Source organism: Haloechinothrix alba (assembly GCF_900188115.1).
Lineage (GTDB): Bacteria > Actinomycetota > Actinomycetes > Mycobacteriales > Pseudonocardiaceae > Haloechinothrix > Haloechinothrix alba.
This window is the reverse complement of the sequence record NZ_FZNW01000011.1, coordinates 1-56,384: the sequence shown is the minus strand read 5'-3', so window position 1 is coordinate 56,384 and position 56,384 is coordinate 1. Positions and strand designations below refer to the sequence as shown.

Below are 56,384 nucleotides of genomic sequence, written 5' to 3'. Positions count from 1 at the left end.
CGCGGTGGGTCGGCTGCTCGGCAGCGAGATCGGTGTGCCGGGTCCGTCCTGAGTGCCGGTCCCGCCCGCTGTCTGCCTGCCTGGCCGGCCCGGGTCCGGCGACACAGGGGTGCCCCGACCGTTCCCGGTGTCCAGCGCCGGCTACTAGGCTCACGACGTGCCGGTCGCCGTTGTTACTGACTCCACAGCCCAGCTGCCAGCGGAGCTCGCGGAGCACCATGCCATCACCGTCGTGCCGCTCTACGTGCTCATCGACGACACGTCCTGGCTGGACGGGCACGATGTCGGCTCGGCCGAGCTGGCCGCGGCGTTGCGGCGGAAGAGCACCGTCACGACATCGATGCCCACGTCGGAGGAACTGGCCCACGTGTACCGGCAGGCCCTGGATGGTGGCGCGGACGCGGTCGTGTCGGTGCACATCTCCGCTGAGCTGTCCGGCACGTGGGGTGCGGCGGTCCGCGCGGCGGGCCAGGTCGATCCGGATCGGGTCCGTGTCGTCGACGCGCGCACCACGACGATGGGGCTGGGGTTCGCGGCGATCGCGGCGGCGCAAGCCTCCGCGGCCGGTGGGGGCGCCGGGGACGTCGAGGCCGCCGCGGTGTCGACGGCGGCTCGGTCTCGCACCGTCTTCGCCGTCGAGACGCTCGAGTACCTGCGCCGGGGTGGCCGCATCGGCTCCGCCGCAGCGTTCTTCGGGACCGCGCTCGCCGTCAAACCGCTGCTGCACATCGAGCAGGGCAGGATCGTGCCGCTGGAAAAGGTGCGCACCATGGGCAGGGCGGTCTCACGGCTGGTGGATCTCGCGGCCGAGGCGGCGGGCCCGGGGCGGGTCGAGCTCGCCGTGCACCACTTCGCCCGCCCGGAACGCGCCGAGCAGGTGGCCCGGCAGCTGCGTGAGCGCCTGCCGAATGCGGAGCGCTGTGTGGTCACCGAACTCGGTGCGGTGATCGGTGCGCACACCGGCCCGGGCGCGCTCGGCATCGTCGTGCAGCGCCACGAGGACGGCTGAATGACGCTTTCGGTCCACGAGATGGACTGAAAGCGTCATTCAGCGAACAAGGCACGTCGGATGTGTCCGCGTGCTAAGGTCTCGCCGAGCTGTTCCGGAATGGGGGCTTCGCCTGGGCCGGGCGCTGCGCGGGTATCACTACGCGGGTATCACTGCGCGCGCGTCGCCGGTCCGAGCACGGCTGCCGTGAGCATGCGTGGAGGGAAGCACGTGGTGGACATCAGCGTCAGCATCGACGGTCTTGACCGGCTGGGTACGGACCTGGATCGGGTCGTTGCCGACATCGAGGACGCGGCGAGCAGGTTGTCGCAGCACGGTGGAGGCTTCATGGGCACAGGGGACCGAGCGCTCGGTCCCGAGGAGCTCAACGCCGCCGCCACCGAGTTCTGGAGTGACTGGGACGACGGGCTGTACAAGATCAATAAAGCCCTCGACGGTGTGCGGGAGGGCCTCGAGGACGCCAAGGACACTTACGCGGAGTTCGAGCGCGAGATCGCCTCCGCGCTCGATGAGGCCGCCGAGGGACTCGGATAGTCGGTCCTACCTGGCGCAGCGTCACGGTTCGCGCAGTTCCCGGCGCAGGCGAACGCGTCGTCGACGAACGGGGAACCGGGCGCGGTGCCACGACGAGAAAGGTAGTACGGCATGGTTTCTCCACCAGGACTGCAACCCGATGCGGCTCCCGGTGATTACCCCGGGATCGGTTTCGATCCGGCGCACGGGAACGCGTCATTGGTCGGGGAGTTCGCCAGGCAGTTCCTCGACACGGCGGAATGCGCCGGTCGCGCGCACGAGGCGTTGAATTCGGTGCTGCGTGGACGCCAGGACGTCTGGTTCGGCGAGGCGGCCGAGGCTTTCGCCGAGCAGCTGGACGATCTGCCCCGCTACATCGACAACGCGCGCGAGTCCCTCGAGCAGGCGGGCAAGGCGCTGGATGCCTGGTCCGACCAGCTGGGTGCCCACCAGCGCCGGGCTGTCGAGATCGAAGGCGACATTCAGAACCTGCTGCGCCGGTTCGAGCACGCGAACGAATACGTCGAGCGTACCCGGCAGCACTGGAACGCCAATCCGGCCGATCAGGCAGCAGCCGGCGCACACGACAGCGCGTTGAAGAGCGCGAACGACATCGCGGCGCGAATCGAGGAGCTGCGCAGGATCGCACGCGACGATCTGATGGAGGCGTGGCGTGACGACGGGCGGCGTTGCGCGGAGGCGCTCAACGACGCCGGGGCGATCGCGCCGGACGTCGGCCGCTTCGAACGTCTCGGGGACGCGTTCCGGGACGCGATCGGCACGATCGGCGACATCGCGGGCATCGTGTCCGCTGTCGCGGGGTTGCTCGCGTGCATCCCCGTGCTGGCCCCGGTGATGGGTCCGATCGCGCTGGTGGCGGGCGGTGTGGCACTGGCGGCGAACGCGACCGACATGGCGCTCAACGGCAACCTGGACGACCCGATGGCCTGGGTCGGTCTCGGCGGTGACGCCCTGGGGATGGTTCCCGGCGTCGGCGCCGCGTTTCGGGGCGCGCGCGGTGTCTACCGGACCGCGGATGTGGCGACCGACGGTGCTCAGGCGATGACGCGGGGCCTGGAAGCGGCGGGACGGTTGCCCACGAACGGGGTGGCCACCACGAGTAGTGGGATGCGCGGCGCCGTGGACGCCGTCGCGGACAGCGCCCTGCCGGGTGGGAGGTTCGACGTGGCGACGTCTGCGCTGGCGGTGCCGGCATCCGTCGCGGGGGCGAGTGACCATGAGGGCGTGTCGAACGCCGGAACCGTGTCCGGCACGATCCTGAGCGGTATCGGTGCGGCGCGATAGCCATGACGATGACGGAAGGCGATGCCACGGGCGACCCCCTGTACTTCTCGGTCCCGCCGGTCTTTCAGGAGATCGACCTGGACGGTGACCCCGAGGAACGGGTGCGGCGCAGCTTCGAGCGGTTCGGCGCGGCGCTGGAGGGTGCCACGCCCGAGCAGTGCGGCTCGCTGACGCTGCAGCAAGAAGTCATGATCGGTGAGCTGCTGGAACAGGGGGCGATCTATGCCGCGACGTGCCTGGTTCGCACGGAGGACGAGCCGCCGCGCTTGAGTACCGCGCAGTTCACGGTATGCGTGCGGGAGGCGAATCTGGACGGTGAGCGGCCGCTGATGGCCCTTGCCGACGGGCTGCGGGTGCCCGGCTCGCCGCGTGAGGTGGCCTTCGCCGAGTTCCCGGCGGGTCGGGCTGTACTGGTCGGCGACGAGGCCGACGTGCACCTGCCGTACACGGTGGACGGGAGGAATCAGCCGCAAAGCCACCGGGTACGGCAGGCCCAGGTCGTCCTACCGTTACCGGGCAACCGGAGGATCGCCGTGTTCGGGATATCGAGCCAGTGCCTTCCGGAATGGAGCTACTACGCTGCGATGCTGGACGATATCGCCTACAGCGTGTCGTTCACGGCGCCCTCGGAGGACGGCGGTTCGCCGATCACCGCCGTGCTCGGTTGAGCCGCGTGGCGGTACCGAGCAGCGCGATGTGCGGCACGGGCAGGAAGGTGAGGTTGTGGAAACGGTCCTGACGGTCCTGGGTTTCGCGGTCCTACCGGCGATCGCGCTGTACGGCTATATCGACAGGTACCTGCTGCGTAGGCGGTCACTGCGGGCGGGTCTCGCCGCGTTCGAGGCGCAGTACCGACCGTCGGGGTGCACGGTGGATGTGGCGTCCTGCTACCCGCTCTCCGAACACATGGTCAAGGAACTGGCGGCGAGCCGCGGGTTGCGCTACACCGGGCGTGCTCCGGGGCGGAGGCGGCTCGGCCCGATGGGTTTCGTGCCGGCGGACCGGACCGGGTGACGGGATGCTGTACACGGTGCTGCTCTGCGTGGCAGTCACGCTGAACGCGGTGTCTCTGGGTGCTCTGTTCCATCTCGGTGCCACCGAACGTGACGGTGGCGTGCGGGCACGCAGGCGTGCCCGCACGCGGCAGCTGGAGTCGCTGGGGTCGGTGCACGGTCAGGCACAGGGTTCCGTCCTCGAGCTCGACCGGGTCGCCTACCGGGAGGTGCCGAGGTACGAGTTGATCGAGCTGCTCGGCAGGCAGGGTTGGCGCTACGTCGACGAGCACCTCGACGCGAACGTGTGGCGGTTGCGTTTCCGCAGGGCCGGCCCGGCTGAGGCGGCAGTCGCGGTCGATGCGCGGACACGGTTGCGCGATGAGCTCGCCGCCGCGCGCCCGGGCGTGAACGGCACGTACTGGCTCGATGTCAACGACTACATCAACGTCCCGACCGAGGAGATCGGCGCGTACGTGCACGCCGCAGGCTGGCAGGTGTGTGGGACGGCATTCGACTCGCCGCGCAACGGCATGATCATCAAACCGGCCGGGGTTGCCGCGGTCCGGCCGAGCGACGGCGCGTTCGTCGACGCGCACGGCCCCGGATCGGGATCCACACTGGCCGGATCCGGTGACGCGGGCGGGTTCGAGGAGCTGCGTTCGTACCGGCGCGTGGCCGACCGCGCCGCCGAGCTGCACCGCCGGCTGGGTTTCGACCCGCTGGACGAGACGAACCTCCTGCGCGTGCGCGCGCGGTACCTCGCCTGGCAGAAGCGGATCAAGATCCTGGCGAACGTGGCTGCGGTGTTCTTCCTCGTCGTGGTGACTCCTCCGCTGGCCTGGCTGCTGTACGGGCACTTCGACGAGAGCCTGCACATCGCGTTCGCGGTGAGCGGGGTCGCCGCGGTTCCCTGCCTGACGTCGCTGATCTGGTGCCTGATCCTGGTCAAGCGGCGCAACGACGAGCTCGGCCCCGCTATGCGCGCCTACCGGGAGCTGCGGAACATGGCATCCGACCATGCCCAGCTCGCCTCCTGGTTTCGTGTTGAATGACGCTTTCAGTCCGCGAGACGGGCTGAAAGCGTCATTCAGCGTTCCGAATGGACTGAAAGCGTCATTCAACACATGTCCACGGGGTGGGGGTTGTCCACAGGCGCGGCGGAAACCAGTGGGTAGCGGGCCCGGCGCGCCCTACTGTCGTGGCCGTGCCCGAGGTAACAGCAGGACCGTCGCCACGTACGCCCGCGCAGTCCGAGCTCGCCGCAGAGCGACTGGCTGCACTGGCCGGCAGGCCCCGGCGCCGGGACGCGGCAGCTACGGATGCCGACGCGGTAGCAGCACTCGTCACCCCACGCATGCCCGGCCGGCTCACGCTCTTGGCATCGCGATGGGTCGCGCGGCTGCGGCAACGCTGGATACCGGGCGGTACCGGGGCACGGGATCGGACCGGGGACGGTGCCGGGGAGGAGCCGGGAGGAAGCGGTTCCGTGGCTGCCGACCGGCCGCGCTCCGGCCTGCGGCGCCTGCCGGTCCTGGTCGTGCTGCTCCCGGCCGTCGCGGTGGTGGGGGTGCTGAGCGTGACAGCGTGGGCACTGTCCGGCGGACAGGAGAGCCAGGAGCACGTCCCCGCGCACGTCGAGTCGCCCACCGGCGAGGTCGTGCGTGATGGTCCCGCGGAGCCCGCGCCCACCTCGCCGCCACGGACTCCGCGGGAGCGCGACACGCGTGCGGACGGGGGCGAGCCCCGGGACGGCGCGGCCGACCTGGTGATCAGTGTGGTGGGGGAGGTCGCCGAGCCGGGACTGGTCACCGTGCCCGCCGGGTCGCGTGTCGCGGACGCCGTCGAGGCTGCCGGAGGCGAGGACCCCGGTGCCGACCTCATGGAGATCAACCTGGCGCGGCCGTTGACCGACGGCGAGCAGATCTACGTCGGGGTGCCCGCCCCGCCCGGCATGGGACCGGAACCGAGCGACCCGGGAGGACGGACGCCCGGGGAGGAGTCCGGTCCGGTCCACCTGAACGGGGCGAGTACCGCCGAGCTGGAGACCTTGCCGGGAGTCGGAGAGGTCACCGCGGGCCGGATTGTGGAGTGGCGGGAGCGGCACGGTGAGTTCACCGCTGTCGAGCAGCTGCGCGAGGTCCAGGGGATCGGGGAGAGCAGGTTGGACAGCCTGCGGGACAAGGTCACCGTGGAATGATCGGCGGTCCTGCCGCCGCGGACGCCCCGGATCACACCAGGCAGGACTTCCGGCTGGTTCCGGCCGCGGGCACGATCTGGTTGGCCGCGCTGCTGGGGCTGCGGATCGCGTGGTGGTGGGCCCCGGTGTGCGGCGGTCTCGCCGCGATCGTTGCCGCCGTCATGCTGGCTCGACGGCCCCGGCGCGGGAGGGCGGTCGCGGGCGCCGTGGCGCTGCTGCTCGCAGGCGCGCTCAGCGCCGTGTTGCTCGGCATCCGGCTGCACGCAGCGACACACGACTCCCTGCACGCCGAGGCCGAGCGCTCCTCGACCGTCCACGCGCGGGTCACCGTCCGAGAGCGGCCCCGGCCCCTGCGGTCCGGTAGCGCGGCACACCAGCGGCAGGGAACCGGGTCCGTGCTGCTCACGGCCCGGGTCGAGAGCGCGGTCGTGCACGGCAAGCGGCTGGACAGCACGGGGCGCGTGGTGCTGCTCGCGCCTGCCGGGCAGTGGTCACGGCTACTGCCCGGGCAGACGGTCGCGCTCTCCGGTTCCCTCGCGCCACCGCGGGACGGCGAGCTCGCGGTCGCGACGGTTCGCGTGCCCGGCGACGTGCCCCCGACCACGGTCAGCGACGCACCCTTCTGGCAGCGGGGTGGCGCCGCGCTACGCCGTGACCTGCGAGCGGCGAGCTCGGTGCTGCCCGAGGACGCGGCAGGCCTGCTCCCGGGCCTGGTGGTCGGGGACACCTCCGGCCTGCCGCGTCGCGTGCTCGACGAGTTCCGCGCTGCCGGGATGTCGCACCTCGTTGCCGTCTCCGGCATGCACGTGAACGTCGTGTGCGGTGCCGTGTTCCTGCTGCTGCGGGGAGTGCGAAGCGGCCCGCGACTGTCGGCCTCGCTCGCCGGGCTGGTGCTCGCCGGGTACGTGGTCACCGTCGGCTACACCCCGAGCGTGCTGCGGGCAGGGTTGATGGCGGCCGTGGGGTTGCTCGCATTGTTCCTCGGCCGGCAGCGCGCGGCGATGCCCGCGCTGGCGTTCGCGGTGTGCGTGCTCGTGCTGTACGACCCGCAGATGGCCGTGCGGTTCGGGTTCGCCATGTCCGTGGCGGCGACGGCGGCACTGGTCGTGCTCGCGCCGCGATGGGTCGAGTCGCTCCGGTCTGCGGGCGTGCCGGTCGGGATCGCCTCGGCCGGAGTCGTCCCGCTGGTGGCGTTCCTCGCGACAGCCCCGCTCATCGCGGGGATGGCCGGTGAGGTCAGCCTGGTCGCGGTCGGGGCGAACCTGCTGGCCACCCCCGCCGTGGCGGTGACGACCGTGCTCGGCGCGCTCGCCACAGCGACCGCAGGCGCCGCGCCCTGGCTCGGTGAGCTGCTCGCACGGGCGGCGTGGCCGGGGTTGAGCTGGTTACTGCTCGTGGCTCGCGGTGCCGCGGACGTCCCTGCGGGCGTGCTCGGCTGGCCGGATGGGTGGATCGGCGGTGGGCTCGCGGCACTGGTTTCGTTGTCCTGCGCGCTCGCCTTCCGGTACCGGATGCCCCGTCGCGTGCTGGCGGCCTGTCTGGTTCTGGCGCTGGTGGTATGGGCCGTCGTGCGCCTGTCCGCGCCGGGGTGGCCTCCCGCGGGCTGGGCGTTTCTCGCCTGCGACGTCGGCCAGGGTGACGGGTTGCTGCTCGCGACCGGCGAGGCAGGCAGTGCCGTGGTGCTCGACACCGGCAGTGCACGAAGCGGGATGGCGGCATGCCTCGACAGGGCGGGCGTGGATCGTGTCCCGCTGCTCGTCGTCACGCACCTGCACGAGGATCACTACGGCGACCTACCGGCGGTGCTGGACGCTACGCAGGTCGACGCGGTGGCCGTGGGGCCGGGACGTACCCCGGAGCGCGCGTGGACAGCCGTCGTGAACGCCGCGAGGGCCGAGAACGTGCCGCTGGTCGAGCTGGCACCGGGGGATGCGATGAGCTGGTCCCGGCTGGACCTCCGGGTGATCGGTCCGCGCCACGTGCCTGCCGAGCAGGCGGCCGAGCCGGGCGGCACGCCCGTGAACGACCTCTCCCTCGCCGTCACCGCCGACACTCCTGCCGGCAGGATCCTGCTCCCCGGGGACGGGGAGGTGGCCGCCCAGGGCGACCTGCTCGCTGCCGGCCACGACCTGCGCGCCGACGTGTTGAAGGTGCCGCATCACGGCAGCGGGCACACGCGGGAGGACTTCCTGCGGGCTGTCGCACCCGCTGTCGCGGTCATCAGCGTGGGGGAGGGAAACCGGCACGATCACCCGGACACGGCAGTCGTCGACCAGCTCACCGGCGTGGGAGCGCGGATCGCGCGCACCGACCGCGCGGGCGACATCGCTGTCGTGCCCGCGCGGGACGGCATCGTCATCGCGCGTCGCTACTGACCGAGGGCCTCGCGCACGGCGTCCACCGTCGGCGTGACCGTCGCCTTCGGGCCGACCGAGTCCTGCACGGCGTCCAGCGTCTTCAGCCCGTCGCCGGTGATCATCAGCACGGTCTCCGCGTCGGGGTCGATCTTGCCGGCCTCGATGAGCTTCTTCGCGCACGCCACGGTGACCCCGCCTGCAGTCTCGGCGAAGATGCCCTCGGTGCGGGCCAGCAGCTTGATCCCCTCGACGACCTCCTCGTCGGTGACGTCCTCGATCGCGCCGCCGGTGCGGTTGACGGTGTCGAGCACGTACGGCCCGTCTGCGGGGTTGCCGATGGCCAGCGAGCGGGCGATCGTGTCCGGCTTGGTCGGTTGCACGACATCGAGGCCGGACTTGAACGCGGAGGACACCGGGGAGCAGCCGGTGGCCTGGGCGCCGAACACGGTGTACGGGGACGGCTCCACGAGCCCGACCTCGCTCAACTCGGTGAAGCCCTTGTCGACCTTGGTCAGCTGCGAGCCGGAGGCGATGGGCACCACGATCTGCTCGGGGATGCGCCAGCCGAGCTGCTCGGCGACCTCGAACGCCAGTGTCTTGGACCCCTCGGAGTAGTAGGGCCGGACGTTGACGTTGACGAACGCCCAGTTCTCGTTCTCGGAGGCCAGCTCGGTCGCCAGCCGGTTGACGTCGTCGTAGTTACCGTCCACGGCGATCAGGGAGCCGTCGTAGACCGCGGTGGTCAGCACCTTGGCCTGCTCGAGCGAGGACGGGATCAGCACGACGGAGTCCCATCCCGCGCGGGCAGCGGCGGAGGCAACGGCGTTGGCGAGGTTGCCGGTCGACGGGCAGGCGAGCACGTCGAACCCGAACTCGCGCGCGGCGGCGAGTGCCACCGCCACCACCCGGTCCTTGAACGAGTGCGTGGGGTTGCCCGTGTCGTCCTTGACCCAGATCCGGCGTACGCCCAGCTCCTTGGCCAGCCGGTCGGCGCGGATCAGCTTCGTACAGCCCGGCTCGGTGTTGGGGATCTGGTCGACGTTGCTCGGAACGGGCAGGAGCTTCTTGTAGCGCCAGATGTTGCGTGGGCCCGACTCGATGTCGGACCGGCGCACCGTGCCGAAGTCGTAGGCCACCTCGAGCGGAGAGAAGTCCTCCGCGGAAACGAAGTCCGGAGCGAGCGGCTGCTCGTGGCCCTCTTCCTTCGACTTCAGGTACGCGGCCGGTCCCAGGTCGATACTTCCGGAAGCGGAAGAGCTGGTCGAGGTCGCGCCGAACGTTGCTGTCATCGAGAGGTCCTTTCCTCATCTGCCCCACGGTGAGTCATGGGCCGGAATTGGCACCGAGTGCGCTGGCTACCTCGCTGATCGAGATGACTGGCCAACGCCGGTTGCCGGGGCTTCATCGGGCCGGTCCCTCTGCCCCTCTGGATGAGCGTTATCGAGTTGTCGCACAGAATCGTCGGGTCCACTTGTGGTCGCGCTACGCTCCACGTTTACCGTATCCCAGCTCGTTTCCATGGTTACCTGGCGGCGTATCCCGGGGTCGTTTCCGGGGACGTATCCGGGGACGTATCCGGGGACGTATCCGGGGACAAGGCCACCCGTACTACACCGTACGGCACGGGCAAGGGGGCTGCTACGCGCTGGCGTGCCGACTAGACCTGCGTCACACTCCTCGCTCTTTCCCGCCCTGGCCACGGCCGGGCGCCGTCCGTGGCAGGCGGCGTACTCCCGTGGCCGCCGGAGCGGGCTCGAGGTGTGTCCGGGTGCCACGGCGATCCCTGGCCGCCTCACGTGCGAGGATGGCCGCGTGAGTGAGCCAGCGAACGCGGCGCGGCCGGTGCAGCTCGTGCTCGGCGATGAGGCCCTGCTCGTCGAACGGGCCATCTCCGCCGCCCTGGACGCCGCTCGGCGAGCCGATCCGTCCACCGAGCTCACCCGGATCCCGGCGAGCGAACTGACGGTGGGCACGCTGACCGAACTGGTCAGCCCCACGCTGTTCAGCGAGGGCAGGGTGGTCGTGCTGGACTCGGCCCAGGACGTCTCGAACGAGGCCGCGGAAGCGATCGGCAACTACGTACCGGACCCCGTCCCCGGTGTCGTGCTCGTCGTGGTGCACAGCGGTGGAGGTCGGAGCAAGGCGGCCAAGGAGCTGCCTGCGACGCTTCGTCACGCGGGTGCCGCGGTCACGGAGTGCGCCAAGCTCACGAAACCGGCCGAGCGGGAGGCCTTCGTGCGGGCGGAGGTGCGTGGCGCCGGTGGTGCGATCGACGCGGGTGCCGTGACGGCGCTCGTCGAGTCCGTGGGAACCGACCTGCGGGAGCTGGCGGCCGCGGCGGGTCAGCTGGTCGCGGACTCCGGAGGGCACATCGATGAGCAGGCGGTTCGCAGGTACCACACCGGTCGCGCGGACGTGACCGGCTTCGTCGTCGCGGAGAAGGCGGTGGCCGGTGACGGCACCGCTGCGCTGTCCGCGCTGCGGTGGGCACTGCACATCGGTGTGGCGCACGTGCTCGTCGCCGACGCGCTCGCCGATGCCGTGCGCACGGTGGCGCGCGTCGCCTCGGCGGGCAGGGGCAACCCGAACACCATGGCGAGCCAGCTCGGGATGCCGCCGTGGAAGGTGCGCAAGGCGCAAGGGCAGGCCCGCGGCTGGACGCGGGAGGGGCTGACCACGGCGCTGGAGATCGTCGCGGAGCTCAACGCCGAGGTCAAGGGAGCAGCCGCCGACGGGGAGTACGCGTTGGAGCGCGCTACGCGGCGCATCGCCGCGCTGCGCGAGTCCTGACGGGACCGCTCGGCCCTGGCCGTACAGCACGAATCCCCCGGGCGCGGGACCAGGGGGATTCGTGCCTGCGGGGGCCTTGCAGCGGCCGGGGCAGCCGCCTCAGAGCGAGTCGACGTGCCTGGCCATTGCCGACTTCTTGTTGGCCGCCTGGTTCTTGTGGATGACGCCCTTGCTCGCGGCTTTGTCCAGCTTCTGGGCCGCCGCGCGCTGGAGCTCGATCGCCCTGTCCTTGTCGCCGGCCTTGGCGGCCTCGCGGAACTTGCGGATCGCGGTCTTCACCGACGACTTGACGGCCTGGTTGCGCTGGCGCGCCTCCTCGTTGGTGCGGATACGCTTCATCTGGGACTTGATGTTGGCCACGCTGGCGCTCCTTCGTCTGCTCGATCATCGGTGGGATGCGTGCCGCGTTCTCTCCGGCCCTGACGCGCGCGAGGCGGCGACAGGCTTCCTCCTTGGCGGAATGCCACACGGCAACAACGGTCCAGGGTACACGGCACGGTTTCCGGCTCCCCTGCGAGGTGGGTCCGCGGTGCAAAGGTCTGTACCGGCGCGGCGGGCTGTTCGCCCGGCGCGTGCCGGGTGAGACGGACCCGGCGAGACGGATGCACGGCTCCGCTGTGGTGCTGCTCGGCATCGGCGCCATAGCGGTGGTCCGACCAGCAGGGATTGTGTCCGTGGCCGCAGAGCGGGTAGGCACGGGTCATGGACGTGCTCAGCAGCCGAGTCTTGCTGAAACCCCGGGACCCGGAGCTCACGCGGGCGTTCTACGCCGAGACGCTCGGGCTGGCGGTGTACCGGGAGTTCCCCGGCGGGACGGTGTTCTTCCTCGGGGGCGGCTTCCTCGAGATCGTGGGTACCGGTAGTACGGGGCCCGGACCGGATGTCGCCTTGTGGCTGCAGGTGCGCGACGTGCACGAGGTGGTGACCGGCCTCACCGAACGGGGCGTGCCGATCGACAGGCAGCCCCGGGAGGAGCCGTGGGGGCTGGTCGAGGCCTGGATCTCCGACCCGGACGGCACCCGCATCGTGCTGGTCGAGGTCCCGGCCGGGCATCCACTGCGGGAGGACACGCGCTGAGTACGCGTGCCCGCGGTGAGGGCGACGGCTCCCGGCGGGCGGTCCCGGAGCATCGTCACGGCTGCCCGTACCGACGTGGGAGTATGGAGGTCGCACACCCGACCATCCCGAGGACGCCGAGTGACCACGTACGCAGATACGACCTTCACACCCCCGGAGCGAATCCGGAACTTCAGCATCATCGCTCACATCGACCACGGCAAGTCGACGCTTGCGGACCGGATGCTGCAGTTGACAGGGGTGCTCGACGACCGTGCCTACCGCGACCAGTACCTGGACCGGATGGACCTGGAGCGCGAGCGCGGCATCACGATCAAGGCGCAGAACGTGCGGCTGCCGTGGACTCTCGACGACACCGAGCACGTGCTGCACCTGATCGACACCCCCGGGCACGTCGACTTCACCTACGAGGTCTCCCGTGCGTTGAACGCCTGCGAAGGCGCGATCCTGCTGGTCGACGCGGCACAGGGAATCGAGGCACAGACCCTGGCGAACCTGTACCTCGCGCTCGAGCAGGACCTCGCGATCATCCCGGTGCTGAACAAGATCGACCTCCCGGCCGCGGAGCCGGACAAGTACGCCGATGAACTGGCCCACATCATCGGGTGCGACCCGACCGATGTGCTGCGTGTCTCCGCGAAGACGGGTGACGGCGTGCGCGAGGTGCTCGACGAGGTCGTCCGCCAGGTTCCCGCACCGGTCGGCGACGCCGACGCGCCGGCGCGCGCGATGATCTTCGACTCGATCTACGACATCTACCGGGGTGTGGTGACCTATATCCGGGTGATGGACGGCAAGATCACGCCACGGCAGCGGATCAAGATGATGTCCACAGGGGCCACGCACGAGCTGCTCGACGTGGGGATCATCTCGCCGGAGCCGAACTCGTGCACGGGCCTCGGTGTCGGCGAGGTCGGCTACCTGATCACCGGGGTGAAGGATGTCCGGCAGTCCAAGGTCGGTGACACGGTCACCTCCGAGAAGCATGGCGCCACGGATCCGTTGCCGGGGTACAGGGAACCGCAGCCGATGGTCTACTCAGGACTGTATCCGATAGACGGGTCGGAGTACTCGATGCTGCGTGAGGCGCTCGAGAAGCTGCAGCTCAACGACGCGTCGCTGACGTTCGAGCCGGAGAACTCCGTGGCTCTCGGGTTCGGGTTCCGGTGTGGGTTCCTCGGCCTGCTGCACCTGGAGATCACGCGCGCGCGGCTGGAACGCGAGTACGGTTTGGACCTCATCTCCACCGCCCCGAACGTGGTCTACGACGTCTACCTCACCGATGGCAGCGAGCTCCAGGTAACCAATCCGTCGGACTGGCCGACCGGCAAGATCGCCGAGGTACACGAGCCGATGAGCAAGGTGACCGTCATCGCCCCTGCCGAGTTCATCGGTGCCGTGATGGAGCTGTGCCAGGGCAAGCGCGGCCAGATGCTCGGGATGGACTACCTGTCCGAGGATCGTGTCGAGCTGCGCTACAAGATGCCGCTCGGCGAGATCATTTTCGACTTCTTCGACTCGCTCAAGTCGCGAACCCGCGGGTACGCCTCCCTGGACTACGAGGACGCCGGGCTACAGGAATCCGACCTCGTCAAGGTCGACATCCTCATGCAGGGCGAGACGGTGGACGCGTTCTCGGCGATCGTGCACAAGGACTTCGCCTACTCCTACGGCACCAAGATGACCGCGCGGCTGCGCGACCTGATCCCGCGGCAGCAGTTCGAGGTTCCGATCCAGGCCGCCGTCGGCTCGCGCATCATCGCGCGCGAGACGGTCCGGGCGCTACGCAAGGACGTGCTGGCCAAGTGCTACGGAGGCGACATCTCCCGGAAGCGCAAGTTGCTGGAGAAGCAGAAGGAAGGCAAGAAGCGGATGAAGACCGTGGGCAGGGTCGAGGTACCGCAGGAAGCCTTCGTTGCCGCGCTGTCCACGGAGGGCTCGGGCGACAAGGTCGACAAGGGCGAGAAGGGCGCCGACAAGAGCAAGGGCAAGAAGTAGGCGCGCGGCGTGTGGTCGGGGGTATGTGCGATTACGGCATCGCCCGTCCGGGTGGCCGCTTTCGCGGGTCCTATGCTCGGGCTATGTTCTCCGACCTACCGATACCCGTCATCGTGGCCCCGATGGCGGGTGGGCCCTCCACGCCTGAGCTGGTCGCCGCTGCGGCGAACGCCGGGGCGTTCGGGTTCCTCGCGGGCGGCATGCTCACTCCCGAGAAGCTGGTCGACCAGATCGGACGGACCAGGCGCCTGACCGACGGACCGTTCGGGGTGAACCTGTTCGTGCCGCGGGAGCGGGTTGCCAGGGACATGTCGGACTACCGGGACCGGATGCGTTCCGAGGGGCAGCGATACGGTGCCGAGCCCGGATGCGCCGTCTGGGACGACGACAACTACCCGGCGAAGCTGGATGCCGTTGTCGCCAGCCGCATTCCGGTCGTGTCGTTCACGTTCCAGATGCCGTCGGCGACCGATATCGCGCGCGTCAAGAAGGCGGGCAGCAGTGTGGTCATCACGGTGGCGACCCCGGAGGAGGGCTGCCAGGCCGCTGCGCTCGGTGCGGACGCGATCTGCGTGCAGGGGTGCGACGCGGGCGGCCATCGGGGAACCTTCACCGACACGGGCGCAGACGCGGCCGGCGGCGAGCTCTACGGGGTGCTTGCCGCCCTGCGCAGCCTTCACGCCGAGCTGGATATCCCGGTCATCGCCGCGGGAGGAGTGGTCAACGGGGCCGATGTAGCGGCGGTACTTGCCGCCGGAGCGGTCGCGGCCCAGATGGGCAGCGCTTTCCTCCGCGCGACCGAGTCCGGAACGTCGCCGGTGTACCGGGACGCGCTCGCGAGGGCGGGCCGCGGCACCAGGTTCACGCGCGCGTTCACCGGCCGTCCCGCGCGGGGACTGGTGAACAGGTTCATCAGCGAGCACTCCGCGCACGCCCCGGTGGCCTACCCCCAGCTGCACCACATGACCAAACCGATCCGCGCCGCCGCTACGGAGGCGGGTGACCCGGAGGCCATGTCGTTGTGGGCGGGACGTACGTACCAGCTGGCGGAGGAGAAGCCGGCGGCCGAGATCATCGAGTCCCTCGCCAAGCAGGCCAGGGACGCCCTCGATGTCGCGCGCGACCGGCTGTGACGTCGGCGGCGCTAGCCGGCCAGGGAGCTCGGGGTGGTCCGGGACGGCGCCGCACCGCTCGTGGCGCTCCGGCGGCAGCTGGCGGCGAAGAAGGCGATGAGCTGCGCCAGCTCCGCCGGTGCGTCCAGCTGCGGGCAGTGCCCCCATTCCTGCTTCACCAGCATCCTGCTGTGCGGCACGAGCGTGTGTAGCCGTTTGGCAGCGGCCGTGCTGACGAGCCTGTCCTTGCCGCACCCGACCGCGAGTAAGGGCGCCCGTATCTTGTCCAGCTGGTACGCGTTGTCGATCTCGGAAACGAGCTGCCGTGCCTGCTCCAACCGGAGTTTGGTGCGCGCGTAGTCGGACACCAGCTCGGCGAACCTGTCCGTCTCGGCGGAGTCGGCCTCGGAGGGGTCGGCGTAGAGCAGCCGCGGGATGACGGCGTTCGCCACGGTTCGCACGACGGCGCTCGGCACGGGGACCGGCAGCGACGCGTACAGCCGCAGCGGGAGCGGGTTGCGTGCCACCGTGCGGACCAGCAGGCTGTCCGCCAAGCCGGGTGCCGCGATGGAGACCACGCCCGCGATGGGGAGGGAGTGGTCGTGCGCGGCGCGCAGGCTCACCGTTCCGCCGAGCGAGTTGCCGATGAGCACGACGTCGCCCTGCACGGCCTGCTCGACGATGACCGACCGCAGGAACGCGTCGTGCTGCGGCAGGATCTGGCCGGGACGCAGGTCGTCGGCTTCCCCGAAGCCGGGGAGGTCGACCGCGATGGCGGAGTGTCCCGCCGCGGCGAGCCCGCGGAGAACGCCGCGCCAGGTGTCGGCGCTGTCGCAGTAGCCGTGCAGCAGCACGAACCGGGGTCGGTGCGGCCTGCCGGACCCCGCGCGTGCCTTGCGGAGCAGACCGTGTCGCGGTCGTTCCGGCGCGGCCGGGCCGGCCCCGACCTCGAGCGTCCGCGTGCGGATACCGGCGAACCGCTGGTACCCGGCACGGATGCCCGACTGGTCGGGCACCTCCTGCTCCGGTCCTGTGGTCATACTCACAGGCTACCCACAGCAGTGCCGGTATGCCGGGCAATTGCCCGGTCACGAAGCCGTATCAACCCGCTCGAACGGCTGTGACCTGCGAGTCCGGCCCGGCCGGGGGTCGGGCCGGACTCCGCTGATCGGAGTAGGGCGCGTCTGGCGATCCCCGTTCGCGCCGGACGGGGCCGGGAGCCACACCCTGACCTCGCCCGGTCGCCGTGCCGGTCCGTCAGGTGGTGAACACGACCTTTCCGGAGGTCTCCCCGTCCAGCATGGTCCGGAAGCCGCTCTCCGCGTCGGCGAGGGGCAGCTCCCTGCCGATCTGCGGCCGGATCCCGGTCAGCCGCACGAACTCGAGCAGTTCGGCCAGCTCGGACCGCGTTCCCATGGTGGAACCGGCGATGCGTAGCTGCAGGAAGAACACCCGCTGCAGCTCGGCGGCAGCGTCCGGTCCGCTGGTGGCGCCGGATACCACGATGATGCCACCTGGCTTGAGCGACTTCAGCGAGTGTGACCATGTCGACTTGCCGACGGTCTCGAACACGCCGTCGACACGTTCGGGAAGCCGCGCACCGGGCTCGAAGGTCTCGTGTGCGCCGAGCGACGCGGCGAGCTCGCGTTTGGACTCGGTGCGGCCGGTGGCCCATACCCGCAGGCCCGCCGCGCGGCCGAGCTGGATGAGTGCCGTGGCCACTCCGCCGGAAGCTCCCTGGACCAGCATCGTCTGACCGGGGCGCAGCCCGGACTTGACGAACAGCATCCGGTAGGCCGTCAGCCATGCCGTACCCATGGCCGCGCCCTCGACGAAGGACAGCTCCGGCGGCTTCGGTACGGCGTTGCGGGCGGGAACGATGACCTTCTCGGCGAAGGTGCCCTGGTGTTTCTCGGTCAGCAGCGTGCGCTTCGGGTCGAGCGTCTCGTCCCCGTCCCACGCCGGGTCCCCGATGACCGAATGGAGGACGACCTCGGTGCCGTCGTCGAGGACGCCCGCACCGTCGCACCCGAGGATCATCGGGAACTGGTCCGGTTTGATCCCGACGCCGCGTAGCGTCCAGATGTCGTGCATGTTCAGGCTGGCGGCTCGTACGGTGACCGAGACCCACCCGTGCGGAGGGTCCTCGGCGGGGCGGTCACCGACGACCAGGGAAGCCAGCGGGTCCTCGGCGTTGGGCTCGGAAGCGTATACGGCAAACATGGACCCAACGTACCGCGCGGTACGGCAGTACCGGTAAGCCCTGTGGCCGGTCGGATCGCAGCGGCGATGAGCGGGGCGGTCACGGCGACCCGTCAGGCGGTCCCTACCATTTCGGTGTGTTCTCCAGACGGCGGATCACGATCGCACTGGTCGGCTTACTCATCCTTGTCCTCGTAGGATGGCTCGCTTCCGAGCTGCTCGGCGAGGAGCAGGCGCGGGAGGCGACCAGCTCCGAGGCGGTCCCGGCCGCGGCCGACCGGTCCGCGGCCGGCTTTACGTGCGGCCCCGTGACGTGAGTGACTGGCAGTGACCGGAACAGATCCGTCCAGCAACAACGATCCAGATCGGCAGGTATCTCCAGTGAGTGATCCGGTGGTGAAGCAGGAGTCGGCACCCGATGGTGCGACTGCCGCCGCGGACGCACGTGCGCGGGGTGCTTACGCCCATCAGTTCGACGGTACGGGCCTGCGGGACAGCGCGTCGATTCTCGACGCGATCGCGACCACGCTGTCGTTTCCCGACGGTGTCGAGCGCAGCTTGGATGCCTTGCGGGACTGCCTGACCGACCTGTCCTGGCTTCCGGCCGGTGAGCACGTGCTGATCTGGAGCGCGGCGAGCGACCTCGCCGACGCGGACCCCAAGGCCTACCTGGCCATCCGCAGCGTGCTCTCGGACGCCCAGCGCGCGCTGGCCTCCGCGGGCAGGCCCGGCGACGGCCGCAGGTTCACCGTGGTGCTCACCGAACGCTGAGGCGGCGGCCCGCCCCCACCGCAGGGAAGTGGGGAGGGCGGGCCGCTCGGCACCGGCGCACGGGGCCTACTCAGGGACCCAGCTCGGTGCGCGCTTCTGCGTGAACGCCGTGATGCCTTCCTGGGCTTCCGAACCGGCGAAAAACTCCGCGGACAGCGACAGCATCTCGTCGAAACGCTGCTGCAGCTCGTCGTGCGAGTCGAGCAGACTCTTGGTGGCGGCAAGGGCGTCCGGCCCGCCATGCGCCAGCGCGGTGACGTACCGGTCGACCTCGCCGTCCAGCGCATCGGGCTCCACCGCCGAGTTGACCAGACCGACCTGTGCCGCCCGGTCGGCGTCGAACCGTTCCCCGGTCAGGAAGAGCTCGCGGGCCTGGCGAGGCAGCAACCTGGGCAGGATGGGCACGGAGATGACGGCGGGTACCAGACCGAGACGTACCTCGGTGAAGGCGAACGTGGCCGCGCGGCTCGCCACGGCGATGTCCGCGGCGGCGACGATGCCGATGCCACCTGCCCTTGCCGGTCCGGCGAGCTTGGCGACGACCGGTTTCGCGCCGGTCAGGATCTGCGTGAGGATGTGGGGGAACTCGTTGACGCCTTGCTCGGAGGCGTCCGTGTCCCGCGCCTCCTTGAGGTCCATCCCGGCGCAGAACACCTCGGAGGTGTGGTCGAGCACGATGACCCGCACATCGGGGTCCTCGTGTGCCGTGGTCAGTCCCGCGCTGAGTTCGCGCCGCAGCTGCGCCGACAACGCGTTGCGGTTGTGTGGTGAGTCCAGGGTGATGGTCGCGACGCCGCCGGACACCGCGTAGTGCACAAGTTCGTCTGCCATGCGCCCCAGGCTATCGGCACGTTCAGCCGGCAAGGGAGGCCGCGGTCGGCAGTGTCAGTGTCGGCTGGGCCGTCGCCGCGTGACCCGGTGTGACATGGTGCCCGTCACGGTGTGCCGTGCTGCCCGACACGGCGTGGTAGCGGTGCAGGACCAGCTCGGCGACGAGGGGATGGTCCCCGAGGGGCTCGGCGATGCGGCAGTCGGGAGCCTCGCGGGCGATCCGGTCGAGGAGCAGGCCGGGAGCCAGGAACCACGGCGCGATCGCCTGCTCGCGTGCCCCGCGCGCACGTAGCCGGGCCAGCGCGGCGCCCGTGCCCGGCCGTGCGGTGGCGAAGGCGTGCGTGACCGCGGCGAACCCCGTGCTGCGGTGCCAGCGGCGTGCGATGGTCGCCACGGCCTCGTTGGCGGCCGCGCGGGAGGAACCGACGCCGGTCAGCACCACCCCGAGCTCGGGGTCGCCGGGTTCGGCTCTCGCCTGCCGCAGCCGGTCGAGTGCCGCCGACTCGAGCGCGGGGTCCGGTCCGAGAACCCCGGACACGGTGACACGCAGCAGCGGCATGCTCGTGCCGATGTCCGCGATGAGCCCCGGAAGATCCACGCGGGCGTGGAAGGCGCTGCCCAGCAGCAGCGGCACGACGACCACATCCCTGTGCCCCGCGGAGTGCAGCTCGCCGAGCACCTCGGCGAGCGTGGGCTCGGACAGGTCGAGGAATGCGGTGCGCACCTCGAGATCCGGTGCCTGACCCTGCACCGCGCGGGCCAGCGCGCGCACCGTCGTCGCCGAACGCGCATCCCTGCTCCCGTGCGCGACGGCGACCAGTGGCGGTGTGCTCACCCCGTGGCTCCCTGCCCGTCGGCGCTTGCGGCAGGCGCGTCACCCAGCGCCGGGAACCCGACACCCACCAGGCCGGCTGCCAGCGTGTCGCCGTCCTTCGGGTCGATGATCAGGAACGAGCCGGTGCGTGGCGACGTGCGGTAGTCATCGGCGGGCAGCGGCTCGGACGTGCGCAGTCGCACCTGCCCGATGTGATTGAGTTCCAGGCTCTCCGGGGCGTGTACGGCCCGGAGCTGCTGCTCGTCGAAACGTGCGACGATCTCCTCGACGAAGGCCTGGACGGTCTTCGCGCCGTGCTTGAGCAGGACCCGCGAACCGGCACGCAGCGCGGAGCCTGCCAGCCAGCACACGGTCGCGCTGAGCTCGTCCGCAGGCTCGGGAGCCGAGCCTGCGGAGGCGATCAGGTCGCCCCGCGCGATGTCGAGGTCGTCGTCGAGAAGCACGGTGACGGAGTTGCCCGATCCGGCCTCGCCGAGCGGGCCGTCCGCGGTGTCGATGCCGGCGACGGTGGAGCGCAGACCCTGCGGAAGTACGACGACCTCGTCGCCGGTCCGCACCGTGCCGGACGCGATCTGCCCGGCGTACCCGCGGTAGTCCGGGTACTCGGCTGTCCGGGGGCGGATCACGTACTGCACGGGCAACCGGAAGGGCGCGTCGTGCGGGTCCGGAGCCACCGGCACCGTCTCCAGGTGTTCCAGCAGTGCCGGGCCGGTGTACCAGGGCGTGTTCTCGGAGCGGGTCACGACGTTGTCGCCCTGCAGGGCGGAGATCGGGATGGAGAGCACCTCGCCCATGGGGTAGCCGAGGGAGACGGCGTGATCGGTGAACTCCTTGGCGATCACCTCGAAGGTGCTCTCGTCGTAGTCGACCAGGTCGATCTTGTTCACCGCCAGCACCAGCCGCGGCACTCCGAGCATCGCGAGCACAGCGGCGTGCCTGCGGGTCTGCTCGAGGACCCCGTTGCGCGCGTCGACGAGCAGCACCGCGAGCTGGGCGGTGGAGGCGCCGGTGACGGTGTTGCGGGTGTACTGCACGTGCCCCGGGGTGTCTGCGAGCACGAAGGAGCGCTGCGGGGTCGCGAAGTACCGGTACGCCACGTCGATGGTGATGCCCTGCTCGCGTTCCGAGCGCAGGCCGTCGACCAGCAGCGACAGGTCAGGGGTGTCCAACCCCCTGTCGACGCTGGCACGTGTCACGGCGTCGAGCTGATCGGCGAGCACCGACTTGGTGTCGTAGAGCAGGCGGCCGACCAGCGTGGACTTGCCGTCGTCCACACTGCCCGCCGTGGCCAGCCTCAACAGTGAACTCATGATCAGAAGTACCCCTCACGCTTGCGGTCCTCCATGGCGGCCTCGGACATGCGGTCGTCCGCTCGGGTGGCGCCACGCTCGGTCAACCTGCTGGCCTGTACCTCGGCGATGACCTCCTCGATCGTCGCGGCCGTGGACTCGACCGCGCCGGTGCAGGAACCATCGCCCACGGTGCGGTACCGCACCGTCTTGGTGTGCACGTCCTCGCCGTCGCGCGGGCCGCCCCACGGCCCCTCGGTGAGCCACATGCCGTCCCGCAGGTACACCTCGCGCTGGTGCGCGAAGTAGATGGAGGGCAGGTCGACCTTCTCCCGCGCGATGTAGTTCCACACGTCGAACTCGGTCCAGTTGGACAGCGGGAACACCCGGACGTGCTCACCGGGACGGTGCCGTCCGTTGTAGAGGTTCCACAGCTCGGCACGTTGCCTGCGCGGCTCCCATTGGCCGAACGCGTTGCGCAGGCTGAAGATGCGCTCCTTGGCACGTGCGCGTTCCTCGTCCCTGCGGCCGCCGCCGAACACCGCGTCGAAGCCGTGCTCGCCGATGGTCTCCAGCAGCGGCGTGGTCTGCAGCGGGTTGCGCGTGCCGTCCGGGCGCTCGGTGAGGCGGCCGTCGTCGATCCAGTCCTGCACCTTGGCCACGACCAGCCGTAGCCCGTACTTCTCCACGACCCGGTCCCGGAACTCGATCACCTCGTCGAAGTTGTGCCCGGTGTCGACGTGCAGCAGCGGGAACGGCACCGGCGCGGGCCAGAACGCCTTGATCGCCAGGTGCAGGAGCACGGTGGAGTCCTTACCACCGGAGAACAGGATCACCGGGCGGTCGAACTCTCCGGCCACCTCGCGGAAGATGTGGATGGCCTCGGACTCCAGCGCGGCGAGGTTGTCGATCGCCGCGTCCTGGCCCGAGCCGGGCGCGACCGGCTCGACGGTGTGTTCAGCGGTCATGGTTTCCTTCCCTCAGGCGTGCAAGCCGCATTCGGTCTTGGCAGAACCCGCCCAGCGCCCGCTGCGGGGGTCGTCCCCTGCGGCGACCCTGGCGGTGCACGGCTGGCAGCCGATGGACGGGTACCCGGCCGTGACCAGGGGGTTCTCCACGATGCCGTGCTCGGCGATGTAGGCGTTGAACTGCTCGTCGGTCCACGGCGCGATCGGGTTGATCTTCACAAGCCCGTTGCGGCTGTCCCACTGCACGATCGGGGTGTTCGCCCGCGTCGGGGCGTCGGTCCGGCGCACCCCGGTGACCCACGCGTCGTAGCCTGCGAGGGTGCGCTGCAGCGGCACGACCTTGCGCAGGTGGCAGCACTTGTCGGGCTGCGTCTGGTACAGCAGCCCGAACTCGGCCTCCTGGTCGGCGACCGACTGCTCGGCCTCGGCGTTGACGATGCGGATCCGCGGGTACGTCGAGGCGATCGCATCGCGCGTGCCGATCGTCTCGGCGAAGTGGTAGCCGGTCTCCAGGAACAGCACGTCCACGTCGGGCTTGACCTTGGCCGCGAGGTCGATCAGTACCGCGTCCTGCATGTTGGAGGCCACGATCAGGCGCTCGCCGAACTCCTCGACGGCCCACCGCAGAGCCTCCTCGGCGGTGGCCTCGGCCAGCTCGGACGCGCCCTGCTCGGCGAGTGCCTTGAGGCGCTCCCGGGTATCTGTTGCTGTCATCTCGCACCTTCCGGAAAGGACAATCCGATGAGTTTCACCGTGAACACTCGCCGGCACGCGGCGCACAGCCACGCACCGGGCGCGTCGGCCTCCTCTGTGGGCCGGAGGTCCTCGTCACCGCAGTAGGGGCAGTGGAACGGCGTCGCACGCTCACTCATTTCAGATCGTCGTCACTGGCGCGCTGCACCCACTGGGGGAAACGCTCGCCCTCTTCGCGCTGCTCGACGAACGTGCGGACGACCCGCTCGACGTAGTCACCCAGCTCCGCGCTGGTGACCTTGTGGCCACGCAGCTTGCGGCCGAACCCTGCGTCCAGCCCGAGACCGCCACCGAGATGGACCTGGAAGCCCTCGACCTGGTTGCCGTCGTCGTCGGTGACGATCTGGCCCTTCAGGCCGATGTCCGCTGTCTGGATGCGCGCGCAGGAGTTGGGGCAGCCGTTGAGGTGCACGCTGATCGGCGTGGTGATCCCGTCGGTGATGTCGGCCAGCCGCTGCTCCAGGTCGGCGACCAGTTGCTTGGCGCGGTCCTTGGTCTCCACGATCGCCAGCTTGCAGAACTCGATACCGGTGCAGGCCATCACGCCACGGCGCCAGGGCGACGCCGTCGCATCCAGTCCGAGGGTGTTCAGCTCGGACTGCAGGCCCGCTACCTCGGACTCGGGGACGTCGAGCACGACGAGCTTCTGCTGGGGCGTCAACCGGACGCGCCCGGATCCGGCTCGCTCGGCCGCCTTGGCGACGCCGAGCAACGTGCCACCGGACACCCGCCCCGCGATGGGGGCGGCACCGACGTAGTAGTTGCCGTCCTTCTGCCGGTGCGCGCCGACATGGTCACGCGGCTGTTCGGGGACCTCCGGTGCCGGGCCGTCGACCAGCTGCCTGCCCAGGTACTCGGACTCGAGGACCTCACGGAACTTCTCCGCGCCCCAGTCCCTGACGAGGAACTTGATGCGCGCGCGGTGCCGCAGGCGGCGGTAGCCGTAGTCGCGGAACAGCTTCGTCACCCCGGCCCACACCTCGGGGACCTCGTCGCGGGGCACCCAGGTGCCCAGCCGCTGCCCGATCATCGGGTTCGTGGACAACCCGCCACCGACCCAGAGGTCGAAGCCGGGGCCGTGCTCGGGGTGCTCGACCCCCACGAAGGCGATGTCGTGCACCTCGTGCGCGACGTCCTGCAGCCCGGAGATCGCCGTCTTGTACTTGCGCGGCAGGTTGGCAAGCGACGGGTCGCCGAGGTAGCGGTTCTGGATCTCCTCGACGGCCGGTGTGGGGTCGATCACCTCGTCGGAGGCGATGCCGCCCACCGGGGAGCTCAGGATCACGCGGGGCGCGTCACCGCACGCGGTCATCGTGGACAGCCCGGCCTCCTCGAGGCGTGCCCAGATGGTGGGCATGTCCTCGATGCGGATCCAGTGGTACTGGATGTTCTGCCGGTCGGTGATGTCGGCGGAGTCGCGCGCGTAGGTCTGGGAGAGCTCGCCGAGCAGGGACAGCTGCGAGGTCGTCAACGCACCGCCGTCGATGCGCACGCGCAGCATGAAGTAGGAGTCGTCGAGCTCCTCGGGCTCGAGCGTGGCGGTGCGACCGCCGTCGATTCCGGGCTTGCGCTGCGTGTAGAGGCCGTACCAGCGGAAACGCCCGCGGAGGTCACCCGGGTCGATCGACTCGAACCCCTGGTGGGCGTAGATGTTCTCGATACGGGCGCGCACGTTGAGCGGGTGGTCGTCCTTCTTGGAGCGCTCGTTCGGGTTCAGCGGCTCGCGGTATCCGAGAGCCCACTGCCCTTCACCCCGGCGTTGCTTCGTTCGCTTCGGGGCGGATGCAGATGTCACGTCGTCCTCCGGTCTCACAACGATGTCGTGCACGCGATGCAGGTGGGTCAGGGTCGGCCGTCGCCGGTGCGCACGCTCCGGGCAGTGGAGCAGCGCTGCTCGCACAGTGAGAGATCGGACGCGTCCGCGGGCGGGGATACCCCAGCGACTTCAGGCCGCCGGCCGGCAGAGGGCGCTGGACACGCGCCGGTAGTCGACGTGGCGGCGGACCACGAGGACGATACCGGGAGAAGTCATGATTCCCAGGGTGCCAGTAGCCCAGTATGCGGTCTAGCTGTGCCCATATGGTGGGAGGAGCGTCACCACTCGACCGGATCGCCGGGTACCTGCCGCCGCGGTTCCCGCCTCGGTTCGGGACACTGGAGGCGTGGCACAGGAGAGCGTCGACCCCGCGCACCGGGGCGCGGCCGCAGGGGAGCCCGCCCGCTTCGGCCTGACGGCCGATGAGCTCGGCGGGCGCGCACGCGCGTCGTTCGGCGTGTACGTGCACGTGCCGTTCTGCGCCACCCGTTGCGGGTACTGCGACTTCAACACCTACACGCCGGACGAGCTCGATGCGGGATCGTCGGCGCGGAGCTGGCTGGAGGGCTGGCTGGAGGGGCTGCGTACCGAGCTCGGCCAGGCTGCCGCCGTGCTCGGCGACGCTCCCCGCGCCGAGACGGTGTTCGTCGGCGGCGGCACACCGTCGTTGCTGGGAGCGGACGGCCTCGCCGCCGTGCTGCAGGCCGTGCGGGACGCGTTCGGGCTCGCCGAGGGCGCCGAGGTGAGCACCGAGTCGAACCCCGAGTCGACGTCCGCGGAGTTCTTCGCCGGTATCCGTGACGCGGGTTACACCAGGGTGTCGCTCGGCATGCAGTCGGCGGCCGCGCACGTGCTGCGCGTGCTGGACCGGCAGCACACCCCCGGCCGCGCCGTGACGGCCGCGCGGGAGGCGCGGGCCGCGGGGTTCGAGCACGTCAACCTCGACCTGATCTACGGGACTCCTGGCGAGCGTCCGGAGGATCTCCGCGCCTCGCTCGAAGCGGTGCTGGCGGCGGAGGTGGACCACGTGTCCGCGTACGCGCTGACCGTCGAGGACGGCACCGCCCTTGCCAGGCGGGTACGGCGTGGTGAGCTGGCCCCACCGGACGAGGACACGCTTGCCGAGGACTACGAGCTGATCGACGACGTCCTCGAAGGGGCGGGGCTGGGCTGGTACGAGGTCTCCAACTGGGCGGCGGGCGCGGATGCCCGGTGCAGGCACAACCTGGGGTACTGGCACGACGGTGACTGGTGGGGGGCCGGTCCCGGCGCGCACAGCCATGTCGGCGGTGTCCGCTGGTGGAACGTCAAGCACCCGGCCCGGTACGGTGCGTTGCTCGGGGCCGGGCAGCTACCTGTCCAGGACGGTGAGCGCCTGACCGAGGAGGATCGCGGCACCGAGCGCGTGATGTTGCGCCTGCGCACCTCGGAGGGCCTGCCCACAGACGAACTCGGCGATGCCGGGCGGCGCGCCGCGTCGGAGGCCGCTGCGGGCGGACTGCTCGACCCCGCTGCGTTCGACGGCGGACGTGCCGTCCTGACCAGGCGTGGCAGGCTGCTCGCCGACGGGGTGGTGTGCAGACTGCTCGCGTGACGGTGGTGGGGACCGAGGACGGGGTGCCCGTGCCGCACGGTCCGTAAACTGGGGGTGGTAGCCCATGTCCGCGAACGCACGGAGGTAAGCAGGTGGCAGGCTCGGACGACCGCCGGTTCGAGGTACTGCGCGCCATCGTCGCCGACTACGTATCGCACCAGGAACCGGTCGGTTCCAAGGCGATCGTGGAACGACACAGCCTGGGTGTGTCCAGTGCCACGGTGCGCAACGACATGGCCTCGCTGGAGGAGGACGGCTACATCACGCAGCCGCACACCAGCGCCGGGCGTATCCCCACGGACAAGGGCTACCGGGTGTTCGTCGACCGGCTCTCCGAGATCAAGCCGTTGAGCCCGGCCGAGCGCCGGGCGATCGAGACGGTGCTGGAAGGTGCCGTGGATCTCGAGGACGTGCTGCGGCGTTCGGTGCGCCTGCTGGCGCAGCTCACGCGCCAGGTAGCCATCGTGCAGTACCCGATGATCACCAACTCGACCGTGCGGCACCTCGAGGTCGTCCCGTTGACCGAGGCGCGGCTGATGCTCGTGCTGATCACGGGTGCCGGTCAGGTGGACCAGCGCGCCGTGGACCTGGGCGATGTGATCAGCGAGGACGAGGTGGCGAGGCTGCGGCAGACGCTGAACGCCGCGATCAGCGGGCAGCGGATGTCCGACGCGGCCACGGCCGTCGCGGAGCTTCCCGAACAGTGTCCTCCCGATCTGCGGGACGCGATGACGCGGGTGTGCACATCGCTGGTCGAGTCCCTGGTGGAGCACCCGGAGGACCGGCTCGTGCTCGGCGGTACGGCGAATCTCACCCGTAACGCCGCGGACTTTCCCGACTCGCTTCGACAGGTGCTCGAAGCGCTCGAGGAACAGGTGGTCGTGCTCAAGCTGCTCGCGGCGACCCGCGGACCCGGTGCGGTTACCGTGCGGATCGGTGAGGAGAATGAGGACGAGCAGATGCGGAGTACCTCGGTCGTATCGATCGGGTATGGCTCCGACGACACGTTGCTCGGCGGTATGGGCGTGGTCGGCCCGACCAGGATGGATTACCCGACCACCATCGCCGCGGTGCGCGCCGTGGCCAACTACGTCGGGCAGATCCTGGCCGCGAGGTAACCGGAACACTGGCATGTGACACAGTGCCCCGCGTTCGTGACCGGGGTACGCCATCGAGACTTCGTCGAGGAGGACAGCAAGACGGTGCCCAAGGACTACTACGCGACGCTCGGCGTCTCCAAGGACGCCAGTGATCAGGAGATCAAGCGCGCATACCGTAAACTTGCTCGTGAGCTGCACCCGGACGTCAACAAGTCCGACGACGCACAGCAGCGATTCAGCGAAGTCACGACAGCCTACGAGGTCCTGTCCGACCCGCAGAAGCGCAAGGTCGTCGATCTCGGCGGCGACCCGATGGACAACGGCGCTACCGCGGCGGGCGCAGGCGGGATGCGTGACCCGTTCGCCGGGTTCGGCGGTCTCGGCGACATCATGGACGCCTTCTTCGGCGGGGCGTCCGGGGCCGGTGGCGGCGGTCGTGGGCCCCGCAGCAGGGTGCAGCCCGGCGCGGACGCGCTGATCAGGGTTGGTCTGACCCTCGAGGAGTGCGCGACCGGTGTGACCAAGGAACTCACCGTCGACACCGCCGTGCTGTGCGACCACTGCCGGGGTGCCGGCTCGGCCTCCGGGAAGGCGACCACCACCTGTGACACCTGCGCGGGCCGGGGTGAGGTCCAGTCCGTGCAGCGTTCGTTCCTCGGCCAGGTCATCACGGCACGCCCGTGCCCGGCCTGTCACGGTGTCGGCGAGGTCATCAAGGACCCGTGCCGGCAGTGCCAGGGCGATGGCCGCGTGCGTTCCCGGCGCACCGTGTCGGCGAAGATCCCCGCCGGTGTCGGCGACGGTATGCGCATCAGGCTCTCCGGCCAGGGCGAGGTCGGCCCCGGTGGCGGGCCCGCGGGTGACCTCTATGTGGAGGTCGACGAGCAGCCGCACGAGGTGTTCCTGCGCCAGGGTCACGAGCTGCACTGCCATGTGCGCATCCCGATGACCACGGCCGCGCTCGGTGCCCCCATCCCGCTCGAGACGTTGATCGACGGGGAGACCGAGGTGGAGATCGAGCCGGGGACCCAGCCCGAGTCCGAGCTGGTGCTGTCCGGCAAGGGGATGCCGAAGCTGCGCTCCTCCGGGCGCGTGGAAGGTCGCGGCGACCTCCATGTGCACGTCGACGTCGTGGTGCCGACCAAGCTCGACGACGAGCAGCGCCGCCTGCTGCGGGAGCTCGCCGAGCGGCGCGGCGAGGACGACACGTCGGCGGCCACCAACGGCAGCAGGCAGTCCGGGGTGAGCGGGTTGTTCTCCAAGCTGCGCGCGAGAAGCAACCGGTGAGCACGCGGCGCCGATGATGCCCGCGTGCGGCAGCATTCCCGCTGCCCTTGCCGACCCCGCTGACCGGTCGGTCCTCGCAGGCCACGTTGTACCGGTCCGGCCGATGTGCCAGGTGGTGCCGCGATGAGCACGGCCAGGGACGCCGGTCCGCGACCGGTCTTCGTCGTCGACGCGCTTCCCGACGGGCCGGAAGGACTGCTGGCCGGGGACGAGGCCCGGCACGCGGTGACCGTGCTGCGGATCCGGGCGGGTGAGCATCTGGTGCTCACCGACGGGCGGGGCGGTGCCACCGCGTGCGCCGCGGCCGAGGTGCGGCCGGGACGCCACCCTGAGCTGGCGGTGACCGTGCTGGACCGCTGGCAGGAGGAACCGCCCGCCCTGCGGGTGACGGTCGCGCAGGCCCTCGTGAAGGGGGACAGGGGTGAGCTCGCCGTCGAGTTGGCGACCGAGGCCGGTGCGGACACGATCGTCCCGTGGCAGGCCGAGCGGTGCGTGGCGCGGTGGGACGGGCCCGGGCGCGCCGCGAAGGGCGGGGCGCGTTGGCTGTCGACCGCACGGGCGGCTGCCAAGCAGGCGCGGAGGCTGTGGGTTCCGGAGATCGCCGAGCCGGTCGACACCGCGGGGTTGTGTGACCTCGTCGGCCGGGCACGTGCGGCACTGGTACTGGACGCCGGCGCAGGTGTGTCGCTGCGGGAGGTCGCGCTCCCGGACAGCGGTGAGCTCGTGGTGGTCGTCGGGCCGGAAGGCGGGATCTCCGACCGTGAGCTCGAGGTGCTGGGCGAGGCAGGCGCGCGTCCCGTGCGGTTGGGAAGCACCGTGCTGCGCGCGTCCACGGCCGCCGCCGTGACGCTCGGCGCGCTCGGGGCACGCACGTCCCGCTGGACGTAACGGTTGGCTGAATGACGCTTTCACTCCGTCAGGTGGAGTGAAAGCGTCATTCAGCCAACCGTATGGACTGAAAGCGTCATTCAGCCCAGTCCCGCTGGTCGACCAGGGTGTCCGTGCCGTTGAGGTCGTCGACGACGTCGACGCGGGCGTTGAAGCGGAGCATGGACTTGATCCGTTCGCGGGCGGCTGCCGCGACCTGCTCACCGGTCACCCCGGCCGAGGGGACGATCTCGCAGCGTAGCTCGTCCCGGTGCGCGGCACGCTCGACGACGAACCGGTAACCCGCCACACCTGTCAGGTCGCGCATGGCCGAGTCGACCTGCCGGGGATGCAGGAACATCCCGCGTACCTTCACCGCGGCACCGACACGGCCGAGTACCCCGGCCAGCCGTGCCGAGCCGTCCGGTCCGGTGACCCAGGCGGACAGGTCGCCGGTGCCGAAGCGCACCAGGGGGTACTCGGGGCGCAGCAGGGTGATCACCACCTGCCCCTCGCCGCTGTCGATCGGCAGGTCCGTGTCGAGGTCGCAGACGTCCACGACGACCCCGTCGGGAACCTCGAGGCCGGCACCGGGCTCGATCTCGTAGCCGAGCAGCCCGGTCTCGGCCGTGCCGTACGCGGCCCGGACCACGGGCACGTGTTCGGTCAGCAGCGCGCGCAACGAGTCGGGAAGCGGTTCCGCCGTCACGAGCGCCTTGGACAGTCGCCAGCCGCGGGCATCGTGCCCGGCCTCGTGATAGCGCTCGATCAGCGACTTGAGGTAGCTGGGCAACCCCGTGAAGGCGGTGACTCCCAGGTCCGCGATCGCCTGTACCTGCAGGTCGAGATTGCCGGTACCGCCAGGCACCACCGTGCAGCCCAGCGCCCGCGCGGCCTCGTCGAACATCGCGCCCGCGGGGGAGAGGTGGTACCCGAAGCAGTTGAGCACCACGTCACCGCGGCCGAACCCCGCTGCCCGGAGTGCCTCCTGCCACCGCCACGGGTCGGCGCCCGCCAGCTGTGGCTCGTAGAGCGGTCCCGGTGACGAGAACATCCGACAGACCTCGGTGTCCGGGTCGAGCATCCCGCCGAGCGGTGGCTCGGACCGTTGCAGCGCGATGAGGTCGTCCTTGGTCAGTACAGCCAGCTCGTCGAGGTCTCTGACCCGCCGTACCCGCTCGGCCTGGATCCCGGCCGCGTGCAGGCGCGCGGCGAATGCGGGAATGCGGGCAGCCGCCTGGCGAACCACCTCGCCGACACGGTCGTCCAATGCGGACATATTGACCCCCTGTCAGAGCCAGCGCTTGCGGCGCTTGTAGTGCTTGACCTCGCGGTAGTTCTTCCTGCCGCCCTCGTCGCCGAGCCCCAGGTAGAACTCCTTGACATCGGGGTTCTCCCGCAACTCGGCAGCGGTGCCGTCGAGCACGATCCGGCCCTGCTCCATGACGTAGCCGTGGTGGGCGATCTGCAGCGCGCGGCTCGCGTTCTGCTCGACGACGAGCACCGTGGTGCCCAGCTCGGCATTGAGCCTGGCTATGTACCCGAATATCTCCTGGACCAGCAGCGGAGCGAGCCCGAGCGACGGTTCGTCGAGCATCAGCAGGGTCGGCTCGGCCATCATCGCCCGCCCGATCGCGAGCATCTGCTGCTCGCCGCCGGAGAGGTACCCGGCCGTGCGCCCGCGCAGGTCGTGCAGCCTGGGAAAGTAGGTGTAGACGATATCGAGGTCGCTGTCGCTGATGCGCCCGCGTGTGTACGAGCCGGCGACCAGGTTCTCGCGCACCGTGAGGTGCTCGAACACCCGCCTGCCTTCCATGCACAGCGACATGCCCTTGCGTACCCGGTCGGCCGCGTCCATCGCGGTGACGTCCGCGCCCGCGAAGGTGATCGACCCGTCGGTGATCTCGCCGTGCTCGGTGGGCAACAGCCCGGATATCGCCTTCAGCGTCGTGGACTTGCCCGCTCCGTTGGAGCCGAGCATTGCCACGATCGATCCGCGGGGGACCTCGAGCGACATGCCGCGCAGCACGAGGATGACCTCGTCGTAGATCACCTCGATATTGTTCACCGCGAGCAGGGCCTCGTCACGCTCGTCGGCGGGGCCGGTGGGCAGCACGCCCTGCTGCCCACCGGAGTCACCGGCCGATGTCATGGGGTGACCCCCCGTTCCACTGTGGTCATCTCACCGTCGTCCACCTGGTAGATGCCGGTGCCCTCCATGCCGCGGTGGCTGTCGGCGTCGAAGGAGATCGGCACGGTCACTTCGCCGGTGTTCACCGGATCCATGCTCCGCAGCGCGTCACGCAGGTTGCTTCCGGTGACCTCCTGGCCGGAGTCGATCGTGTGCCGGATGCCCTCGGCCATCACGTGCATGGTGTACCAGCCCTGCACGTAGTGCAGACCCTTGTCCTCGAGGGACTCTCCCTGGGACTCGAGGTAGTCCGCGGGCTCGGAGTGCCCTTCAACCGGGTCGGACGGCGGGGAGAACGGTTGCACCATGATGTGCCCCTCGGCGGCGTCGCCTGCCAAGTCGATGAACTGCTCGTCCGCGCACCAGTTGAGGCACACCACGGTCATGTCGAGGTTTTGCTGGGCGATGTTGGTGGCCAGCATCGCAGCAGGGCTCGAGACGTTCTGCACAACGACGTACTCGGCGCCCGCCGACTCGGCGCGGTTGAGCTGGGCGACGTAGTCGGTGGCCCCCTCCGGCATGGCGTAGCTGTCGTACCCGAGACCGAGGTCGTTGTCCTCGATGTAGGCTTCCCCGTCGCCAACCGGTGCGGTGCCGAACGGGCTGTCGTGGTGGAACACCGCGACGCTGCCGTCGCCGCCGGAGTCCGAGGCGACCCAGTCCAGCGCGACGCGCATCTGGTCCGAGTAGGTCGCCGCGACTACGAAGTTGTAGGGCGACTCCTCCGGGTCCACGAGTGTCTCGGCGTAGGAGGCGGACATGAACGGAAGCTCGTCCTGGGCGACCTTCTGCCGCAGCGCCTCGGTGTCCCCGGTGCCCCAGCCCTGGACCGCCACGACGCCCTCGTTGACGTACTGCGAGTACAGCTGCTCGGCACGCGCGACGTCGTAGGCGTAGTCGTTGAGGTTGAGGTCGAGCTCGCGGCCGTCGATACCGCCTTGCTCGTTGAGCCACTCGGCGTAGCCGCGGATGCCCTCGCTGTAGGGTGTGCCGACGTCGGCGGTGGCCCCGGAGAGGTCGGAGATCACCCCGATCGGGATGGGGCCGTCACCGTCGCCTTCCTCGGCTCCGGGACCGCCGCAGGCGGCCAGGGTCAGCGCGGTGACGGCTGCGGTTGCCAGTGGTGCGGCTGCGCGTCTGTGCATGGTGTCCTCCTTGACACGGTGGATGGTTGGGAGCGAGCTCCTGTCAGTACCGGAATGGCCAGAAGCGTACGTAGTCCTTGAGGCGTTGCCAGATTCGAGCGAGGCCCCGGGGCTCGAAGATCAGGAAGAGCACGATGACCAGGCCGAACACGACGACCTGCACCGCGGGCAGCTTCTCGGCGATGCCGGGCAGGGTCCCCTGCATGTCCTGCCCGACCCTGGTGATCAGCGCCGGCAGTGTGATCATGAAGATCGCCCCGTAGACGGTTCCCGAGATCGAGCCGAGGCCGCCCACGATGATGATCGCGAGGTAGAGGATCGACTCCTCGAGCGTGAACCGTTCCCAGGTGACGATGCCGGTGTAGTGCGCGGTGAGGGCGCCTGCCAGGCCGGCGAATCCCGAGGACACCGCGAAGGCGAGCACCTTCGTCCTCGTGACGTCGACCCCCATCGCCGAGGCCGCGATGTCGTGGTCACGCACCGCCATGAACGATCTGCCCAGGCCGGTCCGGAACAGGTTGCGGGCCGATATCACGGCGAGCACAGCGATCGGCAGGATCACCCAGTACCAGTGGAAGTCCTGCCGGAACACGAACCCGCCGAGCTCCATGCGCGGTACCGAGATCGCGTCGCGGCCACCGGTGACCGCCTCCCAGTTGCGCACGGCGAACAGGATGATCTCCTGCGAGGCGAGCGTGGCGATCGCGAGGTAGAGGCCTTTGAGGCGGAGCGCGGGGATGCCGAAGAACGCGCCGATGACGGCGGTCGTCAGCGTCGCCAGCAGGACCGACAGCGGGATCGGTAGATCTCCTCGCACGTGCAGGATGGCCGAGGAGTATGCGCCGACAGCGAGGAACCCGCCGTGGCCGAGACTGATCTGGCCGGTGTAGCCGACCAGGATATTCAGCCCCACCGCCCCGATCACGGCGATGCCGATCTGGTTGGCGATGGTCAGCCAGTACGGGCTGACCACGAACGGTATGGCGAGTACGGCCAGCACGACGAGTACCAGCCGGAATTTCTCGGCGCTGGTGTGCCGCAGGGCGAGCTCGCTCGCGTAGCTACGGTGATGGATCCCGGTCGAGGTCGCAGCCATGTCAGACCCTCTCGATGCGTGTCTGGCCGAACAGCCCGTACGGGCGGACCATCAGGATGAGAATCAGCACGATGAACGGAACCACCTGTTCCAGCCCTCCGCCGACGTATCCGGCGGTGTACTGGACGAGCAGGCCGATGATGATCCCGCCCACGATCGTTCCGGGTACCGAGTCGAGCCCGCCGAGGATGACGACGGGGAACACGATCAGCCCGAAGCCTGCCAGCCCCGCGGAGACCCCGGAGAGGTCGGCAAGCAGGATGCCGCCGATGACGGCCGTGACCGCGGCGAGAGCCCATGCCAGCGCGAACACCCTGCGCACGCTGATCCCCATGGTCAGGGCAGCCTGCTGGTCGTCGGCGACCGCACGCATCGCGATGCCGTGCCGGGTGCGGGTGAAGAAGATCGAGAACGTCACCAGCACCGCAGCCGCGATGCCGATCGCGGCCACGCGGCTCCACGGCATGGTGGCCCCGGCCATGGTGAGCGCGCCCGACGGCAGGAACTGCGGCGTCTCCCGCGGTGTCGTGCCGAAGAACAGCTGTACGCCGCCACCGAGCACCGAGGACAGCCCGATGGTGACCATGATCACCGCGATGGCTTCCTCGCCGATCATCGGCCGCAGCACGAACCGTTCCACGAGCACGCCGAGCGTGGCGGCGAAGGCCACCCCGACGAGCACGGCCAGGCTCCAGTGCAGCCCGAGCACGACGATGGCCGCGTAGAAGGCGTAGGCACCGACCAGGAGGAAGTGTCCCTGGGCGAAGTTGATGACCCTGGTGGCCTTGTAGATCAGCACGAATCCCAGCGCGGCCAGCGCCAGGATCGCCCCGTTGGACAGGCCGAACAGCGTCATCTGAAGGAAGTCGCTCATCGCCGATCACCCCATAGGGTCGCCGTGCCTGTGGAGTCGTCGCCTGCGAACTCCGACATCGGGAATATCCGCAGCGGTGTCTTGCGGTCCACCACGGTGCCGTCCTGGTAGGTGATCGTGCTGCCGACGACGACCTCGGCCTCGCCGCGATCCAGGGCGGAAATGATGTCGGCGTAGCGCTCGGCGATGACGCCGCGCCGCACCTTGCGGGTGCGGGTGATCTCGTCGTCGTCCGGGTCGAGCTGCTTGTGCAGCAGGACGAACCGCCGGATCCGGGTGCTCTCCGGCAGGTCCTCGTTGGCTCGGGCCACCGCGCCCGCGATCAGCCGGTAGACCGGCTCCTTGGCCGCGAGATCGGTGTAGGTGGTGTAGGAGATATGCTGATGCTCGGCCCAGGCGCCGGTGGTGGCCGGGTCAATGATGATCATCGCGGTCACGTCCGAGCCGGACTCGCCGCCGAAGACGACGGCCTCCTCGACGTAGGGGCTGAACTTCACCTTGTTCTCCACGAACGCCGAGGAGAACAGCTGGCCGTCCGCGGTACGGCGTACGTCCTTGGCGCGGTCGATCACCACGAGATGGCCGTCCTCCGTGTACCCGGCGTCTCCGGTGCGCAGCCATCCCTCCTGGTCGACCGTCTCGGCGGTGCTTTCCGGGTTGCGGTGATAGCCGCGAAAGACCGATGCCGAGCGCAGCAGGATCTCCCCGTCCTCGGCGATGTGCAGCTCGGTACCCGGCAGCGGCGTGCCGACCGTGTGGAACCGCACGTCGGTGTCGGTATGGGCCACCGCGATGCCGCAGATCTCGGTTTGCCCGTAGATCTGCTTGAGGTTGACCCCGATCGCGTGGAAGAAGCGGAACACGTCGGGGCCGAGCGGCGCACCGCCGGTGTAGCCGCGTTTGAGCCGTGTCAGCCCGAGCTGGTCCCGGACGGGGCGCAGCGCGACCGCGTCGGCGACCCGGTGGACCAGCCGCAGCCACGTCCCGGGGCGTTCCCCGCGCACGCGCCGTTCCGCGTAGCGGTCGCCGACCCGGTAGCCCCAGCCGAACACCGCTTGCTTGAGCCGGTCGGCCTCCTCGATGCGCACCTGGACGTCGGAGAGCATGGACTCCCAGATCCGCGGCGGGCTGAACATCACGTCCGGCCCGATCTCGCGCAGGTCGGCCCGCTGCGTGGCGGCGTCTTCCGGGAAGCTGAGCGTGAATCCCCGCGAGAGCCCGCAGGCCACGGCGAGCATCTGCTCGCCGATCCAGGCGAACGGCAGGAAGCTGACATAGCGGTCATGGCGGGTCAACGGGTCGATCCGCTGGAGATTCTCGGCCATCGCCAGCAGGTTCGTGTGTGAGAGCTCCGCGAGCTTCGGCCGGGCCGTTGTCCCCGAGGTGGTGCAGATGACGGCGATCTCGTCGGGTGAGCCCGCGGCGATCCGTTCGGCCAGCCACGCCGGGTGCTGTGCGCCCCAGTCCTGGCCGGACTCCTCGACGTCGGTGAACGCGCGAAGGTAGGGCTCGTGGTACTGCTCGAGCCCGTGCGGGTCGTAGTACACGACGGTGTGCACCGACGGGAGCCGGTCCTTCAAGCGGATGATCTTGTCGACCTGTTCCTGGTCCTCGGCGACGACGACCCGGACCCGGGCGTCGGTGAGGATGTGCACGATCTCCTCTCCGATGCTGGTCGGGTAGATGCCGACCACGGCGGCCCCGATCGACTGCGTCGCCAGCTCGGCGATGAGCCACTCCGGACGGTTGTCGCCGATGACGGCGACGACCTCGCCCTGCTCGACGCCGAGAGCAGCGAGGCCGTGCGCGAAGTCGGTCACCCGCCGGGCGTACTCGGACCAGGTGATGGGCTGCCAGATCCCGTACAGCTTCTCCTGCATCGCGACGTCGCCCGGCCGCTCGTCGGCCAGCGCGTGCAGCAGGCGCGGGAAGGTGTCCGCCCGGGGCTCGCCGTCCGTGCTGGACGGCACGGGTCGCTGATCGGCACTCGCGGTCATGCCTGCACCTCCTCACCCAGGTAGGCCTTGGCGACGTCCGGGTCGGTGCTGACCTGTTCGGGGGCGCCGTCGGCGATGAGCCGGCCGAAGTCGAGCACGCTGACCCGGTCGGAGATGTCCATGACGACGTTCATGTCGTGTTCGATGAGGACCACGGTGACTCCGGCCAGCTCGTGGGCGTCGAGTACGAACCGCGCCATATCCTCCTTCTCCTCGGCGTTCATGCCCGCCATCGGCTCGTCGAGCAGCAGCAGGGCAGGCTGCATGCACAGCGCCCTGCCGAGCTCGACACGCTTCTGGAACCCGTACGCCAGCGCGCCGACCGGCTTGTGCCGTACCGACTGGATCTGCAGCAGGTCGATGACCTCCTCGACGAGCTCACGATGCGCGAGCTCCTGCCGCCGGGCGGGACCGAACCACACCAGCGACCGGGTGAGCCGGTTGCGCATGTGTATGTGCCGCCCGAGCATCAGGTTCTCCAGCACCGTCAGGTGCCGGAACAGCTCGATGTTCTGGAAGGAACGCGCCACTCCGAGCTGGGCGATCCGGTGCGGTTTCCTGCGCGTCAGGTCGTGCGCGCCCGCGGGGGTGTGCACGACGATCGTGCCGTCCTGCGGGCGGTACAGCCCGCTGATGCAGTTCAGCAGGCTGGACTTGCCCGCCCCGTTCGGTCCGATCACGGCATGCACGGTGCCTTGCCGCACGGACAGGCTCACCTCGTCGAGCGCGGTGATGCCGCCGAACCGGAGCCGGATGTCGGACACCTCTAGCAGGGGTTCTCCGGGTTCCAGTCGGCTGCTGTTGAGCGGATGCCGGTAGGAGCGCGTGATCACCTTCGGCCACCTCCGAGTTCGACTGTGCCGCCGACTCTATGATTGCACTATGTGAAAAGCAATAGCGATTTACGGAAACGAGATCCGATGATCTGGCACAGCGTGTGTGCCTGATGCAGTACAACTGGTGGGCAACGGGCGGGCAACTGGGGGAGGTGCGGCATGGCCGCATGCGTTACCGTTGCACTATATGAAAGTCACTACCTGAGTGCGGAGTACGTCTCCGTGTAAGGTAGCGAGGACGCCGCGGTGTGGCGTCGGTGACTGGTGTCCCTGTCGGGTGGGCCGTGACGAAGGTGGGGCGAGTGAGCGAGCCGGATGCGAGGGGAACGCTCGGCACGGTGCGCAACGCGGTGTTGCTGCTGGAGCTGCTCTCCGAAGGGCCCGCGTTCCAGCAGCTGACCGATCTGGCCGAGCGCTCCGGCCTGTCGGTGCCCACGGTGCACCGGTTGCTGCGTTCGCTTGTCCTGTCCGACCTCGTCGAGCAGGACCCGACGTCGTCGCGCTACGGGCTCGGTCCGGAGGTCGCCCGGCTGGCGCAGCGATACCTGGCTCGGCAACCCATTCTCGGAGCGCTGGCGCCCTACCTGGTACCGCTCCGCGACTCGATCGGACAGACCGTGCACGTGGCCGTGCTCGTGCGCGGCAGCGTCGTCTACGTTGACCGGGTGGACGGAGCCGACGGCGGGCTGTACCGGGACACCCACAGGGTGCACGCCGCGCTGGAGACAGCGGCGGGCCGGATCCTCGCGTCACGTGGTACCGAGGACGGCTGGCGACGCGCGCTCGAGTCGGTCGACTCCGAGCAGCGGTCCCGGCTCGGTGCCGAGCGTGACGGCTGGAGCGCGGCACCGTACCTGGTCACCGAGGGAGGCTCGGCGCAGGAGCCGAGTGAGGTGGCGGTCCCGATCGTGGACGGGCACGGGCATACGGTTGCTGCCCTTGCCGCGACCGCACCGCCGGTGACCTCGGAGGAGCAGCTGGACAGGATCGCCGCCCAGCTGTCCCGTGCGGCGCATGCCGCGGGAAGGGCATTGGGCCATGGCTGATCGCGAGATTCCCGAGGACGTTGCGGCATGGTCGGCGATCGCCGACGAGCTCGACTGGGAGGCTCCCTGGCAGCGCCTGTACGAGCCGGTGGGCGACTACGGCCGGTGGTTCGGTGGGGGACTGTTCAACCTGTCCGTCAACTGCGTCGACCGCCACCTGCGTGCGCACGGTGACCGGACGGCGATTCTCTGGGAGGGTGAGCCGGGCGACCGGCGCGGCCTGACGTATCGCGAGCTGCACGGCGAGGTCCGCAGGTTGGCGAGGGCGCTGCGCAGCCTGGGAGTCGGGGTGGGCGACCGCGTCGCGCTGCACACCGGCTGGCTGCCGGAGACCGTGGTGGCGATGCTGGCCTGCGCCCGGATCGGGGCCGTGCACGCGATCCTGCCTGTGGCGCTGCCGACCGAGGCGCTGGCCGAGCGGCTCGACGACTTCCGGCCACGGGTGCTGGTGACGCAGGACGGCGCGTGGCGGCACGGGGCCATCCTGCCGCTGAAGGCACGTGCCGACGAGGCGCTCGGCGCGCTCGGCGGGGTCGAGCACACGGTGGTGATCCGGCGTACCGGCGTGGACGTCGCGTGGTTCGAGGGGGACCGCTGGCTGCACGAGCTGCTGGCTACCGGTCCGGAGGGGGAGGACCCGGCTGCGGAGGCCGACCCGGTCGCGCTCGACCCGGAGCAACCGGTGATGGCCATGCACCTTGCCAACCGCCGAGGTCGGCCGGTCTCGGTGCTGCACGGGGCCGCGACTCTGGCGTCCTCGGCGCTGGCCGTGCACCGCTACGGGGTCGCTGAGGGCGAGGTGTTCTGGTGCGCCGGTGACGTCTCCTGGGCAGGCGCGCAGGCGCACGGTGTGTACGGCCCGCTGCTCGCCGGCTCGAGCGCGGTGATGTTCGAGGGCACGCTGGACGTGCCGACCAGGCACCGTACATGGGACATCGTGCGGCGGTACGGGGTGTCGACCCTGCTGACGACGCCGACAGTCGTCCGGATGCTGCGGGGGTGGTCACGGCGGCCTCCCGCGCAGGAGGACATCGCCGACCTGCGGCGGATCGTGACGATGGCCGAGCCGGTCGAGCCCGAGCTGATCGACTGGCTGACCCACGACGTGGGCGGTGGGCGTATCACCGTCGGCGACGGCTGGGGGCAGATCCAGCTCGGCGGCGTGGTGCGGGTCGACAATCCGGTGGCGCCGGACTCGTTGCCCGACCCCGGCTTCGCGATCGTCGACGGCGACGGGCGGGAACTGCCTGCCGGGCAGCGCGGTGAGCTGGTGCTGCGCAGGCCATGGGCAGGCACACTGCGCGCGATGGAGGGCGGCGGTGCCGAGGACGTTCGGCAGCGCCACTGGTACCGGCCCGGCCTGTACTCCACCCACGACCTGGCTCGCAGGCGACCGGACGGTGCCCTGGAGTTCCTCGGCCGTATGGATGAGGTCGTGAGCGTCTCCGGCCAGTTGGTCTCGCTCGGTGAGGTACGTCAGGTGCTGCTGGAACACCCCTTCGTCGTCGCCGTGGAGGTGGTGGAGCGGGCCGACCCGCGGTTGAGCCGTTCGCTGGCCGCGGTGGTCGCGCTGACCGACGGGGTGGCGGCGGACTCCTCCGTGGCCCGCGAGCTGATGGACACGGTCCGCGAGATGCTCGGTGGACTCGCGCGGCCCCGCGCGCTCGCCTTCATCGACCGGTTCGGCGACGAGCTGTCCACCACGGAGCTCGATCGGGCCCTTGAGCTGCTGATGGCAGGCGTCGGTGACGATCCCCTCCAGCTGAGCTGGGACCAGGTCGTCGCGGCCGCAGCGGCCACCGGAAATGCTGAATGACGCTGTCAGTCCTTCTGGTGGACTGACAGCGTCATTCAGCATTTCCGCCGAACGGCTCCGGTGCCACCGTGCGCGGGTGCTGCGCCGTGCCGATACGCTCGCGTCCATGAGTGACACGCTTTTCGAGCGCATCATCAACCGCGAGGTCCCGGCCGACATCGTGCACGAGACCGAGACCACGATCGCCTTCCGGGACATCAACCCGCGGGCGACGACGCACGTACTCGTGGTGCCCAAGACCCGCTACCGCAACGTGGCCGAGCTGGCCGCTGCCGACCCCGGGCTGCTGGCCGACGTGGTCAACACCGCCGCGAAGGTCGCCGAGCTGGAGGGTGTCGCCGAAGCAGGCTACCGGCTGACGTTCAACACCGGCGAAGACGCCGGGCAGACCGTCTTCCATGTGCACGGGCACCTCCTCGGCGGTTCCTCGCTCGGCCCGGAGGCGCGCCCGCCGAAGTGAGGGACGCCTCGCACCACGGCCGGGGCAGGCGAGCGTGGCTGCGGACAGCTGCGGATTGCGGCTAGCATCGAAGTGTCAGTGAAAACAACCGACGAGCAGTATCGACTGCAGAAGGCAGGGCCGAAGGGCACGTGGCCGGTACCGCACACGACGGAGCCGAGGGCTCCGACTTCCGAGAGCAACCTTCCCAGGACACCGCGTCGGGCTTGGCGACGACCGAGCCGGCTGAGTCCCGGTTCCCGATACCTTCGGCCGCCACCCTGACCCTGCTGGGCTCCGGGGACGAGAACCTCCTCGTGCTGGAGGAGCTGCTGTCCGCGGACGTGCACGTCCGCGGGAACGAGGTCACCCTGACCGGGCCCCGCGCCGACGTGACCTTCGCCGAGCAGGTCTTTTCCGAGCTGGTGTCGATGGCGACGAACGGCCAGCAGGTCGGTCCCGACGCGGTGCGGCGCACCGTGGGGATGCTGACGACCGGGACAGCCGAGTCACCGGCCGACGTGCTGGGGATGAACATCCTGTCCCGCAGGGGCAGGACGATCCGCCCGAAGACGCTGAACCAGAAGAACTACGTCGAGGCGATCGCCGGGCACACCGTGGTCTTCGGTATCGGCCCTGCCGGCACCGGTAAGACCTACCTGGCGATGGCCAAGGCAGTGCAGTCCTTGCAGGCCAAGGAGGTCAACAGGATCATCCTGACGCGGCCCGCGGTCGAGGCGGGTGAGCGGCTGGGTTACCTGCCGGGCACGCTGTACGAGAAGATCGACCCGTACCTGCGGCCCCTGTACGACGCGCTGCACGACATGGTCGACCCCGAGACCATCCCTGCGCTGATCCAGGCAGGCACGATCGAGATCGCGCCGCTGGCCTACATGCGGGGGCGCACGCTCAACGACGCGTTCATCATCCTCGACGAGGCGCAGAACACCACGCCGGAGCAGATGAAGATGTTCCTCACCCGGCTGGGGTTCGGCTCCCAGATCGTGGTGACCGGCGATATCACCCAGATCGACCTGCCCGGTGGCCAGCGCAGCGGGCTGCGCGTGGTCCGGGAGATCCTCGAAGGGGTCGACGACGTGCACTTCTCGAACCTGACCAGCGAGGATGTCGTGCGGCACCGGTTGGTGACCGATATCGTGGACGCCTACGAGAAGTGGCAGGCCGGTCACGGTGGCGGTGGCGGCACGCACGGGGGGCAGTGATGAGCATCGAGATCGTCAACGAGTCCGGTGTCGCCGTCGACGAGGAGTCGATCGTCTCGGTCGCCCGTTTCGCCCTGGACCGTATGGAGGTCAGCCCGCTGGCGGAGCTGTCGGTCCTGCTGGTGACGCTGGAGGCGATGGAGGAGCTGCACCAGCAGTGGATGGACCTGTCGGGGCCGACGGACGTCATGGCCTTCCCGATGGACGAGCTCGACGGCAGGCGCCCGGACGCGGCCGAGGCGAGCTCGGCGTTGCTGGGCGACATCGTGTTGTGCCCCGACTTCGCCGCGGGTCAGGCCAGCGAGGCCGGGCACCGGCTGGATGACGAGTTGCGGCTGCTCACCGTGCACGGCGTGCTGCACCTGCTCGGGTACGACCACGCCGAGCCCGAGGAGGAACGCGAGATGTTCGGCCTGCAACGCAGGATCCTGTCCGAATTCACCGATGCCGCGATCGACGCCGAGCGGCGTAGCAGGCGGCGCAATGCGGACGACAGGGTGCTCGGGGCCGTCGGGCTGGACGATCCCGCCCGGTCGGATGACGGGAGCGGCGCGGATCGGCATCGAGGTAGTTGACGGACCATGACGAACTCCACGGCGCTGGTCGTTCTGGCGGTCGTGTTGGTGCTCGCCGGCGGCGTGTTCGCCGCGGCCGACGCCGCGCTGAGCACGGTCTCCCGGGCACGCGTGCAGGATCTGGTGCGCGCGGGAAGCGGAGGGGCACGCCAGCTGGCGGCGCTCGTCGACGAGCGCAGGAGGCACATCAACCTGCTCCTGCTGCTGCGGCTGGGGTGCGAGCTGACCGCGACCGTGCTCGTGACGGTGGTGGCACTGCGCAGCATCGCCCCGGAGTGGCTCGCGGTGACGGGAGCTGCGGTGACCATGCTCGTGGTCAGCTACGTCCTGGTCGGGGTCGGCCCGCGCACGCTCGGCAGGCAGCACTCGTACGGGGTCGGCGCGGCCCTCGCCGCTCCGGTGCGTGTGCTCGGCCTGCTCCTCGGCCCGCTGAGCAGGCTGCTCATCGTGCTGGGTAACGCCATCACGCCCGGCAGGGGCTTCCGCGAAGGTCCGTTCACCAGCGAGGTCGAGGTCCGCGAGCTCGTCGACCTCGCCCAGCAGCGCGGCGTGGTCGGCACGGGGGAGCGCGAGATGATCCATTCCGTGTTCGACCTCGGTGACACGGTGGCGCGTGAGGTCATGGTCCCGCGCACCGAGATCGTGTGGATCGAGCGCGCAAGGAGCGCGGACGAGGCGCTGGAACTGTCCCTGCGTACCGGCTACAGCAGGATCCCGGTGATCGACGGAAGCGTCGACAACATCATCGGGTTGGTGAACATCAAGGACCTGGCGAAGGCCGTGATGAACGGTACGGGCGGCGCACCGCCGCCGCTCGGGGAGCTGATGAACGAGGCGACCTTCGTTCCGGACTCGAAGCGGTTGGACAGCTTGCTCAAACAGATGCAGGTCTCGCGCAACCACATGGCCGTCGCCGTGGACGAGTACGGCGGAACGGCAGGGCTGCTCACCATCGAGGACATCCTGGAGGAGATCGTCGGGGAGATCACGGACGAGTCCGACACCGAGGACCGCCCGCCGATCGAGTACCTTGACGACGGGTCGGCTCGCGTCTCCGCGCGGCTCGGTGTGGACACGCTCGGCGAGCTGTACGGGCTCGACCTCACCGAGCACGACGTCGACACGGTCGTGGGCCTGCTGTCCCAGCGCTTGGGGCGCGTCCCGTTACCAGGGGCCGAGACGGAGATCGCGGGCCTGCGGTTGCGTGCGGAGGGCGGCAAGGATCGCCGCGGGCGCATGCGGATCAGGTCGGTCGTCGTGCGACCGGGGCCCGGCATTCCCGACCGGACACGGCACAACGGCACGGGTGAGTCGGCAGCGGACGGGCGAGCCGACCGGACCGTGGACCACGCGTGACCACGGTAGGCCGCGGTAGCGGAACGGACGGCGGTCACGGACCAGGGCGTCCGGCCACCACGACACAGGAGTTGGGCGACATGGCGCAGATATCCGACAACGACCTCGACCCCGAGGACGCGAAGCTGGTAACGCTCGCGCGTTCGGCGCGGGCTCGTGTCCAGGCGACGGAAGGGGCCGCTGTGCGCGACACGGACGGGCGTACCTACGCCGCGGCCGAGGTGTCGCTGCCGTCCTTCACGGCGACAGCGGCGCAGGTCGCCGTCGCGACGGCGATCTCGAGCGGAGCGGAAGGCCTGGAGGTGGCCGCGGTGGTGACCGCGGCCGACGACCTGGCCGAGGCGTCGATGCGCGCGGTACGCGATCTCTCCGGTGACGCGCCGATCCTGGTGGCGGAACCGTCCGGCGAGGTGCGCGAGGTGCTCGGGTGACCGGGTCGTCCGCCGAGCACCGCTCCGGGTTCGCCTGCTTCGTCGGGAGGCCGAACGCGGGAAAGTCCACCCTGACCAACGCGCTCGTGGGCAGCAAGGTCGCGATCACCTCCAGTAAGCCGCAGACGACGCGGCACGCCATCAGGGGGATCGTGCACCGGGAGGACGGGCAGCTGATCCTCGTGGACACGCCGGGGCTGCACCGGCCGCGGACACTGCTCGGCCAGCGGCTCAACGACGTCGTGCACACCACATGGGCCGAGGTGGACGTGATCGGCTTCTGCGTGCCCGCGAACGAGAAGATCGGCCCAGGGGACCGGTTCATCGCCGATGCGTTGCGTGCTGTCGCGAGCCGTACGCCGGTGATCGGGGTCGTGACCAAGACCGATGTCGCAACGCGCGCGCAGATCGCCAAGCAACTCGTCGCGCTGGAGCAGCTGCTCGACTTCGCCGAGCTGGTCCCGGTCTCCGCGCAGGACGGGTTCCAGCTCGGCGAGCTCGCCGACCTCCTCGTGCAGCGGTTGCCCGAAGGGCCGCAGCTCTACCCGGACGGTGAGCTGACCGAGGAGCCGGAGCAGGCGCTGGTCTCGGAGCTGATCAGGGAGGCGGCGCTGGAGGGGGTGCGCGATGAGCTGCCCCATTCGATCGCGGTGACCATCGACGAGATGCTGCCCCGATCGGATCGGGACGACATCCTCGATGTCTACGCTGTCGTACACGTCGAGCGTCCGAGCCAGAAGGGGATCATCCTGGGGCACAAGGGCGAACGCCTGAAGGTCGTCGGCAGGCAGGCCCGGCAGCAGATCGAGGCGCTGCTCGGCAGCAAGATCTACCTCGACCTGCACGTCAAAGTCACCCGAGACTGGCAGCGCGACGCCAAGCAGCTACGCAGGCTGGGGTTCTGACGCACCGTGCCGCACCGTGCCGCACTGCGCGGGGCGAGCGGCAGGGAGTGGCACGCGCACGGTCTCCCGGCTAGCCTGCCGTGTACTTCACCCGACCGGTCGACACTGGGGAGCTTCTGCGAGGATCCGGAATCGATCCGGTATCGGTTGGGTTACAGTGCTCGGGCGCCGAGCAGCCGGTACGCCGCGCCGGATTCCCGCGAACGACGACGCGATCCTGAGGGGACTTTCCGTGAGTACACCGAACCCGCCGCAACCCGGTCAGCAGCCGCCCCGGGAGCAACCCGGCGGCCAGCCGTACGGCTACGAGCCGGGGCAGCCGGCCGGCCAGCAGTACGGTCCACCGTCCGGTGGTGTGCCCGCGCCGGGGCAACCGATGCCGGGCCGGCCCGCTCCGGGACAGTAGGCTCCTGGCCAACTGGTGCCTGGTCAGCCCGCCCAGCAGCCAGGCGGGTTTCCGCCGCAGGGGCAGGCACCTGCCGGCGCTTTCGGCGGGCAGGCGCCGTACGGACCGCCGCAACAGGGCCCCTACGGCGGTCAGCCCGCGCCGATGGGCCAGCAGCCGCCGGGGTTCGGTGACCCCTACGGCCGGCCGGGGGGATACGGCCAGCCTCCGTACGGCGCAGCCCCGCCCGGTATGCCGCCGGGCGCGCCGGGAGAGTACACGCAGCTGGCGACCGGTGTGCCGGTCAAGCTGGCGTCGCTGGGGAGCCGCTTCCTCGCACGACTCCTGGACGGGTTGATCGTCGGCGTGCCGATGACGATCGTGCTGATGATCATCTGGTTCGCCATGGCGCCGAGCCCTGACGAGATCGCGCGGGGTGAGGCCGGCGGCTTCGGTGTCGTGGGGGTCATGATGCTGATGCCGGTGCTCATGGCGGTCGCCTACGTGATCTACGAAACGCTCATGATCGGGCCGCGCGGGCAGACGATCGGCAAGCAGGTCGTCGGCGTCAAGGTCGTGCTGGCCTCCACAGGGCAGGTGCCGGGCAACGGCAAGGCTGCAGGCCGCAGCGGCGTGATGTTCGGCCCCTACGCCGTCCCGTTCATCGGCGGGCTGTACCTCCTGCTGTGCTACCTGTCCCCGCTGTTCGACAGCACCCGCAGGCAGGGATGGCACGACAAGGCCGCGCAGACCATCGCGATCGCCACCAAGTGAGCCCACCGTCACGCGACCCTCGATGATGTCCCGCCCGGCCCCGGTGGATGGACGTGACATCATCGAGGGGTGGCTGGCCTGTATCGCGACACCGGTGTGGTGCTGCGGGTACACAAGCTGGGTGAGGCCGACCGGATCATCACCCTGCTGACCAAGAAGCACGGCAAGGTCCGTGCCGTAGCCAAGGGCGTACGACGCACCACCTCGCGGTTCGGCGCGCGCCTTGAACCCTTCGGGCACGTCGATGTCCAGCTCTACCCCGGCCGCACCCTGGATGTGATCACCCAGGTGCAGACCGTCGACACCGTCGCGGCCGGGCTGATCAGCGACTACCAGCGCTACACGACGGCCAGCGCCATCACCGAGACCGCCGACCGCCTGGTCTCCGAGGAAGGCGAACCCGTCCTGCGCCTCTACCTGCTCGTGCTCGGCGCGCTGCGGGCCCTCGCGGGCGGGGAACGGGACACGTCCCTCGTACTCGACGCCTTCCTGCTACGCGCGATGGCGTTCGCCGGATGGGCACCCGCGCTCACCGAGTGCGCTCGCTGCGGCGAGCCGGGCAAGCATCCCGCGTTCAGCGTCCAGGCGGGCGGGATGATGTGCGGACGGTGCCGGACCGCAGGGGCGGTGCATCCCTCCCCGGAGACCCTGGCTCTGCTCGTCGCCCTGCTGCACGGCGACTGGGATGTGGCGGAGGCATCCGGACCGGGGGCGCGGCGGGACGCCAACGGCATCGTCGCGGCGCACCTGCAGTGGCACATGGAGCGACAGCTTCGCTCGCTGCCCCTTGTCGAACGTCGTGGCCGGGACTCCGACGGGCAGACACGTCCGGGGACCGTGCCTGCCACCGAGTAGGTTGGGGTGACGCGGTACGTGTCAGCGACATCAGCGGAGGTGGATGTGCGGCGCAAGCAGGGGAGCGCGGCGCGCCCGGCCGGGAACGTGCGGGCACCCGAGCCCCACCCGTCCGGAGCGCGGCCCCCGGAGATCCCCGCCGAGCTGGTGCCCAACCACGTGGCGCTGGTGATGGACGGCAACGGGCGGTGGGCCAACGAGCGCGGCCTGTCCCGGATCGAGGGACACAAGCGTGGCGAGTCGGTGATGATCGACGTCGCCGCGGGCGCGGTCGAGCTCGGCGTCAAGTGGCTGTCGGTGTACGCCTTCTCCACGGAGAACTGGAAGCGCAGCCCCGAGGAGGTGCGCTTCCTGATGGGATTCAACAGGGATACCATCCGCCGCCAGGTCGACTACCTCAACTCCATCGGCGTGCGGATCCGCTGGGCTGGTCGCAGCCCGAAGCTGTGGCGCAGCGTGATCAAGGAGCTGCGCTCGGCCGAGGACAAGACCGCGGCCAACGACCGGCTGAACATGACGATGTGCGTCAACTACGGCGGCCGAGCCGAGATCGCCGACGCCGTCCGGCGGATCGCCACGGCTGCCGCGAACGGCGAGATCAACCCCGCCAGGGTCACCGAACGCACGATCGCCAGGTACCTGTATCAACCCGAGATGCCGGATGTCGACCTGTTCCTCCGCCCTTCAGGGGAGCAGCGGACATCGAACTTCCTGCTCTGGGAGTCCGCCTACGCCGAGTTCGTTTTCCAGGACACGTTGTTCCCTGACTTCGATCGCCGGCATCTGTGGGAGGCCTGCCTCGAGTTCGCCAAGCGCGACAGGCGGTTCGGGTCGGCACGGGACGACGTGCAACGAGATGCACGGGGAAAGGAGTCATGACGACCGCATGAGTACCGAGGCCGCGGATACCGCATCGCTACTGGCCAGCGCGCGTGCGGCGCTGGAACGCTACATGGAGGTGCACGTCGACGACGACGGCGCGCTCACGTTCTCGCACGCCGACGTGCCCTGTGCCGTCCAGGCCATCCGGCTGGCGGACGGGCTGACCGTGCTGAGCCTGACGTGTGTCGTCGCGTGGGACCTTCCGGACGACCCCGCACTCGCGGCCGCGGCGGCCGAAAGGGCGGGTCAGGGGCTGTTCGGCACGCTCGGTGTGGTGCACACCGACAGCGGGGTCGACTTGACGCTGCGTTACGCGTTCCCCGCGGAGGGGATGGATCCTTCTCCGCTCGGGACGTTGCTGATGCTCGTGGTCTCCACGGCGTCCCAGCTGCGTACGGACTTCATCGAGCAGTCGCCGGAGGCGTCCGAGCAGAGCTGACGGCACCCGCCGAGCCCCGTGCCGGGCCGGTTGCACCGGAACCGTGGCAGGTGGGTCGTCAGGACACCGCACAGCCGGAGCAGGTGCCGACGAGCTCGATGGTGTGGTTGATGTCGGAGAACCCGTTCTGCGCGGCCACCGAGTTCGCCCAGCGCTCGACCGTCGGCCCTTCGATCTCGACGGTGTAGCCGCATGTGCGGCACACGAGGTGGTGGTGATGGTGGTCCGAGCAGCGCCGGTACAGCGCCTCTCCCGCCCCGGTGCGTAGTACGTCGATCACGCCGGCCTCGGACAGCGACTGCAACGTCCGGTACACCGTCGTCAGCCCGATGCCCTCGCCCCGCCTGCGCAGCTCGTCGTGCAGCTCCTGCGCGGAACGGAAGTCGTCGATCTCACTGAGCAGCTCGACGACGGCCGTGCGCTGCCGGGTGGAGCGACGACCAGGTACCGGGGTCGAGTGCTGAACCGACTGTGCCATCGCCGCTGGTCCTCCTCGTGCCTGGTTTCGCTTCCCGGACCGGCGTCGACCCGCGCTGCGCGGCAGGACTCACCGATCCTCTGTCTCACTGACGTGGGCGACGGCGTCGACCACGATATGTGCGAGGTGATCGTCAGCCAGCCGGTAGACGACCTCGCGGCCACGACGTTCGCCGTGTACCACGCGGGCCGACTTGAGCACCCGCAGGTGTTGGCTGATCAGCGGTTGGGTCACCCCGAGCGCTTCGACGAGCTCGTGTACACACCGCTCACCGAACCGAAGCTGCAGTACGATCGCGATCCGGACCGGGGCGGCGAGTGCACGGAGCAGCTCGCCCGCATCCGTCAGGGTACTCATGGGATGCACCGGCGCGGGTGTCGGCGCGGACCGGGAACGGGAATGCTCCGAGGGATCTACGTCACCGTTCCGTGCGTCGTCGACCACTTGCGCCATTACTTCATCGTAGTATTCCACCGGATCGTTCGCCGTAGCTCACGCTGCGTCACCAGAGGATCCGCCCGTCGGGGTTGCGAGCACGCGCGCTAAGCTGGGCATTTCCGGTCGCCGTTGGTGACTGTGATGCGCGATACCTACCGAGACCTTTGGAACACGACACAAGTTCGGAGACTCCTCGAGTGCCCACCGATCGCATTGAGACCGTCGTCAACCTGTGCAAGCGCCGTGGCTTCGTGTTTCCCTGCGGCGAGATCTACGGCGGGACCCGTTCCGCATGGGACTACGGGCCGCTCGGCGTCGAGCTCAAGGACAACATCAAGCGGCAGTGGTGGAAGTCCATGGTGCAGGGACGCGAGGACGTCGTCGGCATCGATTCCTCGGTGATCCTGCCGCGCCAGGTGTGGGCTGCTTCCGGTCACGTCGACGCGTTCGTCGATCCCCTCGTGGAGTGCCTGTCCTGCCACCGCCGCTGGCGTTCGGACCAGATCGCCGAGGAGTACGCCGGACGTACCGGCAAGGACGTCGCCACGGTCGACGGCGAGCCCGACCTGTCGGACGTGCCGTGCCCGAACTGCGGGGTGCGCGGCTCCTACACCGAACCCCGCGAGTTCAGCGGCCTGCTCAAGACCTACCTCGGTCCGGTGGAGTCGGAGGAGGGGCTGCACTACTTGCGGCCGGAGACGGCCCAAGGCATCTTCGTCAACTTCTCCAACGTGGTGACCACGGCGCGGCGCAAGCCCCCGTTCGGGATCGGGCAGATCGGCAAGTCCTTCCGTAACGAGGTCACGCCGGGAAACTTCATCTTCCGCACGCGCGAGTTCGAGCAGATGGAGATGGAGTTCTTCGTCGAGCCGGGCGACGACGAGGGCTGGCACCAGTACTGGATCGACGAGCGCACCCGCTGGTACACCGACCTCGGTATCACCAAGGACAACCTGCGACACTACGAGCACCCGAAAGAGAAGCTGTCGCACTACGCCAAGCGCACCGTCGACATCGAGTACCGCTTCGGGTTCACCTCCGGTCAGGAATGGGGTGAGCTCGAGGGCGTCGCCAACCGCACCGACTTCGACCTCACGACGCACTCCACGCACTCCGGCGTCGACCTGTCGTACTTCGACCAGGCCACCGGCGAGCGGTACCGCCCGTTCGTGGTGGAGCCCGCAGCCGGCGTGGGGCGGCCGATGATGGCGTTCCTGCTCGATGCTTACACCGAGGAAGAGGTCCCCAACGCCAAGGGCGGCGTGGACCGGCGCGCGGTCCTCAAGATCGACCGGCGGCTCGCACCGGTGAAGGTAGCGGTGTTGCCGTTGTCCCGTAACTCCGACCTCACCCCCAAGGCACGCGATATCGCGACGACCCTGCGCAGTCACTGGAACGTGGAGTTCGACGACGCGGCGTCGGTCGGCAAGCGGTACCGCAGGCAGGACGAGATCGGCACCCCGTTCTGCGTCACCGTGGACTTCGACTCGCTGGACGATCACGCGGTCACCGTGCGCGAGCGCGACGACATGACGCAGGAACGCGTGGCCATCGACCAGCTCGAGTCCTACCTGGCCGCGCGGCTGATCGGCTGTTGACCGTGTGCACCGTGTGGCACGGAAGAGGTGGGCGAGCGTGAACGTACGGGTGTTCGGCCGGTGACCAGCGGGAGCCACGTGGTTCGCTGGGTGCTGCGTGCGCTCACCGGCCTGGTGCTGATCGCGTTGCTCGTCACAGCGGGGACGGGATTCCGGGTCTGGTACGTCGCACGGGACGACGACCGCACCAGGGCAGACGCCATCGTGGTGCTCGGTGCCGCGCAGTACAACGGGACACCCTCGTCGGTGTTCCGGGCGCGCCTCGGGCATGCCAAGGACCTGTACGACGAGGGCGCCGCGCCCCTGCTGGTCACCACCGGAGGCAGCAGGTCCGGGGATGCCTACACGGAGGCAGATGCCGGCGCGCGATGGCTCCGTGAACAGGGCGTCGACCCGTCGGCAAGGCTCGCCGTTGCCGAGGGCGTGGACACCTACGGCAGCCTCGAGGCCGCAGCCGACGAGCTGCACGACCGTGGCCTGGAATCCGTGGTGGTCGTCAGTGACCCGTGGCATTCGCTGCGTGCCAGGACGATGGCCCGCGATCTGGGCCTGGATGCCTGGACCTCGCCGACGCACTCCGGTCCTGTCGTGCAGACCAGGCGAACGCAGCTGCGCTATATCGTCCGCGAGACCGGTGCGCTGCTGTACTACCGCGTCTCCGCAGAGCCCGCGGACCGGCTTGGTGGCACCGGCCTGGGCTGAGCGGCGCGCTCCCTCCGGCCGGCGAGCGGTCGGTGCCGGCCCGGTTACGGTGCGGGACCCGGCCGGAGAAGGAGACCGCTGTCGTCCGATTGCCCTAAGCTGTCGGGTGATGAGCGAGTTCTACGGTGAGCACGATCGTGCCCGCCTGATGGCCGAGCCACCGAAGGGTGCGTTGACCGAGACGAGCCGTGACGTGCGCGAGCCGTTCGTCCGCGACCGCGCACGCGTGCTCCATTCCGCGGCGCTGCGCAGGCTCGCCGGTAAGACCCAGGTCGTCGGCCCGGGTGAGGGTGCCGAGGTCAGCGGTGTCCCCCGGACCAGGCTGACCCACTCCCTCGAGGTGGCCCAGATCGGGCGTGGCATCGCCGAGGACCTCGGGGCCGATCCGGACATCGTCGACACGGCCGGCCTGGCCCACGACATCGGCCACCCGCCGTTCGGGCACAACGGGGAGCGCGCGCTCGACGAGGCGGGGGAGGCGTGCGGCGGCTACGAGGGCAACGCCCAGACGTTGCGCATCCTGACCAGGCTGGAACCGAAGGTGCTCGATGCGGGGGAGGGCTCGTACGGGTTGAACCTCACCCGCGCGTGCCTGGACGCCGCCACCAAGTACCCGTGGCCGTCGGCGCCGGGTACGCGGAAGTTCGGGGTCTACCCCGACGACATGCCGGTGTTCCGGTGGCTGCGGGACGGCGCGCCGGAGGGGCGTTCCTGTATCGAGGCGCAGATCATGGACTGGGCCGACGACGTCGCGTACTCGGTGCACGACGTGGAGGACGGCGTGCTGTCGGGCAGGTTGACACTGCGCATGCTCACCGACACGACCGAGCGGGCCGCGCTGGCCGACACCGCGGCCAAGCATTTCTCCGACCTGTCCGTTGCCGCGCTGGAGGCCGCCGCCGTGGACCTGCTCGAGCTTCCCACGGTGCGCGCGGTGGTCGAGTCGTCCTACGACGGTAGTCTCGGAATGCAGGTCGCGCTGAAACGGCTGACCAGTGAGCTCGTCGGCCGGTTCGCCTCGGCGGCCGTCGCGAGCACCCGAGCGGTACACGGTGACGGCCCGCTGGTGCGCTACACCGCCTCGCTGCACGTGCCCGACCAGGTCGCCGCGGAGGTGGCGCTGTTGAAGGCGCTGGCGCTGCGGTCGGTGATGAGCGACGCGCGGCGGCTGGCCGTGCAGGAGGGGCAGCGCCAGCTGCTTGCCGAGCTCGTCGACGTGCTGTCCCGGCGCGCCCCCGGCGCGCTCGACCGCGCGTTCCTGCCTGCGTGGGAGGCCGCTTCGGGGGACGAGGCGCGCCTGCGGGTGGTGGTCGATCAGGTGGCCTCGTTGACCGATGCGCAAGCCACGGCGTGGCATGCCTGGCACACTGGGCGGCATGGCTGACCGAGCGCCTGGCAACCGGGACCATCTGACCTTCGCGCTCGACCTGCACCACCGCCTTTCCTCGGGTGGCGACGCGTGCTTCTCCCCCTACTCGGTCGCCAGCGCGCTGGGGATGGCCTACCAGGCGGCGCGGGGGAGCACCGCCGAGGAGCTGCGCGCGCTGCTGGCGGGGCCCGAGCCCGATATCGCCAAGCATGTCGATCTGCTGCGGGACGCGGCCACGTTGCGTGCGGAGGACTCGGGCGAGGATTCCGCCCTCGTGGTGTGCAACGCGTTGTGGATCTGGGACGGCTTGGACTTCAACGCGGACTTCCGGACCGACCTGGCTGCGTGGCCCGGCGCGAAGCTGGAGACGGCGCCGTTCGTCACCGACCCGGAAGGGGCGCGTCGCACGATCAACTCCGACGTTGCCCACCTCACGCGCGACCTGATCCGGGAGCTGATCCCGGCGGGAGCCGTGGACGAGTCCACGGTGGCGAGCCTGGTCAGCTCGCTGTACCTCAAGGCGGCCTGGCGGCACCCGTTCGCCGAGCGCGACACCGGCGACGCCGAGTTCCACGCGCCGGCCGGCACGCACCGGGTGCCGATGATGCACCAGGTGGAGCGGCTGCCGTACGCGCGATCCGGCCAGTGGCAGTCGGTGACGTTGCCCGCGTCCGGCGGCGTGGAGGCAGTGGTGCTGCTGCCGGACGCGCGGCTCGATGCCGCCGAGGCGAGCCTGGACAGCGACCTGCTGGGCGAGCTGCTCGCGCGGCGTGCGAAGCGGCGGGTGGCGCTGAGCATGCCGAGGCTCACCGTCAGGCTGAACGTCTCGCTGGTCGAGGTGCTGCGGGAGCTGGGTGTGCGTGAGCTGTTCACCAGGTCCGCCGACCTGAGGGGCCTGTCCGACGATCCCCGCCTGTCGGTGTCGGACGTGCTGCACGAGTCCGTGCTCGAGCTCGACGAGCAGGGACTCGAAGGTGCCGCCGCCACGGCGGTGATGATGCGGCTCACCTCGATGGAGACCGGCAAACCCGTGGAGTTCCGTGTCGACCGGCCGTTCCTGCTGCTGATCCGGCACGTCGACACCGGAGCCGTGTACTTCCTCGCCCGCGTGACCGATCCGTCCTGAGTGCGGGCGCCACGCTGAAGCTGTCACATCCGTGCGCGCTGTCCCGTCGTGAGGGTGAGCGACCGACTCGACGAGAAGGAGGCCACGATGGCACGGATTCCCGCTGTGCCCCCGCAGGAGGCGGGGCTGCTGCGCAGGCTCGCGTACCGGTTCGCGCGCAAACGGTACGGCGCGATCCCCGAACCGTTCGCGGTGACGGCCCACCACGGTGGACTGTTCACGGCGGGTGCGGTGCACGAGTTGCTCGTGGAGAAGGTCAGTCGCGCCGTGCCGGTCAGCGCGCGCGAGCTCGCCGTGTACCGGGCCGCGGTGCGGCTCGGCTGCTCGTGGTGCGTCGATTTCGGGACCATGCTGCAACGCATGGACGGCCTGGATATCGAACGCCTGCAGCAGATCGACGACTACGCGACCTCCCCTCGGTTCAGCCGCACCGAACGGCTGGCCATCGCCTACGCCGACGCCATGACTGAGACCCCGGTCGCCGTCACCGACGAGCAGGTCGCCGAGCTCGAGGCCGAGTTCGGGCGCAGGGGAGTGGTGGAGCTGACCTACCACATCGCCTTGGAGAACATGCGTGCGCGCAACAACGCGGCACTGGGCATTCCGGCGCAGGGCTTTACCTCCGGCGAGGCGTGCCGCGTGCCACCGCCGGGATCGTGACGAACCGCAGCAGGCGTCACGACGCAGGCGGAACGGCACCGAGCTTGTCGGGGTTCGCCTGGTCGTAGATCGCCACGATGCGACCGTCCCGCAGCGCCATCGTCTGCAGGTGGGCGTCGAGCCTGCGGTGTCCGGCGGAACCGGGACGGGGTGGGACGTACAGTCCGAGGTCGCCGTTGACGAGCAGGAACGTTGCCGCGGTCAGCGCCTCGTCCGGGTACATCCTCCGCAGCCCGAGCAGGAACCGGGAGATCTTGTCCTGGCCGGCCATGACCTGCCTGGCTGTCCTGGCCTTGCCGTCGGCGTCGCCGATCAGGACGACGTCGGGGTGCAGCAGCTCCGTGAGTGTGGTGATGTCGCCGGAGGCGATCGCGGCGACGAAACGCTCCAGCACCTGTCGCTGCTCCTCGATCGAGGTGCGCGGTGGCGGATCCGCGTCCGCGAGCGCCTTACGGCCGCGGGAGGCGTGCTGCCGGGCACTCGCCGGGGAGCACTCCAGGATGCCCGCGATCTCGTCGAACGGCAGTGACAGCGCGTCGTGCAGAACGAAGGCGACGCGCTGCTCGGGGGTGAGCGTGTCGAGGATGACCATGGCAGCCAGCCGGAGGTCCTCGCGCTGGACGATCTCGTCGACGGGGTCGGTGCGCTTCGGCGCGTCGAGCTGGGTGACCAGTGGCTCCGGGAGCCACTGGCCGACGTAGTGCTCACGGCGCGCATGCGCGGAGCGGAGGCGGTCGAGGCAGATCCGCCCGACCACCGTGGCCAGCCAGGCGGTGAGGTCACGGATCTCGTTCCGGCTGTCCTCGTCCAACCCGGCGAGCCGCAGCCACGCTTCCTGCACGGCATCCTCGGCATCGGACCGGATGCCGGTCAGACGGTACGCGGTCGCCAGCAACGTGCCGCGCCGGGCGGAGAACTCCGCGGCGAGCGCGTCGAGATCGTTCCCGAAAGGCGTCACCCCGCCAGTCTGCCTGATGTGCTGAATGAGGTTCTCCTCGGGTTTGTGTGGGTGGTGTGCGCGGTAGGTGGGGGTGGTGTGCCGGCTGTGTCAGGCGTGTGGTGATTGTGCGGCGTGGATGAGG

The 56,384-nt window shown here is 69.8% G+C and carries 57 protein-coding genes and 1 riboswitch (1 of these 58 running past the window's edge); of the genes, 36 read left to right on the top strand and 21 right to left on the bottom strand.

Annotated elements, in window-relative coordinates; translation table 11 throughout:
• The 9 genes from octT to CHB84_RS12070 form a co-directional block, all read left to right on the top strand.
• Nucleotides 1-52, top strand: the 3' portion of a protein-coding gene (octT, locus tag CHB84_RS12110) for a diglucosylglycerate octanoyltransferase (RefSeq protein ID WP_089301688.1). Its footprint begins 677 nt before the window's first position; the window shows 52 of its 729 coding nt (coding positions 678-729); the start codon falls outside the window, past its left edge; it ends in the stop codon at nt 50-52.
• 105 nt (nt 53-157) lie between these two features.
• Nucleotides 158-1,009 carry a DegV family protein gene (locus CHB84_RS12105; RefSeq protein WP_089301687.1) on the top strand — a complete coding sequence of 284 codons (852 nt, stop codon included), beginning with the start codon at nt 158-160 and terminating at the stop codon, nt 1,007-1,009.
• Between the two features lie 186 nt (nt 1,010-1,195).
• A complete protein-coding gene (locus CHB84_RS12100; RefSeq protein ID WP_176439921.1) occupies nt 1,196-1,543 on the top strand; it encodes a WXG100 family type VII secretion target in 348 nt (115 codons plus the stop codon).
• 111 nt (nt 1,544-1,654) lie between these two features.
• Nucleotides 1,655-2,827: a putative T7SS-secreted protein gene (locus tag CHB84_RS12095; RefSeq protein WP_089301685.1), complete on the top strand. Its 1,173-nt coding sequence runs from the start codon at nt 1,655-1,657 to the stop codon at nt 2,825-2,827.
• 8 nt (nt 2,828-2,835) lie between these two features.
• Nucleotides 2,836-3,495, top strand: coding sequence for a hypothetical protein (locus tag CHB84_RS12090; protein ID WP_141134656.1), 660 nt, complete (start codon nt 2,836-2,838; stop codon nt 3,493-3,495).
• 55 nt (nt 3,496-3,550) lie between these two features.
• A complete protein-coding gene (locus tag CHB84_RS12085; protein WP_141134654.1) occupies nt 3,551-3,841 on the top strand; it encodes a hypothetical protein in 291 nt (96 codons plus the stop codon).
• A gap of 49 nt (nt 3,842-3,890) precedes the next feature.
• Nucleotides 3,891-4,874, top strand: coding sequence for a hypothetical protein (locus CHB84_RS12080; protein WP_141134653.1), 984 nt, complete (start codon nt 3,891-3,893; stop codon nt 4,872-4,874).
• 152 nt (nt 4,875-5,026) lie between these two features.
• Nucleotides 5,027-6,019 carry a ComEA family DNA-binding protein gene (locus CHB84_RS12075; protein ID WP_342743957.1) on the top strand — a complete coding sequence of 331 codons (993 nt, stop codon included), beginning with the start codon at nt 5,027-5,029 and terminating at the stop codon, nt 6,017-6,019.
• Entirely contained in the window at nt 6,016-8,394 is a 2,379-nt protein-coding gene (locus tag CHB84_RS12070; protein WP_089301680.1) for a DNA internalization-related competence protein ComEC/Rec2, read from the top strand. The genes CHB84_RS12075 and CHB84_RS12070 overlap by 4 nt, the downstream gene beginning before the upstream one ends.
• Here CHB84_RS12070 and thrC read toward each other — a convergent pair.
• A complete protein-coding gene (thrC, locus tag CHB84_RS12065) occupies nt 8,388-9,665 on the bottom strand; it encodes a threonine synthase (RefSeq protein ID WP_089301679.1) in 1,278 nt (425 codons plus the stop codon). The genes CHB84_RS12070 and thrC overlap by 7 nt on opposite strands.
• 12 nt (nt 9,666-9,677) lie before the next feature.
• Nucleotides 9,678-9,813, bottom strand: a riboswitch (SAM riboswitch).
• Nucleotides 9,814-10,188: 375 nt separating this feature from the next.
• Between thrC and holA the strand changes: the two genes are divergently transcribed.
• Nucleotides 10,189-11,166 carry a DNA polymerase III subunit delta gene (holA, locus tag CHB84_RS12060; protein WP_245818696.1) on the top strand — a complete coding sequence of 326 codons (978 nt, stop codon included), beginning with the start codon at nt 10,189-10,191 and terminating at the stop codon, nt 11,164-11,166.
• Nucleotides 11,167-11,265: 99 nt separating this feature from the next.
• Here the strand turns inward: holA and rpsT are convergent, their stop codons facing one another.
• Entirely contained in the window at nt 11,266-11,526 is a 261-nt protein-coding gene (gene rpsT / locus CHB84_RS12055; protein ID WP_089301677.1) for a 30S ribosomal protein S20, read from the bottom strand.
• 342 nt (nt 11,527-11,868) lie between these two features.
• Here rpsT and CHB84_RS12050 point away from each other — a divergent pair, with 342 nt between their 5' ends.
• From CHB84_RS12050 to CHB84_RS12040, 3 genes are all read left to right on the top strand, one after another.
• On the top strand, nt 11,869-12,243 hold the full coding sequence (locus CHB84_RS12050; protein WP_089301676.1) for a VOC family protein: 375 nt from the start codon (nt 11,869-11,871) through the stop codon (nt 12,241-12,243).
• 120 nt (nt 12,244-12,363) lie between these two features.
• Nucleotides 12,364-14,241, top strand: coding sequence for a translation elongation factor 4 (gene lepA, locus CHB84_RS12045; protein ID WP_089301675.1), 1,878 nt, complete (start codon nt 12,364-12,366; stop codon nt 14,239-14,241).
• Between the two features lie 83 nt (nt 14,242-14,324).
• The gene (locus CHB84_RS12040) at nt 14,325-15,374 is read left to right on the top strand and encodes a nitronate monooxygenase (protein ID WP_089301674.1); all 1,050 of its coding nucleotides are present in this window, start codon (nt 14,325-14,327) and stop codon (nt 15,372-15,374) included.
• 11 nt (nt 15,375-15,385) lie between these two features.
• On the opposite strand, the gene CHB84_RS12035 is transcribed toward CHB84_RS12040, so the two are convergent.
• Together CHB84_RS12035 and CHB84_RS12030 are read right to left on the bottom strand one after the other, a co-directional pair.
• The gene (locus CHB84_RS12035) at nt 15,386-16,393 is read right to left on the bottom strand and encodes an alpha/beta hydrolase (RefSeq protein WP_089301673.1); all 1,008 of its coding nucleotides are present in this window, start codon (nt 16,391-16,393) and stop codon (nt 15,386-15,388) included.
• A 217-nt stretch (nt 16,394-16,610) separates the two neighbouring features.
• Nucleotides 16,611-17,576, bottom strand: coding sequence for a zinc-binding dehydrogenase (locus CHB84_RS12030; protein ID WP_089301672.1), 966 nt, complete (start codon nt 17,574-17,576; stop codon nt 16,611-16,613).
• 116 nt (nt 17,577-17,692) lie between these two features.
• Here CHB84_RS12030 and CHB84_RS12025 point away from each other — a divergent pair, with 116 nt between their 5' ends.
• Both CHB84_RS12025 and CHB84_RS12020 read left to right on the top strand, forming a co-directional pair.
• On the top strand, nt 17,693-17,872 hold the full coding sequence (locus CHB84_RS12025) for a hypothetical protein (protein ID WP_089301671.1): 180 nt from the start codon (nt 17,693-17,695) through the stop codon (nt 17,870-17,872).
• A gap of 64 nt (nt 17,873-17,936) precedes the next feature.
• Complete coding sequence (locus CHB84_RS12020) at nt 17,937-18,326, top strand: barstar family protein (protein ID WP_245818695.1); 390 nt, start codon at nt 17,937-17,939, stop codon at nt 18,324-18,326.
• 66 nt (nt 18,327-18,392) lie between these two features.
• Here CHB84_RS12020 and CHB84_RS12015 read toward each other — a convergent pair whose 3' ends face one another.
• The 7 genes from CHB84_RS12015 to CHB84_RS11985 are packed head-to-tail and all read right to left on the bottom strand — an operon-like array spanning nt 18,393 to nt 24,797.
• Complete coding sequence (locus CHB84_RS12015; protein ID WP_089301670.1) at nt 18,393-19,157, bottom strand: enoyl-CoA hydratase-related protein; 765 nt, start codon at nt 19,155-19,157, stop codon at nt 18,393-18,395.
• A gap of 22 nt (nt 19,158-19,179) precedes the next feature.
• Nucleotides 19,180-19,992 (bottom strand): sirohydrochlorin chelatase, encoded by an 813-nt coding sequence (locus tag CHB84_RS12010; RefSeq protein ID WP_089301669.1) that lies wholly within the window; start codon nt 19,990-19,992, stop codon nt 19,180-19,182.
• Nucleotides 19,989-21,302 carry a sulfate adenylyltransferase subunit 1 gene (locus tag CHB84_RS12005; protein WP_089301668.1) on the bottom strand — a complete coding sequence of 438 codons (1,314 nt, stop codon included), beginning with the start codon at nt 21,300-21,302 and terminating at the stop codon, nt 19,989-19,991. The genes CHB84_RS12010 and CHB84_RS12005 overlap by 4 nt, the downstream gene beginning before the upstream one ends.
• Before the next feature lie 2 nt (nt 21,303-21,304).
• Nucleotides 21,305-22,249: a sulfate adenylyltransferase subunit CysD gene (gene cysD, locus CHB84_RS12000; RefSeq protein WP_089301667.1), complete on the bottom strand. Its 945-nt coding sequence runs from the start codon at nt 22,247-22,249 to the stop codon at nt 21,305-21,307.
• Between the two features lie 12 nt (nt 22,250-22,261).
• Nucleotides 22,262-22,963: a phosphoadenylyl-sulfate reductase gene (locus CHB84_RS11995; RefSeq protein ID WP_089301666.1), complete on the bottom strand. Its 702-nt coding sequence runs from the start codon at nt 22,961-22,963 to the stop codon at nt 22,262-22,264.
• Complete coding sequence (locus tag CHB84_RS23520) at nt 22,960-23,121, bottom strand: Insertion element protein (protein ID WP_089301665.1); 162 nt, start codon at nt 23,119-23,121, stop codon at nt 22,960-22,962. The genes CHB84_RS11995 and CHB84_RS23520 overlap by 4 nt, the downstream gene beginning before the upstream one ends.
• Nucleotides 23,118-24,797, bottom strand: a complete 1,680-nt coding sequence (locus CHB84_RS11985) for a nitrite/sulfite reductase (protein ID WP_089301792.1) — start codon at nt 24,795-24,797, stop codon at nt 23,118-23,120. Before CHB84_RS11985 ends, CHB84_RS23520 begins: the two co-directional genes overlap by 4 nt.
• Nucleotides 24,798-25,230: 433 nt before the next feature.
• Between CHB84_RS11985 and hemW the strand changes: the two genes are divergently transcribed.
• The 4 genes from hemW (at nt 25,231) to CHB84_RS11965 (ending at nt 29,687) form a co-directional block, all read left to right on the top strand.
• Entirely contained in the window at nt 25,231-26,412 is a 1,182-nt protein-coding gene (gene hemW, locus CHB84_RS11980; protein WP_217898524.1) for a radical SAM family heme chaperone HemW, read from the top strand.
• Nucleotides 26,413-26,504: 92 nt separating this feature from the next.
• A complete protein-coding gene (gene hrcA / locus CHB84_RS11975; protein ID WP_089301663.1) occupies nt 26,505-27,530 on the top strand; it encodes a heat-inducible transcriptional repressor HrcA in 1,026 nt (341 codons plus the stop codon).
• Nucleotides 27,531-27,614: 84 nt separating this feature from the next.
• Nucleotides 27,615-28,799: a molecular chaperone DnaJ gene (gene dnaJ, locus CHB84_RS11970; RefSeq protein WP_089301791.1), complete on the top strand. Its 1,185-nt coding sequence runs from the start codon at nt 27,615-27,617 to the stop codon at nt 28,797-28,799.
• Between the two features lie 123 nt (nt 28,800-28,922).
• A complete protein-coding gene (locus tag CHB84_RS11965) occupies nt 28,923-29,687 on the top strand; it encodes a 16S rRNA (uracil(1498)-N(3))-methyltransferase (protein WP_089301662.1) in 765 nt (254 codons plus the stop codon).
• 76 nt (nt 29,688-29,763) lie between these two features.
• Here the strand turns inward: CHB84_RS11965 and CHB84_RS11960 are convergent, their stop codons facing one another.
• The 7 genes from CHB84_RS11960 to CHB84_RS11930 all read right to left on the bottom strand — a co-directional run bounded on the left by CHB84_RS11960 (nt 29,764) and on the right by CHB84_RS11930 (nt 37,802).
• On the bottom strand, nt 29,764-30,945 hold the full coding sequence (locus tag CHB84_RS11960; protein WP_089301661.1) for a phenylacetate--CoA ligase family protein: 1,182 nt from the start codon (nt 30,943-30,945) through the stop codon (nt 29,764-29,766).
• Nucleotides 30,946-30,957: 12 nt separating this feature from the next.
• Nucleotides 30,958-31,683 (bottom strand): ABC transporter ATP-binding protein, encoded by a 726-nt coding sequence (locus tag CHB84_RS11955; RefSeq protein WP_245818709.1) that lies wholly within the window; start codon nt 31,681-31,683, stop codon nt 30,958-30,960.
• A gap of 131 nt (nt 31,684-31,814) precedes the next feature.
• Nucleotides 31,815-33,002 carry an ABC transporter substrate-binding protein gene (locus CHB84_RS11950; RefSeq protein WP_089301659.1) on the bottom strand — a complete coding sequence of 396 codons (1,188 nt, stop codon included), beginning with the start codon at nt 33,000-33,002 and terminating at the stop codon, nt 31,815-31,817.
• A 43-nt stretch (nt 33,003-33,045) separates the two neighbouring features.
• Nucleotides 33,046-34,098: a branched-chain amino acid ABC transporter permease gene (locus CHB84_RS11945; protein WP_089301658.1), complete on the bottom strand. Its 1,053-nt coding sequence runs from the start codon at nt 34,096-34,098 to the stop codon at nt 33,046-33,048.
• A gap of 1 nt (nt 34,099) precedes the next feature.
• Complete coding sequence (locus CHB84_RS11940; RefSeq protein ID WP_089301657.1) at nt 34,100-34,972, bottom strand: branched-chain amino acid ABC transporter permease; 873 nt, start codon at nt 34,970-34,972, stop codon at nt 34,100-34,102.
• Nucleotides 34,969-36,969 (bottom strand): AMP-binding protein, encoded by a 2,001-nt coding sequence (locus CHB84_RS11935; RefSeq protein WP_089301656.1) that lies wholly within the window; start codon nt 36,967-36,969, stop codon nt 34,969-34,971. The genes CHB84_RS11940 and CHB84_RS11935 overlap by 4 nt, the downstream gene beginning before the upstream one ends.
• The gene (locus tag CHB84_RS11930) at nt 36,966-37,802 is read right to left on the bottom strand and encodes an ABC transporter ATP-binding protein (protein ID WP_089301655.1); all 837 of its coding nucleotides are present in this window, start codon (nt 37,800-37,802) and stop codon (nt 36,966-36,968) included. The genes CHB84_RS11935 and CHB84_RS11930 overlap by 4 nt, the downstream gene beginning before the upstream one ends.
• Nucleotides 37,803-38,107: 305 nt before the next feature.
• On the opposite strand from CHB84_RS11930, the gene CHB84_RS11925 reads away from it, so the two are divergent.
• From CHB84_RS11925 to CHB84_RS11865, 12 genes are all read left to right on the top strand, one after another.
• Nucleotides 38,108-38,851: an IclR family transcriptional regulator gene (locus CHB84_RS11925; protein ID WP_176439920.1), complete on the top strand. Its 744-nt coding sequence runs from the start codon at nt 38,108-38,110 to the stop codon at nt 38,849-38,851.
• Nucleotides 38,844-40,667 carry an AMP-binding protein gene (locus tag CHB84_RS11920; RefSeq protein WP_176439919.1) on the top strand — a complete coding sequence of 608 codons (1,824 nt, stop codon included), beginning with the start codon at nt 38,844-38,846 and terminating at the stop codon, nt 40,665-40,667. The genes CHB84_RS11925 and CHB84_RS11920 overlap by 8 nt, the downstream gene beginning before the upstream one ends.
• Nucleotides 40,668-40,773: 106 nt before the next feature.
• Complete coding sequence (locus CHB84_RS11915) at nt 40,774-41,127, top strand: histidine triad nucleotide-binding protein (protein ID WP_089301790.1); 354 nt, start codon at nt 40,774-40,776, stop codon at nt 41,125-41,127.
• A gap of 206 nt (nt 41,128-41,333) precedes the next feature.
• Complete coding sequence (locus CHB84_RS11910; RefSeq protein WP_089301789.1) at nt 41,334-42,329, top strand: PhoH family protein; 996 nt, start codon at nt 41,334-41,336, stop codon at nt 42,327-42,329.
• Complete coding sequence (gene ybeY / locus CHB84_RS11905; protein ID WP_089301652.1) at nt 42,329-42,904, top strand: rRNA maturation RNase YbeY; 576 nt, start codon at nt 42,329-42,331, stop codon at nt 42,902-42,904. The genes CHB84_RS11910 and ybeY overlap by 1 nt, the downstream gene beginning before the upstream one ends.
• A 6-nt stretch (nt 42,905-42,910) precedes the next feature.
• Nucleotides 42,911-44,260 (top strand): hemolysin family protein, encoded by a 1,350-nt coding sequence (locus CHB84_RS11900; protein ID WP_089301651.1) that lies wholly within the window; start codon nt 42,911-42,913, stop codon nt 44,258-44,260.
• Nucleotides 44,261-44,340: 80 nt separating this feature from the next.
• The gene (locus CHB84_RS11895) at nt 44,341-44,691 is read left to right on the top strand and encodes a cytidine deaminase (protein WP_089301650.1); all 351 of its coding nucleotides are present in this window, start codon (nt 44,341-44,343) and stop codon (nt 44,689-44,691) included.
• Nucleotides 44,688-45,596, top strand: coding sequence for a GTPase Era (gene era, locus CHB84_RS11890; RefSeq protein ID WP_089301649.1), 909 nt, complete (start codon nt 44,688-44,690; stop codon nt 45,594-45,596). Before CHB84_RS11895 ends, era begins: the two co-directional genes overlap by 4 nt.
• A 421-nt stretch (nt 45,597-46,017) precedes the next feature.
• A complete protein-coding gene (locus CHB84_RS11880; RefSeq protein WP_141134650.1) occupies nt 46,018-46,755 on the top strand; it encodes an RDD family protein in 738 nt (245 codons plus the stop codon).
• 69 nt (nt 46,756-46,824) lie between these two features.
• Entirely contained in the window at nt 46,825-47,610 is a 786-nt protein-coding gene (gene recO, locus CHB84_RS11875; protein ID WP_089301646.1) for a DNA repair protein RecO, read from the top strand.
• 45 nt (nt 47,611-47,655) lie between these two features.
• The gene (locus CHB84_RS11870; protein WP_089301788.1) at nt 47,656-48,489 is read left to right on the top strand and encodes an isoprenyl transferase; all 834 of its coding nucleotides are present in this window, start codon (nt 47,656-47,658) and stop codon (nt 48,487-48,489) included.
• Nucleotides 48,490-48,496: 7 nt separating this feature from the next.
• Nucleotides 48,497-48,931 (top strand): YbjN domain-containing protein, encoded by a 435-nt coding sequence (locus CHB84_RS11865; RefSeq protein WP_089301645.1) that lies wholly within the window; start codon nt 48,497-48,499, stop codon nt 48,929-48,931.
• A 58-nt stretch (nt 48,932-48,989) separates the two neighbouring features.
• Here CHB84_RS11865 and CHB84_RS11860 read toward each other — a convergent pair whose 3' ends face one another.
• Nucleotides 48,990-49,409, bottom strand: coding sequence for a Fur family transcriptional regulator (locus tag CHB84_RS11860; RefSeq protein WP_089301644.1), 420 nt, complete (start codon nt 49,407-49,409; stop codon nt 48,990-48,992).
• 69 nt (nt 49,410-49,478) lie between these two features.
• Nucleotides 49,479-49,862: an ArsR/SmtB family transcription factor gene (locus CHB84_RS11855; RefSeq protein WP_089301643.1), complete on the bottom strand. Its 384-nt coding sequence runs from the start codon at nt 49,860-49,862 to the stop codon at nt 49,479-49,481.
• Nucleotides 49,863-50,044: 182 nt separating this feature from the next.
• Here CHB84_RS11855 and CHB84_RS11850 point away from each other — a divergent pair, with 182 nt between their 5' ends.
• The 5 genes from CHB84_RS11850 to CHB84_RS11830 all read left to right on the top strand — a co-directional run bounded on the left by CHB84_RS11850 (nt 50,045) and on the right by CHB84_RS11830 (nt 55,302).
• Entirely contained in the window at nt 50,045-51,445 is a 1,401-nt protein-coding gene (locus tag CHB84_RS11850; protein WP_089301642.1) for a glycine--tRNA ligase, read from the top strand.
• A 60-nt stretch (nt 51,446-51,505) separates the two neighbouring features.
• A complete protein-coding gene (locus tag CHB84_RS11845) occupies nt 51,506-52,147 on the top strand; it encodes a YdcF family protein (RefSeq protein ID WP_245818694.1) in 642 nt (213 codons plus the stop codon).
• Nucleotides 52,148-52,256: 109 nt separating this feature from the next.
• Nucleotides 52,257-53,531, top strand: coding sequence for a deoxyguanosinetriphosphate triphosphohydrolase (locus tag CHB84_RS11840; RefSeq protein ID WP_089301785.1), 1,275 nt, complete (start codon nt 52,257-52,259; stop codon nt 53,529-53,531).
• Nucleotides 53,524-54,642, top strand: a complete 1,119-nt coding sequence (locus CHB84_RS11835) for a serpin family protein (protein ID WP_089301786.1) — start codon at nt 53,524-53,526, stop codon at nt 54,640-54,642. Before CHB84_RS11840 ends, CHB84_RS11835 begins: the two co-directional genes overlap by 8 nt.
• A gap of 87 nt (nt 54,643-54,729) precedes the next feature.
• A complete protein-coding gene (locus CHB84_RS11830; protein ID WP_089301641.1) occupies nt 54,730-55,302 on the top strand; it encodes a carboxymuconolactone decarboxylase family protein in 573 nt (190 codons plus the stop codon).
• Between the two features lie 16 nt (nt 55,303-55,318).
• Here the strand turns inward: CHB84_RS11830 and CHB84_RS11825 are convergent, their stop codons facing one another.
• Entirely contained in the window at nt 55,319-56,260 is a 942-nt protein-coding gene (locus CHB84_RS11825; protein WP_089301640.1) for a sigma-70 family RNA polymerase sigma factor, read from the bottom strand.
• Nucleotides 56,261-56,384 lie beyond the last annotated feature (124 nt).

What these genes read in the sequence shown, in the direction of transcription:
- CHB84_RS12095 (WP_089301685.1), top strand. Translation starts at nt 1,655, where the DNA reads ATGGTTTCTCCACCAGGACTGCAACCCGATGCGGCTCCCGGTGATTAC.
- CHB84_RS12090 (WP_141134656.1), top strand. Translation starts at nt 2,836, where the DNA reads ATGACGGAAGGCGATGCCACGGGCGACCCCCTGTACTTCTCGGTCCCG.
- CHB84_RS12070 (WP_089301680.1), top strand. Translation starts at nt 6,016, where the DNA reads ATGATCGGCGGTCCTGCCGCCGCGGACGCCCCGGATCACACCAGGCAG.
- thrC (WP_089301679.1), bottom strand. Translation starts at nt 9,665, where the DNA reads ATGACAGCAACGTTCGGCGCGACCTCGACCAGCTCTTCCGCTTCCGGA.
- CHB84_RS12050 (WP_089301676.1), top strand. Translation starts at nt 11,869, where the DNA reads ATGGACGTGCTCAGCAGCCGAGTCTTGCTGAAACCCCGGGACCCGGAG.
- CHB84_RS12040 (WP_089301674.1), top strand. Translation starts at nt 14,325, where the DNA reads ATGTTCTCCGACCTACCGATACCCGTCATCGTGGCCCCGATGGCGGGT.
- CHB84_RS12035 (WP_089301673.1), bottom strand. Translation starts at nt 16,393, where the DNA reads ATGACCACAGGACCGGAGCAGGAGGTGCCCGACCAGTCGGGCATCCGT.
- CHB84_RS12030 (WP_089301672.1), bottom strand. Translation starts at nt 17,576, where the DNA reads ATGTTTGCCGTATACGCTTCCGAGCCCAACGCCGAGGACCCGCTGGCT.
- CHB84_RS12015 (WP_089301670.1), bottom strand. Translation starts at nt 19,157, where the DNA reads ATGGCAGACGAACTTGTGCACTACGCGGTGTCCGGCGGCGTCGCGACC.
- CHB84_RS12005 (WP_089301668.1), bottom strand. Translation starts at nt 21,302, where the DNA reads ATGAGTTCACTGTTGAGGCTGGCCACGGCGGGCAGTGTGGACGACGGC.
- cysD (WP_089301667.1), bottom strand. Translation starts at nt 22,249, where the DNA reads ATGACCGCTGAACACACCGTCGAGCCGGTCGCGCCCGGCTCGGGCCAG.
- CHB84_RS11995 (WP_089301666.1), bottom strand. Translation starts at nt 22,963, where the DNA reads ATGACAGCAACAGATACCCGGGAGCGCCTCAAGGCACTCGCCGAGCAG.
- CHB84_RS23520 (WP_089301665.1), bottom strand. Translation starts at nt 23,121, where the DNA reads ATGAGTGAGCGTGCGACGCCGTTCCACTGCCCCTACTGCGGTGACGAG.
- CHB84_RS11965 (WP_089301662.1), top strand. Translation starts at nt 28,923, where the DNA reads ATGAGCACGGCCAGGGACGCCGGTCCGCGACCGGTCTTCGTCGTCGAC.
- CHB84_RS11960 (WP_089301661.1), bottom strand. Translation starts at nt 30,945, where the DNA reads ATGTCCGCATTGGACGACCGTGTCGGCGAGGTGGTTCGCCAGGCGGCT.
- CHB84_RS11955 (WP_245818709.1), bottom strand. Translation starts at nt 31,683, where the DNA reads ATGTCGCTCGAGGTCCCCCGCGGATCGATCGTGGCAATGCTCGGCTCC.
- CHB84_RS11950 (WP_089301659.1), bottom strand. Translation starts at nt 33,002, where the DNA reads ATGCACAGACGCGCAGCCGCACCACTGGCAACCGCAGCCGTCACCGCG.
- CHB84_RS11945 (WP_089301658.1), bottom strand. Translation starts at nt 34,098, where the DNA reads ATGGCTGCGACCTCGACCGGGATCCATCACCGTAGCTACGCGAGCGAG.
- CHB84_RS11940 (WP_089301657.1), bottom strand. Translation starts at nt 34,972, where the DNA reads ATGAGCGACTTCCTTCAGATGACGCTGTTCGGCCTGTCCAACGGGGCG.
- CHB84_RS11935 (WP_089301656.1), bottom strand. Translation starts at nt 36,969, where the DNA reads ATGACCGCGAGTGCCGATCAGCGACCCGTGCCGTCCAGCACGGACGGC.
- CHB84_RS11920 (WP_176439919.1), top strand. Translation starts at nt 38,844, where the DNA reads ATGGCTGATCGCGAGATTCCCGAGGACGTTGCGGCATGGTCGGCGATC.
- CHB84_RS11915 (WP_089301790.1), top strand. Translation starts at nt 40,774, where the DNA reads ATGAGTGACACGCTTTTCGAGCGCATCATCAACCGCGAGGTCCCGGCC.
- ybeY (WP_089301652.1), top strand. Translation starts at nt 42,329, where the DNA reads ATGAGCATCGAGATCGTCAACGAGTCCGGTGTCGCCGTCGACGAGGAG.
- CHB84_RS11900 (WP_089301651.1), top strand. Translation starts at nt 42,911, where the DNA reads ATGACGAACTCCACGGCGCTGGTCGTTCTGGCGGTCGTGTTGGTGCTC.
- CHB84_RS11895 (WP_089301650.1), top strand. Translation starts at nt 44,341, where the DNA reads ATGGCGCAGATATCCGACAACGACCTCGACCCCGAGGACGCGAAGCTG.
- CHB84_RS11865 (WP_089301645.1), top strand. Translation starts at nt 48,497, where the DNA reads ATGAGTACCGAGGCCGCGGATACCGCATCGCTACTGGCCAGCGCGCGT.
- CHB84_RS11860 (WP_089301644.1), bottom strand. Translation starts at nt 49,409, where the DNA reads ATGGCACAGTCGGTTCAGCACTCGACCCCGGTACCTGGTCGTCGCTCC.
- CHB84_RS11855 (WP_089301643.1), bottom strand. Translation starts at nt 49,862, where the DNA reads ATGGCGCAAGTGGTCGACGACGCACGGAACGGTGACGTAGATCCCTCG.
- CHB84_RS11840 (WP_089301785.1), top strand. Translation starts at nt 52,257, where the DNA reads ATGAGCGAGTTCTACGGTGAGCACGATCGTGCCCGCCTGATGGCCGAG.
- CHB84_RS11835 (WP_089301786.1), top strand. Translation starts at nt 53,524, where the DNA reads ATGGCTGACCGAGCGCCTGGCAACCGGGACCATCTGACCTTCGCGCTC.
- CHB84_RS11830 (WP_089301641.1), top strand. Translation starts at nt 54,730, where the DNA reads ATGGCACGGATTCCCGCTGTGCCCCCGCAGGAGGCGGGGCTGCTGCGC.